This window comes from Pseudarthrobacter sp. MDT3-1, assembly GCF_054510755.1.
The window spans coordinates 114,830-172,259 of record NZ_JBTNDX010000006.1 but is presented as its reverse complement, the minus strand read 5'-3'; the positions used below and the strand labels follow the sequence as shown (position 1 = coordinate 172,259).

The window sequence follows — 57,430 nt, the reverse complement described above, 5'->3', positions numbered from 1 at the left end:
CCGTCGTCGTTCATCAAACAGATGGGCGCAACCTTGCGGTCAGCGGCGGCAGCCCGGCATCCGCGGCCCGGCTGGCGGAAGTCCTGACCCGGGTGGCTGCCAGGGCGCACGGGGGCACTTCGGGCGAACGCGCGCCGGAGTCTGAGTCCTAGTAACCTTGTCCCTGATGATCTGACCCTGGCCTGAACCAGCACTGCTGGCCCCGGCGCCGAAACGAACGGATATTGCTGTGACTTCTTCCCCTGCCTTCCCGCGGGTACACATCGCCACCGACCACGCAGGCATGGAACTCAGCGCCCACCTGGTCAGCCACCTCACGGCCAAGGGCTACGACGTGGTGGACCACGGCCCCAAGGAATACGACGCCCTGGACGACTACCCGTCCTTCTGCATCAACGCAGCGCTCGCCGTCGTCGCTGACCAGCAGGCAGGAATCCACGCCCTGGGCATCGTCCTGGGCGGCTCGGGCAACGGTGAGCAGATCGCCGCCAACAAGGTCAAGGGGGTCCGCGCAGCCCTCGCCTGGAACCACTCCACCGCAACTTTGGCACGCGAACACAACGACGCCAACGTGGTGGCCGTTGGCGGCCGCCAGCACACTGTCGGGGAAGCAACCGAACTGATCGAGGCGTTCCTGGCTGAGCCCTTCAGCAACGACGAAAGGCACGTCCGCCGCATCGGCAAGATCGCGGCTTACGAAACCACCGGCGAGGTCATCGATTAGTGCCCGAAGGGCATTCAGTCCGCCGCCTGGCGCAACAGTTCGGGGACGTCTTTACCGGGGAATCGCTATCCGTGAGCAGCCCGCAGGGCCGGTTCGTTGCCGGCGCAGCCCTGCTGGACGGCCAGGTCCTGACGGATTCGCGCGCCCACGGCAAGCATCTCTTCCTGCATTTTGACCACGCCGTGGTGCTGCACGTCCACCTGGGGCTCTACGGGGCCTGGGACTTCGGCGGCGACGCGACCTTCAGCGGGGCCTCCAGCATCGGTGCCCCGCGGAAGATCGGGGAGCGCGAGGTTTTCGAGGACCCCGAAATTACCGACGACGCCGGGATGGTTGAGTACGAGGGCCCGCCCGAGCCCCGCGGCGCCGTGCGTGTCCGGCTGGTCAGCAAGCATGGCTGGGCGGACCTCCGCGGTGCCACCACTTGCGCGGCTATCACCGAGGCAGAAGCCCGGGCCGTCCTGGCCCGGCTGGGGCCGGATCCGCTGCACAACCATCCCGCGGACAGGACCCGCTTTGTGACGGGCCTTTTGTCCCGCAAGACGTCCATCGCAGCGCTGCTGATGGACCAGAAGGTGATTGCCGGCGTCGGGAATGTCTACCGGGCCGAAGTGCTGTTCCGGCAGCGGCTGGATCCGTGGCTGCCGGGTACTGGACTCTCCAGCAGCGCCGCCGGTCTGTTGTGGGATGACACAGCCGCAGTTATGGCCGACGGCGTCCGCGACGGGCGGATCATCACCACACCGCCGGTGTATTGGGAGCCGGATAACCGGGAACCGGGGGCGCTCCTGCCCACGGGCGGCGACGCCCACTTTGTGTACAAGCGCGAAGGGCAGCCCTGCCGGGTCTGCGCCGTGCCGGTGGCCATCACCGAAATGGTGGGCCGCAAGCTCTACTGGTGCCCCGGCTGCCAGCAGTAGCCAACCCCAGCCGGCCAAACAAATAAGCAGGGCCCCTCAGCTGAGGGGCCCTGCTTATATGGAGGGGACGACGGGAATCGAACCCGCGTAATCAGTTTGGAAGACTGAGGCTTTACCATTAAGCTACGTCCCCGGAAAAATACAGCTCAGCTGTTGCGTCGGGCTGCTCTGCGTTTCTTCGGGCTGGCTGTTGAAGCCGGATACAACTAAACCTAATTCATGCCCCACGTGTCAAATGTGCAAAGAACGCCCGGATGACCGTAGACTTGCCTGTGCACTTACGGGGTGTAGCTCAGCTTGGCTAGAGCACCTGCTTTGGGAGCAGGAAGTCGCAGGTTCAAATCCTGTCACCCCGACTCTGCGGCTCGGGCCGTGCAAGCGGCCCGGGCAGAAAAATGCGTTTGCAGAAACCCATCCCACAAACCCAGGAGTACTTAGACCGTGAAGAGCGCTGTCGAGAACCTCACCCCCACGCGGGTCAAGCTCAATGTTGAGGTCCCTTTTGAGGAATTGAAGCCCAGCATCGACGAGGCATACAAGACTGTTGCTTCGCAGATCCAGGTCCCTGGCTTCCGTAAGGGCAAGGTCCCGTCCAAGCTGATTGATCAGCGCGTTGGCCGCGGCTACGTCCTGGAGACGGCCATCAACGAAGGCCTCAACGGCTGGTACCAGGCTGCAGTCCAGGAATCCGGCATCCGCCCCCTGAGCCGTCCCGAGGTTGAAATCACCGAAGTTCCGGACCCCACTTCCACGGACGGGGAACTGAAGTTCCACGCCGAGGTTGATATCCGTCCGGAGATCGAACTCCCGGACTACGCCGGCATCAAGGTCGAGGTAGCCGCAGCGGAGTCCTCCGACGAAGACGTTGACAAGGCCCTGGATGAACTGCGCGGCCGCTTCGGCACGCTGAAGTCCGTGGACCGCCCGGCCGCCGATGGCGACTTCCTGACCATCGACATCACCGCCACCATTGACGGGGCCGACGTTGATTCCGCGTCCGGCCTGTCCTACCAGGTGGGCACCGAAACCATGCTCGAGGGCCTGGACGAGGCCGTGACCGGCCTCAGCGTTGACGAGGACGCCATCTTCGAAACCACCCTGGTGGGCGGTGACCACGCCGGCGAGTCCGCCCAGGTGAAGGTTGTTGTCAAGGCCGTCAAGGAGCGCGAGCTTCCCGAGGCCAACGACGACTTCGCCCAGCTGGCCTCCGAGTTCGACACCCTTGCCGAACTCCGTGAGGACCTGGCCAAGCAGGCCGCCGAATCGAAGGTTGTTGAGCAGGGTGTAGAGGCCCGCGACAAGGTCCTGGACAAGCTCGTTGAGCTCATTGAGGTTCCGGTTCCCGACTCCGTGGTTGAAGAGCAGGTCGACGCCCACTTCAAGGAGGGCAACGGCCACGGTGAAGGCGAACACGACACCGAAGAGCACCGCGAAGAGGTCAAGGCCAACACCGCCCGCGCCTTCCAGAATGAAGTCATCCTCGACGCCATTGCCGAAAAGGAAGAAGTCAATGTCAGCCAGGCTGAGCTGATCGACTACATCGTCAGCGCGGCCAGCCAGTACGGCATGGACCCGAACCAATTCGCCCAGATCATCGATCAGAGCGGCCAGGTTCCCATGATGGTTTCCGAGGTCCGCCGCCGGAAGGCACTGGCCGTTGTCCTGGGCCAGGCCACCGTGACCGACACCGAGGGCAAGACCGTTGACCTCAGCGACTTCGTCCGCCCCGGCGGCGAAGAAGAGGCTCCCGCCGTTGAGGCCGAGTCCGCTGAAGACACCAACGCCGAGACCGCGGCCACCCCGAGTGACGACCCGGCAGCCGTGAAGTTCTAGCACGCCCCTGGTAGTGCGACTGAAGGCAGCCCCCGGACCAATAGGTCCGGGGGCTGCCTTGGTTAACGGGCTCTCGTAGGGATCGTGCGCCGTCAGCGAACAGCGCGATTCCCGCGAACAAATCGGCCACCAAACCGGTTAGTGTCCAAGTAGTGAAGTTCAGTGATGTCACCGTCACCAGCGAGAGGTAAGTACACATGTCACAGCACGCAGAGGCCCCCCGGATGGCGACTGTAGATCCGGCCGGCCAGGACAACTACATCTACAACCGCCTCCTGAAGGAGCGCATCATCTGGCTGGGCTCCGAGGTGCGTGACGACAACGCCAACGCCATCTGCTCGCAGCTGCTGCTCCTGTCCGCCGAGAACCCGGAAAAGGACATCTACCTTTACATCAACTCTCCCGGCGGCTCCGTGACCGCGGGCATGGCCATCTATGACACCATGCAGTTCATCCCGAACGACGTCGTCACCGTCGCCACCGGCCTGGCAGCCTCCATGGGCCAGTTCCTGCTCTCCTCAGGCACCAAGGGCAAGCGCTACGCCACCCCCAACGCCCGGGTCCTGATGCACCAGCCCTCCGGCGGCATCGGCGGCACGGCCTCGGACATTAAGATCCAGGCCGAACTGATCCTGCACATGAAGAAGGTCATGGCCGAACTGACCGCGGACCAGACCGGCCAGTCCGTGGATACCATCCTCAAGGACAACGACCGTGACAAGTGGTTCACCGCGCCTGAAGCCCTCGAATACGGCTTCTTCGACAAGATCGCGGCCCACGCCGGTTCCGTCTCAGGCGGCGGCGGAACCGCCAACGCTACCTCCGGCGAGTCAGCCTCCGAGAAGTAACCCGGCACTTAGAACACTTAGATCAGGAGCAACAAAATGACTTACAACTTCGGATCGACTGCCGGTAATCTTCCGACCAGCCGCTACGTCCTTCCCCAGTTCGAAGAGCGCACGCCTTACGGCTTCAAGCGCCAGGACCCCTACACGAAGCTGTTCGAGGACCGCATCATCTTCCTCGGCGTCCAGATCGATGACGCCTCCGCTGATGACGTCATGGCCCAGCTGCTGGTGCTCGAGTCCACCGACCCGGACCGCGACATCACTCTCTACATCAACTCCCCGGGCGGTTCCTTCACGGCCATGACCGCGATCTACGACACCATGACGTACATCCGGCCGGAGATCCAGACCGTCTGCCTCGGCCAGGCCGCCAGCGCCGCCGCCGTGATCCTCGCAGCCGGCACCCCGGGCAAGCGCCTGGCCCTGCCCAACGCCCGTGTCCTGATCCACCAGCCGGCCCTCTCCGGCGGCCAAGGTGGACAGGCCTCGGACCTGGAGATCCAGGCCGCGGAAGTTATGCGCATGCGCGCTTGGCTTGAGGACACGCTGGCGCACCACTCGGGCCGCACCCCGGAGCAGGTCAACAACGACATTGAGCGTGACAAGATCCTGACCGCCGCCGAGGCCCTGGATTATGGCCTCATTGACCAGGTGCTTGATTCCCGCAAGATGAAGCCGCAGGCAATCACCAGGTAGCCAGCCTCTTCGACGGCCGGTGCGGTCCAGTAATTTGGGCCGCACCGGCCTTCGCTTTCCACCCTTGGACGCAATTGTGACCTAGAGTGGAAGATGTCACGGCCGGTCCTCCCAGGCCCGCCACGATTCCAGCAACGGTGCACAGCTGCCTGGCAGCAAGATACTAAAGGGGTTCACATATGGCTCGGATTGGCGAGAGCACGGATCTGCTGAAGTGTTCTTTCTGCGGAAAGAGCCAGAAGCAGGTGCGCAAGCTCATTGCCGGGCCCGGTGTCTACATCTGCGACGAATGCATTGAGCTCTGCAACGAGATCATTGAAGAAGAGCTCGCGGAAGTCGCCGATCTGGGAAGCTTCGAGCTGCCAAAGCCCCGCGAGATCTTCGACTTCCTGCAGGAATACGTCATCGGCCAGGAACCTGCCAAGCGTTCCCTCGCCGTCGCCGTCTACAACCACTACAAGCGGATCCAGGCCGGCCACGCCCCCAAGAGCGGCAGCCTCGCTGAGGGCGGCCACCACGACGACGTCGAAATTGCCAAGTCCAACATCCTCCTGATCGGCCCCACAGGCTGCGGCAAAACCTACCTTGCCCAGACCCTGGCGCGGCGGTTGAATGTTCCGTTTGCTGTTGCCGACGCCACGGCACTCACCGAAGCCGGCTATGTGGGTGAGGACGTGGAGAACATCCTCCTCAAGCTCATCCAGTCGGCCGATTACGACGTCAAAAAGGCCGAACAGGGCATCATCTACATTGACGAAATCGACAAGATTTCGCGCAAAAGCGAGAACCCCTCCATCACACGGGACGTCTCCGGCGAGGGCGTGCAGCAGGCCCTCCTGAAGATCCTCGAAGGAACCGTGGCCTCCGTTCCGCCCCAGGGCGGACGCAAGCACCCCCACCAGGAATTCATCCAGATCGACACCACCAACGTGCTGTTTATCGTGGCGGGCGCCTTTGCCGGGCTGGAAGAGATCATTGGTTCGCGTTCCGGACGCAAGGGCATCGGCTTCGGCGCCCCCCTCAACGACGCCAGCAATAAGGTGGACTCCTACGGCGAAGTGATGCCCGAGGACCTCCTGAAATTCGGTCTCATCCCGGAATTTATCGGCCGCCTGCCCGTGATCACCACAGTCTCCAGCCTGGACCGCGACGCCCTCATCCAGATCCTCTCCACGCCGAAGAACGCGCTGGTCAAGCAGTACCAGAAGATGTTCCAGATCGACGGCGTGGAACTCGTTTTTGATGACGACGCCCTCAACGCCATCGCCGACCAGGCCCTTGAGCGTGGCACCGGTGCCCGCGGCCTGCGCGCCATCATGGAAGAAGTGCTGCTCCCGGTCATGTTCGACCTCCCCAGCCGCGAAGACGTGGCCAGCGTGGTCATCACCGCTGACGTTGTCCTCAGCAAGGCCGAGCCCACCCTCATTCCGCACGTGACCAAGCGACGCAAGTCCGCCTGACACGTCCACCACCCCGCCCGACACTTCCGCCTTCCCTCCCGCACGCCCAGGAACAGAGGACTCATGCATGACTGAAACAACCATCAACCAGGCCGATTTCTGGTTTGATCCGCTGTGCCCGTTCGCCTGGATCACGTCACGCTGGATCGGCGAGGTCGAGGCTGTCCGCGACATCAAAACGGTCTGGCATGTGATGAGCCTGTCTGTCCTGAACGAGGGCCGGGACCTGGAACCCGCGTACCGCGAGGCCATGGACAAGGCGTGGGGTCCGGTCCGGGTCGTCATCGCGGCCCAGGAGCAGCACGGCGACCACGTGGTGAAGCCGCTCTACGACGCCATGGGCATACTGATTCATCAGGGCGGGGAGAAGGACTTCGGCGTTGTCATCAGCAAGGCACTGGCTGAGTGCGGACTCCCGGCCAGTCTGTCAGACGTTGCCACCACGGACGCCTTTGACACCCAGCTGCGGGCCAGCCATGAGGAGGGCATCTCGCTGGTGGGGCACGACGTCGGCACGCCGGTTGTTGCCTTCAACGGAGCCGCTTTCTTTGGCCCCGTGCTGACCCGCATCCCGCGCGGCGAGCAGGCGGGCCTGCTGTGGGATGCCACCGTCACACTGGCCTCGTACCCGCACTTCTTCGAGATTAAGCGCAGTCGCAGCGAACGTCCCGAATTCAACTGACGCAGACAGCAAAGAGCCCCGGACGAACTACTCTGATGTAGTTCTTCCGGGGCTCTTGCGCATCCCAACCGTCGGGACAACAATGGATCTTACCCACTTCGAAAGAAGCGGGACGCAGGAACCAAAGATTCAGTGATATGTATCCGACGCAGCCATCGGCAAAGTCAGATACAAGCTACCAGTGACGAGGTAGGAAGACCTGAAGATCCAAGGATCCTGCCAGACCATCAAAGACGTCACCAGGATGGCCGAAAAGTCGAAGCCCCACCAACGGCAAAACGCTGATGGGGCTTCCCCTTTGCCCAAAAACAGGTCAGGCCTTGGGCTGTTCCTCCGGAGCGGCCAGCACGACATCGCTGACGGTCAGTTCGCCGTCGCCTGCCACCAGGGTCAGTTCGCGGGCGTTCGAGGCTGCCTTCAGGTCGCCAAGTCCGGCCTTCAGCTGCGTGGTCAGGAATTCCGACGCCGTGATGGTGGCGGAGAGGACCTCGGTGCGCTGCTTGACCTTGGCCTCGGACTTGGCCTTGCGGACACCGCTCAGGGCCGTGCCAACGGTGGCAAGCAGGGTGGTGTCGCCGTCCACGTCCACTGCGGTGGGCCACTGTGCACGGTGTACGGATTCGTTGCGCCACCAGCCCCAGACCTCTTCGGTGGCGAAGGGCAGGAACGGGGCGAACAGGCGCAGCAGCGTGTCCAGGCTGGTGGCGAGAGCTGCCAGCACGGAGGCCTGCTCAGCGTCGCCGGCGGCACCGTAGGCGCGGTCCTTGATGAGCTCCACGTAATCGTCCGTGAACTGCCAGAAGAAGCTCTCGGTGATCTGCAGGGCCCGGGCGTAATCGTAGTTCTCGAACGCCTTGGTGGACTGGCGCACCACATCGGCCAGCTGGGCCAGCACCGCGCGGTCCAACGGGTTGGTCAGCACCGAGAGATCGGTGGAGACCACGGAATTCTCCGTCGCCCCCAGGTTCAGGACGAACTTTGAGGCGTTCAGCAGCTTGATGGCAAGGCGGCGGCCGATCTTCATCTGCGCGATCTCGTACGCCGTATCCGCGCCGAGCTTGGCGGACGTGGCCCAGTAGCGGACGGCGTCGGAGCCGAATTCGTCCAGCACATCGGTGGGAACCACCACGTTGCCCTTGGACTTGGACATCTTCTTCCGGTCCGGGTCCAGGATCCAGCCGGAGATGGCGGCATGCTTCCACGGCGCGGCGTGCTGCAGCGCATCAGCCTGGACTACCGAGGAGAACAGCCAGGTGCGGATGATGTCGTGGCCCTGGGGGCGCAGGTCAAACGGGAAGACCTTGGCGAAGAGGTCTTCGTCCCGGCTCCAGCCGCCCACAATCTGCGGCGTCAGGGAAGACGTGGCCCACGTATCCAGGATGTCGGCGTCGCCGGCGAAGCCACCAGGAACGCCGCGCTGGGCTTCGTCGTAACCGGGTGCGGCATCGGCCGCGGGGTCAACCGGCAGCTGCTCGTCCAGGGGCACGATCGGGGCGTCGTACCGCGGGTTGCCCTCGGCGTCCAGCGGGTACCAGACGGGAATGGGCACACCGAAGAAGCGCTGGCGGGACACGAGCCAGTCGCCGTTCAGCCCGGAGATCCAGTTCTCGAAGCGGGACCGCATAAAGGCCGGGTGGAAGTCGATCTCGTGGCCGCGCGCGATCAGGCGGGCGCGGCGCTCTTCGTCGCGGCCGCCGTTGCGGTAGTACCACTGGCGTGAGGTGACAACCTCGAGGGGCTTGTCGCCCTTTTCGTAGAAGTTCACAGGGTGCATGATCTTCTTCGGTTCGCCGTCGATCAGATCTTCGGCGGCCAGGAGCTCCACCACTGTTTCCTTGGCGCTGAAGACGGTCTTGCCGGCAATGTCTTCGTAGGCGGTGCGCCCTGCATCGGTGGTGATCCAGTCCGGGGTTTCGCCGACGATGCGGCCGTCCCGGCCAACGATGGCACGGGTGGGCAGCTGGAGTTCCCGCCACCAGGTGACGTCGGTGAGGTCACCGAACGTGCACACCATGGCGATGCCGGAGCCCTTGTCCGCCTTGGCCAGCGCGTGGGCCTTGACCTCAACCTCAACACCGAAGACCGGGGACGTGACCATCTTGCCGAACAGCGGCTGGTACCGCTCGTCGTCGGGGTTTGCAACGAGGGCGGCGCAGGCTGCCAGCAGTTCGGGACGGGTGGTCTCGACATAGATCTTTTCACCGTCTTCGGTGAAGAACGGGTAGCGGTAGTACGCGCCGGCAACTTCGCGGTCTTCGAGTTCCGCCTGGGCCACGGCCGTGCGGAAGGTGATGTCCCAGAGGGTTGGCGCTTCGGCCATGTACGCGTCGCCGGCTGCCAGGTTGGCCAGGAAGGCGCGCTGGGAGACTTCGCGGGAGGCGTCATCGATGGTCCGGTACGTCAGCTGCCAGTCCACGGAAAGTCCGAGCTGCTGGAACAGGCTTTCGAACACCTTCTCGTCCTCCACGGCAAGTTCTTCACACAGCTCGATGAAGTTCCGGCGCGAGACGACGTCGAAATCGCGCTGGTTCTTGGCGGGCTCCGCCGGAGCCCGGTAGTCGGCGTCGTACGGGATGGACGGATCGCAGCGCACGCCGTAGTAGTTCTGGACGCGGCGCTCGGTGGGCAGGCCGTTGTCATCCCAACCCATCGGGTAGAACACGTTCTTGCCGATCATGCGCTGGTAGCGGGCCAGCACGTCCGTCTGCGTGAAGGAGAACATGTGCCCCACGTGCAGGGAGCCAGATGCGGTGGGTGGGGGAGTGTCGATCGAGTAGACCTGCTCCCGGGTGGTGTCCGGGTTGAACTTGTAGGTCCCTTCGGCAAGCCAGCGCTGCGTGAGGGCAGCTTCGAGCCCCTCAAGGGCGGGCTTGTCCGGAACGTTGATAGGGGCGGTGGAGGGCGTGTCTGTACCCTGAGTGTCTTCAGCCATCTGGCAATTGTTTCATGGCCGGGACTTCATCCGGCGACATCGCTCCAAGCATGCCACCGGCCGGGCCCGTTATGGTGGTGCCATGACTGAAGATTCACTGAACAAGGCAGCAGTAGTAACCGGCGCCAGCACCGGCATCGGCGAGGCAACCGTGCGGGCATTGCGGGCGGAAGGCTGGACGGTATTCGCTGTGGCACGCCGCGCCGAACGGCTGGCCGCGCTGGAAGCTGAAACAGGCGCCGTCGGAATTCCCGCTGACATCACCGAGGACGACGACGTCGCCAGGCTCCTTGCCCGCGTCACCGAAGCCGGCGGCGTGGGGACGCTCATCAACATCGCCGGCGGGGCCCGGGGTGCTGACCTGGTGGGCGAGGCCAACACCGAGGACTGGGAATGGATGTTCCGGGTCAACGTCCTCGGCACCGTGAAGCTCACCCGGGCGTTCCTGCCGATGCTCCGCGCCACCGGCGAAGGAACTGTCCTGAACCTGACGTCGACCGCCGGACTGGTGGCCTACGAGGGCGGCGGCGGCTACAACGCCGCCAAGTTTGCCCAGCACGCACTGACCGGTGCCCTCCGGCTGGAAGAGGCGGAACACAACATCCGAGTCATCGAGGTAGCCCCGGGCCTTGTCCGCACCGAAGAGTTCGCGCTCAACCGCTTTGGTGACCAGGACGCCGCGGAGAAGGTTTACGAGGGCGTGGAGAAGCCCCTGACCGCAGCCGACGTCGCCGACGTGGTGCGCTACGCCGTCAGCGCGCCGCACCATGTCAACCTGGACCAGATCGTGATCCGGCCCGTTGCACAGGCGGCCACCCACAAGCTGATCCGCAAGCGTTAGGGAAGCTGGATCTCCAGGGTGGCGATCACTGCAGCGTGGTCGGTGCCGCGGACCGGGTGGACCGAGTAACCCGAACTTAAAATGTCCGGGCTGGTCACCAAATGGTCCAGAGCCACGCCGGGAAGGCTGTAATCCCGCATCGGCCAGGTGGGGATGAGCCGGCTGCCCAACGCGGTTGCAACATCCACCAGTTTCCGGCCGCCGCCGGCCCCCTCCAGCATCGCGCGGAATTCCCAGTGGTCATATGTCGCGTTGAAATCGCCCGCCAGAAGCGTAGGACCGGCTCCGCTGCTTGCCCGGGCCACAGCTGTAAGGTCACTTCGCCATTGATGAACTGCAATGTCCACGGGCGCGTGCGCGTGCACATTGATGACCGTCAGCCCGGCGCCGGCGCCTGGGTCACTGGTCTCAAGCCGGACAACCGGCATGCTGAACGCTGTGTCAGGGACCATTCCCACCTCCTTGAGCCGGAAAGACGAGTAGACGGCGCTGCCGGCCGCTCCGTTCCGGGGATGGGACACGCGGTGGGGAAGCACGCTGCCCAGGTCCGCCCGCGCCAGCCGCTTCTCCAACTCCGGGCTGTGCTCCTGGACGGTCAGCAGGTCAACATGGTGGTCCCGGACCAGCCGGACGATGGCGGCGCTATCAGCACCCCCGAGCCGGGCATTGAGGTTCATGACTGTCAGCTTCGCCGCGGCTGGAGCATCCGGCCCCCGGACCTGGGGGTACCCTCCCTGCCGGGCCAGGAACACTTCCGGCGGGAACAGCCAGGTAAGCTGTGCGGTCAGCAGGACTGCCGCCGGCAGGATAGCCCAGGCGCGCCGGCTGGGCAGTGTCAGCAACACCGCGGCCGCGGCAAGGAATGCCAGCCACGGCGTAAAGGCCACTACCTGCACCACAAGCGGCGGCCACGGCGCCGGAACGGCGCGGAACCAGGACACCACCACAACAGGGGCCGCAACCAGGCCAGCAGACAACAGCCAGCAGTGGTGTGCACGATGGCCCATCAGGGACCGGAACAAATCGCCCGGGAGACTGTCATGGCACGAGTCTAAAGAGTCGCCGCCCTGGCGTCGCCCGTTGATTGGATCGGCTTTGCGATGAAGCCCAACGTTTACCGTCCAGTCGCACTCCGGCCAGCCCGCTGTGGCCTGACGTTGGCCGCAGGACGGCACTGTAGCAGGCGCAAAACTGCACACCACCAGAGTGGAGATTCCTTCCTATGCGCACCCCGATGAAGCTTGGCGCTGCCGTACTCAGCGCAGCCCTGCTCCTCACGACTTCGGTTCAGGCCCAAGCCGCTGACACGAACCCCAACGGCACGGACAACCATTTTGATCTACAGGCCCACCGCGGCGGACTCGGCCTGACCGTCGAATCCACCCTGGCGTCTTTCGCCAAGGGCCTCGAGACCGGCGTGTCCACCCTGGAACTTGACCTCCAGATCACCAAGGACGGCCGCGAAGTCATCACGCACGACCGCAAGATCAGCAACAAGAAGTGCCTCGATACCGCGCCGGTCACGCCGAACGATCCGCAGTTCCCCTATGTGGGCAAGTACGTCAAGGACTTGACCTTCGAACAGGTCCGAAGCCTGGACTGCGGTTCGCTCACCCAGCCGCAGTTCCCGGGCCAGACGGCGTCTCCCGGCGCCAAGATGCCGACTCTGGCCGAGGTTTTTGAGCTCGCCGACGCCCACCGCGCCAGCCAGGTGAAGTTCAACATTGAAACGAAGGTCGAAGCCGGCGCTCCGGCGGAAACCGCCCCGCGCGAGCAGTTCATCGACGTCGCACTCCGGGAAATCAACGCCGCCCAGATGCAGAGCCGCGTCTCCATCCAGAGCTTCGACTGGGGCTCCCTGCGCCTCGTCCAGCAGCGCGACCCGCAGATCCGCACCGTGGCCCTGACCAACAAGGACTTCCTCCAGGCCGGGCAGCCGGGCAGCTCGCCGTGGCTTGGCGGGATTGACGCCGACGACTTTGGCGGCGACCTCATCGCTGCAGCGTCTTCCCTCGGCTTCGACGCCGTCTCTCCCGTGCACGGCACCCCGCAGAACGGCAAAGTGACCGATCCGGGCTACGTCCCCTACGTCACCGCGGACATGGTGGAACGTGCGCACGCTGCCGGGATGCAGGTCATCCCGTGGACCGTCGATGACCAGCCCACCATGCGGGCGCTGATCGACACCGGCGTTGACGGGATCATCACCGACTACCCGGACCGGCTCCGCGATGTCATGGCTGCTGCCGGGATGAAACTGCCGCGCGGCTTCTAGTACCGGCCCGGGCGCCCAGCCGCCGTCACTGCGTTTCGCTGCCCGGCGGACCGCGCTGTGCTTTCAAGGCAGTGTGCAGTGAAACGCAGTGACTTCTCCGGTAACATCGTCGTATCAGCTTTGACCCGGCCATCACCGGTGAGCTTCCGGAAGAACGCCCCGGCGCAAGGATCAGCACGCGCCAGGGCCGGTAGAACCGGACGGGTAAGCCCGTCACAGCAGTAATGAGCGGCCGGCGCACCAACAAGCTTCCCCCGGAGCATGGTGGAGTGCCGGTAAGTGAGGTGGTACCGCGGTAAGCGTGCAGTCCCAGGACAGCACACGAGCCGTCCTCGCATCCTGAACGGAACCATCCAGCAGCGGCTGAGTGGTTCACCAGCTCAATCCAGGATGTCGAGAATGACGTATTACCCCAAAGCCTCAGCTTCCCCTTCGGCTGCAGTTTCGAGCGGCGCTGCCGCCGGTGTCTCCGCCTCCGTCAAGTTCCCGGAGATCGAAGAGCGCATCCTGAAGTACTGGGACCAGGACGGCACTTTCCAGGCCAGCATCGACCAGCGAAGCGCCGACGCCCCCGGCGGGCAGCCCGGCAGCAACGAATTCGTCTTCTACGACGGCCCTCCCTTCGCAAATGGACTGCCGCACTACGGCCACCTCCTGACCGGGTACGCCAAGGACCTCGTGGGCCGCTACCAGACACAGCGCGGCCGCCGCGTTGAACGCCGCTTCGGCTGGGACACCCACGGACTGCCGGCTGAACTGGAAGCCATGAAGCAGCTGGGCATGACGGACAAGACCCAGATCGAGGCCATGGGCATCGATAAGTTCAACGACGCCTGCCGTGCCTCCGTAATGAAGTACGCCGATGAGTGGAAGAGCTACGTCACCCGCCAGGCCCGCTGGGTGGACTTCGACAACGATTACAAGACGCTCAACGTCGAATACATGGAATCGGTCCTGTGGGCGTTCAAGCAGCTGCACGAAAAAGGCCTGACGTACAACGGCTACCGTGTGCTGCCGTATTGCTGGAAGGACGAGACTCCGCTGTCCAACCATGAGCTCCGCATGGACGACGACGTCTACAAGAACCGCCAGGACCAGACTGTCACGGTGACGTTCCCCATCACGGCAGGGGAGTCGGCGCTGTCGAAGCAGCTCGCCGGCGTCCAGGCGCTCGCCTGGACCACCACGCCCTGGACGCTGCCCACCAACCTGGCGCTCGCCGTCGGGCCTTCCATCACCTACGCCGTTCTCCCCGCCGGACCCAACGGCGTCAAGGCCGCTTCGCCGGACGCGCCCGTCACCGGCAGTTTCCTCCTGGCCGCGGACCTGCTGGCCGCGTACGCCAAGGACCTGGGCTATGAGGATGCGGACTCCGCCGAGGCCGCCGTGACGTCAACCCACACCGGCGCCGACCTGGAGGGCCTGGCCTACCAGCCGCTGTGGAACGACTTCAGCGACGACGAAAAGTACGGGACGCAGAACGCCTGGCGCTTCCTCGTGGCCGACTACGTCACAACAACCGACGGCACCGGCATCGTCCACCAGGCGCCCGCCTACGGTGAAGACGACCAGAAGGTCTGTGAAGAGGCCGGCATCCCGGTGGTCCTGTCCGTGGACGAAGGCGCCAAGTTCCTGCCGCTGTTCAGCCACGGCGACCTGCACGACATCGCCGGGCTTCAGGTCTTCGAGGCCAACAAGCCCATCACCCAGGTGCTGCGGGCCCAGGGCCGCCTGGTCCGCCAGGCCAGCTACGAGCACAGCTACCCGCACTGCTGGCGCTGCCGCAACCCCCTGATCTACCGCGCGGTGTCCTCCTGGTACGTGGAAGTCACCAAGTTCAAGGACCGCATGTCCGAACTGAACCAGGACATCAACTGGATCCCCGGCAACGTCAAGGACGGCCAGTTCGGTAAGTGGCTGGCCAACGCCCGCGACTGGTCCATCAGCCGCAACCGCTACTGGGGCAGCCCCATCCCGGTGTGGCAGTCCAGCGACCCCGAATTCCCGCGCACCGACGTCTACGGCTCGCTCGCCGAGATCGAGGCCGATTTCGGCCGCCTGCCGCTGAACAAGGCCGGCGAGGTTGACCTGCACCGCCCGTTCATCGACGAACTGACCCGCCCCAACCCGGACGATCCCCGGACCCCCGAAGAGGGCCAGTCCGTGATGCGCCGCGTCGAGGACGTCCTGGACGTCTGGTTCGACTCCGGCTCCATGCCCTACGGCCAGGTGCATTACCCGTTCCAGAACGAAGCCTGGTTCGACACGCACAACCCGGCAGACTTTATCGTTGAGTACATCGGGCAGACCCGCGGCTGGTTCTACATGCTGCACATCCTGTCCACGGCGCTGTTCGACCGTCCGGCGTTCCGGAACGTCATCAGCCACGGCATCGTGCTCGGTTCGGACGGGCAGAAGATGTCCAAGAGCCTGCGCAACTACCCGGACGTCTCCGAGGTCCTGGACCGTGACGGCTCCGACGCCATGCGCTGGTTCCTGATGTCCAGCCCCATCCTGCGCGGCGGCAACCTGGTGGTCACCGAACAGGGAATCCGCGACGGCGTCCGCCAGGTCATCCTGCCCCTGTGGAACGTGTACAGCTTCTTCACGCTGTACACGAACGCCGCCAACGGCGGTAAGGGTTACGACGCGAAGCTCCGCTACGACGGGTACGCCGACACCCTGGACCAGTACCTGCTGGCGAACACCGGTGACCTGGTCCGCAACATGACCGCCCAGCTGGACAGCTACGACATCTCCGGCGCGTGCGATGAACTGCGCAGCTACCTGGACATGCTCACGAACTGGTACGTCCGCCGCAGCCGTCAGCGCTTCTTTGACGAGAGCGCTGACGCCTTCGACGCGCTGTACACCGCGCTGGAGACCGTGTCCCGCGTGGCCGCCTCGCTGCTGCCGCTGGTCTCCGAGGAGATCTGGCGCGGCCTCACCGGCGGACGCTCCGTGCACCTGGCCGACTGGCCGGACGCGGACCTGTTCCCGGCCGACGCGTCGCTGGTGGAAGCGATGGACCGCGTGCAGCAGATCTGCTCCACCGGATCCTCGCTGCGCAAGGCCGCCAACCTCCGCGTGCGGCTGCCGCTGCAGGAACTGACCGTGGTGGCACCCGGCGCGGATGCGCTGGGAGGCTTCGCCGCCGTCGTCGCCGATGAACTGAACCTGCGCTCCGTGCGCCTGCTGGACGCCGAGAGCGCCTCCCCGGAGGAGTTCGGCATCGAGCAGAAGCTCGTGGTCAACGCACGCGCCGCGGGACCGCGCCTGGGCAAGAACGTCCAGCAGGCCATCAAGGGCGCCAAGTCCGGCGACTGGTCGGTTCAAGAAATAAACGGCGTCGCGGGAGTTGTTGTTTCTGGCGGCCTGGAGCTGGAATCCCAGGAGTACACGCTGGAGACCGTGGTGGCAGAGTCCGACGGCGGATCGGCTTCAGTAGCTGTCCTGCCGGGCGGCGGCTTTGTGGTGCTCAACACCGAGGTCACGCCCGAACTTGAGGCCGAAGGGACGGCTAGGGACATGGTCCGCGCCATCCAGCAGGCACGCAAGGACGCTGCACTGAATGTGAGCGACCGGATCCGCACCACCGTCACGGCCGCTCCCGCCGTGCTGGAGGCGCTGCTGGCAAACGCCGAGCTGGTCAAGACCGAAACCCTGACCCTGGAGCTGGCCACAGTTCCGGCTGAGTCAGGCGAACCACGCATTACCGTCGAAAAAGTAGAGGCTTGAGCTATGACTGACGAATTCTCCGTGGAAAGTGTCTACGCAGAGTTGCTGGGGCGTGCGCCGGAAAACAAGATGGAGCCGCGTCTTGCGCCGCTGTTTCGGGCCATGGATGTGCTGGGGGAGCCCAACAAGGCGTTCCCGATCATCCATGTGACGGGCACCAACGGGAAGACCTCCACGGCCCGGATGATCGAGGCCGGGCTGCGCGCGCACGGCCTGAGTACCGGCCGCTACACCAGCCCGCACCTGTCCAAGGTCACCGAGCGGATCAGCATCGACGGCCACCCTGTCTCTGACGAAACGTTTGTCCGGATCTGGGATGAGATCCGCCCGTACCTGCAGATCGTCGACGAAGAGCTTACCGCTGCGGGGGAGCCCCGGCTCACGTACTTCGAGTGCCTGACCATCCTGGGCTTCGCGATCTTCGCGGACCAGCCGGTCAACGTGGCCGTGATCGAGGTGGGTCTGGGCGGCATCACCGATGCCACCAACGTGGGCGACGGCCTGGTTTCCGTGGTCACCCCCATTTCCCTGGACCACACCGACCTGCTGGGCGATACCACCGAGGAGATTGCGTACGAGAAGGCCGGCATCATCAAGCCCGGTGGTTACCTCATCAGTGCCTCGCAGCCCGTTGATGCTGCGCAGGTGCTACTCGAGAAAGCCAAGGACGTGGGAGTCCCGTTCCGGTTTGAAGGCGTAGAGTTCGGCGTCGAATCCCGGACGGTTGCCGTGGGCGGCCAGGTGGTGAGCATTCAGGGCATCGCCGGCCGGTACCCGGAACTGCTGCTGCCGCTGCACGGTGCGCACCAGGCCCAGAACGCAGCAGTGGCGGTGGCAGCCCTCGAGGCCTTCTTCGGCGGCGAGAAGGAACTTGACGCCGAGGTGCTCCAGGAGGCCTTCGCATCCGTCACGTCCCCGGGCCGCCTTGAGGTTGTCCGCACGGCGCCCACCATCATTGTTGACGCGGCCCACAACCCGGACGGCATCAGGGTCTCGGCCGAGGCCATCCAGGAGGCCTTCAGCTTCACCCGGCTGGTGCCGGTAGTGGGAGTCCTGAAGGAGAAGGACGCCGAAGAGATCCTGCGCCAGCTCAAGGAATCCCTGGGCGAGATCGCCCAGGAATACTGCTTTACCCAGTCCAATTCGCCACGGGCAGTGCCCGCGGCCGAACTGGCTGAACTGGCGGTGGAAATGGGCTTCGGCGAAGACAACATCCACATTGCTGAGAAGCTCGACGACGCCCTCGAATGGGCCGTGGAACGCGCCGAAGCCAGCGACGACCTCTCCGGCGGCGTGCTGGTGACGGGTTCCATCACCCTGGTGGCGGAAGCCCGGATCCTGCTCGGAAAGACGGAGGCCTAGCGGTGGCGAAGCTGACCAAAGCGCAGCGCGAGTGGCGCCCGGGAATGCCCAAGAAGCGCCGGTCCACCAAGGTGATGTTTGCCTCCACCGTCCTGCTGCTTGAAGCGTTTGTGGTCTTTTTCGCAACGCTGGCCGTCTTTGGACTCAGGCGCGGCGAGTTTCCGCCGGCGCTGATCCTGGGCATCGGCATCGCACTGAGCGTAGTGATGATCCTGGCCTGCGCGGTGCTGTCCAAGCCCTGTTGCGTGGGACTGGGCTGGATCCTGCAGATTGTGCTGATCCTGACGGGCATCGTTGAGCCCATGATGTTCCTGGTTGGCGCGCTGTTCGGCCTGGCCTGGTGGTATGGAATCCGCACCGGCATCAGGATCGATTCAGAAGCCGCAAAGCGCGAACGCGACCAGGCCGAGTGGAATGCGTCGCACGGGGACACCCCGGAAGCCTCGTAGAATTGTCCCGAAACCACACATTACGCATTGGAGCAGCTATGACCATTGAGCGCACCCTGGTACTGATCAAGCCCGACGGCGTTGCCCGCAACCTCAGCGGCGCCATCCTGGGCCGCATTGAGGCCAAAGGCTACACCCTCGCCGAACTGAAGAAGGTTGACGCCAGCCGGGAACTGCTGGAGCAGCACTACGAAGAACATGTGGGCAAGCCGTTCTACGAGCCCCTCGTTGAATTCATGCTCAGCGGACCGGTGGTGGCCGCGATCTTCGAAGGCCACCGCGTCATTGAAGGCTTCCGGTCCCTGGCCGGCACTACGGATCCCACCACTGCGGCTCCCGGCACCATCCGTGGCGACTTCGGCCGCGACTGGGGCCTGAAGGTCCAGCAGAACCTGGTCCACGGCTCCGACTCCGTGGACTCGGCCGAGCGCGAAATCAAGATCTGGTTCCAGGACTAACGTCCACCCCCAACTGCGCGAACGGACACTTGAGGCCCCGGGAAACCGGGGCCTCAAGTGTTCGTTCGCGCTTGTTGGTTCGCGCCTTTTGTGCGTTTGTGCGGGGCCCGCGTCAGAAGCCCGAGGTTCCGGCAAACACCTGGATGAAAGCGAAGAAGATGGTGGCGATGACCGCCACGTACAGCAGCGCCGTGATGATCCAGCCCGATTCGCCCAGCACACGTGCAGTACCTGCCGGGACGGGGATGACGCCGTGGACGACGTTGCGGATGGTCACCCAGACGAAGAGCGGGATCATCGCGGCCCAGACAATCATGCAGAACGGGCAGAGAACATGGATGTCGTAGAGTGCCTGGGACCAGAGCCACACCACAAACGCGAAGCCGAGCGTCACGCCGGCCTGGAGTCCCGCCCAGTACCAGCGTGCGAACGTGGCGCCGGAGAGCAGGGCCATGCCCACTGTGATGATGACGGCGAACGCCACGATGCCAATAAACATGTTGGGGAACCCGAACGCCGAGCTCTGCCACGTCTGCATGACCTGGCCGCAGGAGATCCACGGATTAACGTCGCAGGCCGTTACATGATTCGGATCCTCGAGGACAGCGAGCTTTTCCAGGACCAGCGTTCCCGAGGCCAGCCAGCCGATGGCGCCAGTGATGACCAATAGCCAGCCGAAGGGCCGGTTGCGTGCCATCGGCGGCACGCTCCCGGGCGTGGCGGCTAACGGCTCCGCCGCAGGGGAGGCAGCCGGCGTGTCGGTGCCGTGGGAGGAAATGCTGGGCATGGTGTGGCGTCCTTTGCTTCGGGTGCTCCTTGCCCCGATTGTAACGCCGGTGGCTGGAAGCAGCATTCAGTCAGCGCCCTCAGGTACCGATCCGTTGCCCGTGGTTCCGCCGCCTTTCAGCCCGGGTGTGAGAGAATGAACATGGCTGGAGGCCGACCCACATTCGGACTCCGGTCCGGTGGCTTGTTTCAAGACCGCCAATGATGAGCAGGGCAGGCTTCGGATTCTCTGATCCGGCTTCCCGCAATTCCATTGGTCGGCACCTGGTTGTGGCGTGTAGAACAACGGGTTTCAGGACACAGCCGACGGCTCCCACGGGCTGCCGCACCCCTCTGCCGGTGCGAACCTGGGAGTATCCACTTGACTTCTGTCAACGCCTGCGGGTTTTGACAATATGTGCCCCAATGGGTGCCGGATGTGGCGGTACGTCAGGGGCAGGAGTGTTGCCACATATGGAAAACGAACTAACACCAGCCGTTAATGATGAAGCCGTCGCCGAGGCCACGGAAGCGCCCAAGAAGCCCACCCGGACACGCCGGAAGGCAGTGCCGAAGGCCGCAGAGGTCGCACCGGTGAATGAGGCCGCCGAGGCTGAGCCTGCGACGGACGCCGCACCGGAGCCTAAGGCGCCGGTCCGCCGCACCCGCGCACGTAAGAAGGTGGAGACCGCCGAACCGTTGCCGGCCTTCGCTGCTGAGGTTCTGGAGGCACCTGCCGCCGTTGTTACCGAGACCGTCGTAGAGCCCGCCGCCGTCGAACCGGAGGACGGAGCCGCAGCCCCCGAGGCTGCGGCGGAGACCAAGCCTGTCCGCCGCCGCCGCGTGGCCACGCGCAAAACCTCTGCCCCCGACGTCGCTCCCGCGGCCGTGGAACAGGCAGCTCCGGAGCAGGCAGCCCCTGAAACTGCAGCGACGCCGGCCCCGGAAGCAGAGGAAGTCGCCGCTGCGGAGGCCGCCGCGCCCGCAGCAGCCGCCGCCGTTGCCCCCGTCAACGCTGCCCCGGTCAACGCTGCCGCCGCGCTGGCTGAAGAGCCGGCTGCTGCTGAGACTGCCAGCCCGTTCAGTTCACTGTTCCTTGAGCCGGCGTCCACCACATCGGTGCTTTTCCAGGCCCCCGACCTCAGCACCGTGGTCCGCCCCGCGCCGGTTGCTGCCGTGGTTGAAGAGCCGGAAGAGGACGACCCCGACGACGGCGAAGCAGACGACGCCAACGGCCGCCGCAGGCGCCGCAGCCGTGGTCGCCGTGGACGCAGCCGCACAGGCGAAAGCGATGCTGAGGGTGAAAACGAAGGCGACGAAGGCGCAGCCGAAGAAACCGATGAGGAGTCCGCCGGGCAGGCCGATGAGGGCGTGACGTCCCGTCGTCGCCGTCGCCGCCGCCGTGGCGACCAGGATCTGGAACTGACCGGAGGCGAAGGCGACGACCCGCCCAACACGGTGACCCGTGTCCGCGCGCCGCGCGCCGCGACCGAAGCGCCGGTCAACAACCGCGTCACGTCTGTCAAGGGTTCCACCCGCCTCGAAGCCAAGAAGCAGCGCCGCCGCGAATCCCGCGACACCGGCCGCCGCCGCACCGTCATCACCGAGGCCGAGTTCCTGGCCCGCCGCGAATCGGTTGACCGGCAGATGATCGTCCGCCAGCGCGACGACAGAATCCAGATCGGCGTCCTCGAAGACGGCGTCCTGGCCGAGCACTTTGTCTCCAAGACCCAGCAGGACTCCCTGATCGGCAACGTCTACCTCGGCAAGGTGCAGAACGTACTGCCGTCCATGGAAGCGGCGTTTGTTGACATCGGACGCGGCCGCAACGCCGTCCTGTATGCCGGTGAAGTGAACTGGGAGGCCGTTAACCTCGAAGGCAAGCAGCGCCGGATCGAAAACGCGCTCAAGTCCGGCGACACCGTCCTGGTCCAGGTCACCAAGGATCCCGTGGGCCACAAGGGTGCACGCCTGACCAGCCAGATCTCGCTGCCCGGCCGCTACCTGGTCTATGTGCCCGGCGGCTCCATGACCGGAATCTCCCGCAAACTGCCCGACGTCGAGCGAAACCGCCTCAAGCGCATCCTCAAGGACCGCCTCCCGGAGCACGCCGGCGTCATCGTCCGCACCGCTGCCGAAGGCGCCTCGGAAGAGGAGCTCACGCACGACATCAACCGGCTGCGGGCCCAGTGGGAGGGCATCGAAAGCCAGTCCACGTCCACCAAGATCCTCGCGCCGGAGCTGCTCTACGGCGAACCTGACCTCACCATCAAGGTAGTCCGTGATGTCTTCAACGAGGACTTCTCCAAGCTGATCGTCTCCGGTGAAGAGGCCTGGGACACCATCGAGGCCTACGTCACCTACGTGGCCCCGGACCTCGTGGGCCGCCTGGAAAAGTGGACCAAGGACCAGGACATCTTCGCTGCGTGGCGGATCGATGAGCAGATCCACAAGGCCCTGGAACGCAAGGTCTTCCTGCCTTCGGGCGGTTCGCTGGTCATTGACCGCACCGAAGCCATGACCGTGGTGGACGTCAATACCGGCAAGTTCACCGGCAGCGGCGGCAACCTCGAGGAAACCGTCACCAAGAACAACCTCGAGGCAGCTGAAGAAGTGGTCCGGCAGCTCCGGCTCCGCGACATCGGCGGCATCATCGTTATCGACTTCATCGATATGGTCCTCGAATCCAACCGCGACCTTGTCCTGCGCCGCATGGTGGAATGCCTGGGCCGCGACCGGACCAAGCATCAGGTGGCCGAAGTGACCTCGCTGGGCCTCGTGCAGATGACGCGCAAGCGCATGGGCACCGGGCTTCTGGAAGTCTTCGGCGAGCAGTGTGAAACCTGTGCAGGCCGTGGAATTGTCACCCACGACGACCCCGTGGAACACCGCCGCGCCAACACGGTAGCCGCGGAGCACCACGTGCAGCGGGTTGACAGCCGCCCGGAAGCCCAGCGCACCGACAGCGTGCGGACTGACAGCCAGCGCCCGGACAGCCAGCCGGGTGGCCGCACTGACCGGAAGCGCCGTCGCGGACGGGGCGGCCAGCCGCTGGAAACAGCACCGGCAGCTCCGGTGCAGATCCACACGGTCCACCCGGAAGCCAGCGATGCCGAGCGCCATGCGAAGGCGGAGGCCACGCGGGCAGCGCTTGCGAACATTGCGGCCGCGGCCCACGCTGCGCATCTGCATGACGACGAGGTGGCTCACGCATCAGCTGCCGCGGGCCGGCAGTCTGCGGCTCCGGTGCCGGCTCCGGTTGGGCAGTCCGAAACGGACTCCAACGGCCGCCCGGCCGCAGTGCTGACATTCGGCGGCGAGCAGGTGGTGCTTCCGTTCGTGGCGCACCACGATGACCAGCCGCACGCACCTGCCCTGACACTTGACCGCCTCGCGGAGGCCTTCGCCCACCTTGGTGAGCGGGCTCCTGTAGCGGAGAGCACGCCGCCGGCAGTCCAGGCAACTGAAAGCCGGGCGGCCGAACCTGCCCGCCAGCAGCAGCCAGCCGCGGCGGAGAGGGATTACTCCGATCACACCGAGGAGCCCCGCGCCCGCCGTCCCCGGCGGAACCGGAGTGCCAGCCGTGCCCAGGGCGCAGCCAACGCCACGTCCGTAGAGCATCACGAAGCCGCTCCGGCGGCTGCCGCCGGACACACCCACGCCGCCAAGGCGCCGGAGCCCGTCAAGGCTCCTGTGGCCGACAAGCCGGTTGCCGCCAACGCGCCCATCATCCTGGGCGTAGGAGTTCCGGCCTCGGAGCTCTGACCAAGCAGTAGGGCAAGCCAATACAACGGCGCCTGGATGTGCCTGTGAATCACAGGCTGCGTCCGGGCGTCCGGCGTTAAGTCGCGAGGAACGCTAGGCTGGTGACTGACACGGGGTGCCGCGCAGAGAGCCGGCTGAGATCCACACCCGTTGAACCTGTCCGGTTAGCACCGGCGAAGGGATGTCTCCTTTGGCTTCAACTTCTGTCCTTCCTCCTGCAACGCCCGCGGCGGCTCTACAGGGATCCTCAGCAACCGGGGCTGAGGTCCTGCCCGCGCCAGGCCGGACTGCCAACGTCCAGGTGCTGCGTGACGTTCCGCGGGTGCTGTCCATTGCCGGATCGGACCCTTCAGGTGGCGCCGGCGTCCAGGCCGACCTCAAAAGCATCGCGGCTCTTGGCGGCTACGGCATGGCGGCCATCACCGCACTGACAGTCCAAAACACCCGGGGGGTCCAGGCGGTTCACGTTCCGCCTGCGTCCTTCCTGGGCCAGCAGCTCGATGCCATCAGCGATGACATCACCATCGACGCGGTCAAGATCGGCATGCTGGGCGACGCTGCGGTGATAGGCGTGGTCCGCGACTGGCTGGAAAAGGTGCGTCCCGCCGTCGTCGTTCTTGATCCGGTGATGGTGGCCACAAGCGGCGACCGGCTACTGCAGGGGTCTGCCGAGGCGGCCCTGCGGGAGCTGCTCCCGCTCGCGGACCTGATCACCCCCAACCTGGCCGAACTGGCCATCCTGGTGGGGGAGCCGCAGGCGAGGGAATGGCACGACGCGCTCGGGCAGGGACAGCGGTTGTCCGCCGCGACCGGTGCCACTGTCCTGGTCAAGGGCGGCCATCTCGACGGCGGTGCGTGCCCGGATGCCCTGGTCAACGCTGCCGGGCTGCTCGCCCAGGAAGTGGTGGAAGTGAGCGGGGACAGGATCCCCACGCGCAACAGCCACGGCACCGGCTGCTCACTGTCATCGGCCATGGCCACGGCCCAGGCCCGGTTGGGGGACTGGGAAGCCGCACTACGGCAAGTGAAGCCCTGGCTGGTGGGCGCGCTGCAGGCCGCTGACCAACTTGAGGTGGGCGCGGGCAACGGCCCCATCAACCACTTCCACCACATGCAACAGGTTCCGGCAGCCGGCGAATTCGCAGAGACGCTGCGGCGGGCGTCGGAGCCGGATCTTGCAGCCATCTACGGGCTGGATTTCATCCGCGACCTGGCGGCCGGCACTTTGGCTGAGGAACAGTTCGCCTATTACCTCGCCCAGGACGCCATCTACCTCAACGGCTATTCGCGGGTCCTTGCCCGGGCCAGTGCGCTGGCGCCCACGGAAGCCGCCCAGCTGTTCTGGGCAAAGTCGGCCCAGCAATGCCTTGAGGTCGAGTCCGAACTGCACCGCACGTGGCTAAGCACCAGGACAGTGGACTCCGTCCTGGGACCTGTCACCAAGTCCTACGTGGACCACCTGCTGGCGGCCTCGGCCTCAGGCAGCTACGCGGTCCTCGTGGCGGCGGTACTGCCGTGCTTCTGGCTGTATGCCGAAGTGGGACAGACTCTCCACGCGGAGTTCCTGGCTGCGGGTGCCCCGGCAGCACATCCTTATGCCGACTGGCTGCGGGCCTATGCTGACGAGGATTTCGCCCAGGCCACGCGCTACGCCATCGACTTTGGTGACGACGCCGGTCGGAGTGCTTCCGCGGATGAACAGGCGGCGATGCTGGTGGCTTTCAGGCAGTCGTGCCGGTTCGAGGTGGAATTCTTCGACGCGCCGCGAATTCATTCCTGACTGGCTGGGGCCCGTGCGGCCTGTACGATAGTCGGGCACGGTTTTGGATTGTCAGTGCAGTACCTGCTTGTGGGTCCTATCACAGACAACCTGCCGTAACCAGCCTCATTTGCGGCCGAAGGCAAAATTAGCGTATTCTAGATCTTCGGTGCTTACGCCAACACTTGGGTTACGACCCCACGGCGTTGAGGCACAGCGAGAACCCAGCCAATTATGGAACAGGGTTCAGCACGCAAATTTAGTAATAAACGTCGAGAGAAGTGAGTTCCCAAGTGGTGTACGCGATTGTCCGCGCAGGCGGCCGCCAAGAGAAGGTTTCCGTTGGAGACTTCGTTACCCTGAACCGCGTCCCCGGTGGAGCCGGCAGCACCTTTGAGTTGCCCGCACTGCTCCTGGTAGACGGTGACAAAGTCACCTCTGCTGCTGCGGACCTGGCCAAGGTAACGGTTACGGCTGAGATCCTCGAAGACCTCCGTGGTCCGAAGATCGTCATCCAGAAGTTCAAGAACAAGACCGGTTACAAGAAGCGCCAGGGTCACCGTCAGGAATTGACCAAGGTCAAGATCACGGGTATCAAGTAACTCTTCGTTACTGTTCAGGTTCTTCAGCAGATTCCCCAGAATTTAAAGGCAGGCATTTCAAATGGCACATAAAAAAGGCGCGAGTTCCACTCGCAACGGTCGTGACTCCAACGCCCAGTACCTCGGCGTCAAGCGCTTCGGCGGCCAGGTAGTTTCCGCAGGCGAGATCATCGTTCGCCAGCGTGGCACCCACTTCCACCCGGGCGCCGGCGTTGGACGTGGCGGCGACGACACACTGTTCGCACTGGCCCCGGGAGCTGTCCAGTTCGGCACCCGCCGCGGTCGCCGCGTTGTTAACATCGTTGCTGCTGCAGCTGCAGAGTAACAAATAGTTCTGAAGCGGTGGAGCGGGCCATTTTGGTCCGCTCCACTGTTCTTTTAACCGCATTACAATCGTCTTGTCGCCTTTGGGCGTACAGGAAAACAGCACTGAGGAGATCCACGTGGCGAGCTTTGTAGACCGGGTAGTACTGCACGTATCCGGCGGTACCGGCGGCCACGGGTGTGTCTCTGTCCACCGGGAGAAGTTCAAGCCCCTGGGCGGTCCCGACGGCGGCAACGGCGGCGACGGCGGCGATGTCATCCTGCGCGTTGATCACCAGACCACCACGCTGCTTGACTACCACCACGCCCCGCACCGCCATGCCACCAACGGTGGCCCCGGCATGGGTGACTGGCGGGGTGGCAAGAGCGGCGAGACCCTCATCCTGCCCGTACCGGACGGCACCGTGGTCAAGTCCAAGGACGGCACCGTCCTGGCGGACCTGGTCGGCGAAGGCGCCGAGTATGTGGCGGCCGCCGGCGGCCTGGGCGGCCTGGGCAATGCTTCGCTGTCCTCGCAGAAGCGCCGTGCCCCGGGCTTCGCCCTGCTGGGCATCGAGGGTGACGCCCGTGACATTGTGCTGGAACTGAAGTCCATCGCCGACATCGCGCTGGTGGGTTTCCCCTCTGCCGGCAAATCCAGCCTGATCGCGGCCATGTCCGCCGCGCGGCCCAAGATCGCCGATTACCCCTTTACCACGCTGATCCCGAACCTGGGTGTTGTCCAGTCCGGCGATGTCCGCTTCACCATTGCGGACGTCCCGGGCCTCATCGAGGGCGCCAGCGAAGGCAAGGGTCTTGGCCACCACTTCCTGCGCCACGTGGAGCGCTGCGCCGCCCTGGTGCACGTGCTGGACTGCGGCACGCTTGAATCGGACCGTGACCCTTTGGCGGACCTGGCCATCATCGAGGCCGAGCTGGAAAAATACTCCGTGGATATGAGTTATGCCGGTGCCGACGGCGAAGTGGTTCCGCTAAACCACCGTCCGCGCCTGGTGGCCCTGAACAAGGTGGACCTCCCGGACGGCAAGGACATGGCTGAATTTGTCCGCCCGGAACTGGAGTCACGCGGCTACCGGGTCTTCGAAATCTCGGCTACCAGCCACGAGGGTCTCCGCCAGCTCGGCTTCGCCATGGCGGAAATCGTCCAGGCTGCCCGTGCCGCCCTCGCAGCCGCCCCGCCCAAGGTCCAGCCTCCCGTTCTGCGGCCCCGCGCCGTCAACGAATCCGGCTTCAAGATCCGCCGCGAGGAAAAGAACCTCGAGCCGCTCTTCCGCGTCCTGGGCGACAAGCCCGTCCGCTGGGTTAAGCAGACCGACTTCACCAACGAGGAAGCCATCGGCTATCTCGCCGACCGCCTGGCGAAGCTCGGCGTCGAAAACGAACTGTTCAAGCAGGGCGCCGTGCCCGGTGACACCGTGGTGATCGGCGAGGACGACGGCGTTGTCTTCGACTGGGAGCCCACCATGATGGCCGGTGCAGAACTGCTGGCGGCACCGCGTGGCACCGACGTCCGCTTCGCCGACATCGGCGACCGGCCCACCCGCGGGCAGAAGCGGGACGAGCAGGTGGAACGCCGTGAGGCCAAGGCCGCCGCCCGCGCCGAGCTCGAGGCAGAGCGCAAGGCCGGGATCTGGACCGAATCGGTCAGCGGGCGCCGCGCCGCCAAGCCTGTCACTGAGAGTGGGCTGGGCGTTGAAGATGACGAGTGAGGCCGCTGAAATGACCGAAGAGTCCGCAGTAATCATCGAGGAACCCAAAGACGACCGCAGTGTGCTCGCCCGGGCCCGCCGGATCGTTGTCAAAGTAGGGTCGTCGTCGCTGACCAGCATCAAGGGCGGCATCTCGGAAGAGTCCCTGACCGCCCTCTCAGATGTCTTGGCCGCCAAACATAACGCCGGCACGGAAATTATCCTGGTTTCTTCGGGAGCCATTTCCGCAGGGCTTGCGCCCCTCGGCCTGGTGAAGCGTCCGCGTGACCTCGCGACCCAGCAGGCCGCCGCCAGCGTGGGCCAGGGCCTGCTCATGGCGCGCTACACGCACGCGTTCGGCGCCCACGGCGTCACGGTCAGCCAGGTGCTGCTGACCGCAGATGACCTCATGCGTCGTAGCCACCACGCGAACGCGTTCCGTGCACTGAACCGCCTCCTCAACCTCGGCGTTGTGCCGGTGGTCAATGAAAACGACACGGTCGCCACGCACAAGATCCGTTTCGGCGACAACGACAGGCTCTCAGCGCTCGTGGCCCATCTGGTCCGTGCTGACGCCCTGATCCTGCTGTCCGACGTCGACTCGATATACGACGGCCCGCCCGCCAAGGGCGCCAAGCGCATTTCCCAGGTGGACGGCCCCGGAGATCTTGAGGCAGTGACTATCGGGAAGCCGGGCAAGGCAGGCGTAGGCACCGGCGGCATGCAGACTAAAGTCGAGGCTGCCATCATGGCCGCCGACTCCGGCATCCCGGCGCTGGTCACGTCCACAACCAACGCCGCAGCCGCCCTGGCCGGTGAGGACGTGGGGACCTGGTTCACCGTGAACAGCGGCCGGAAGTCCGTGCGGATGATGTGGCTGGCCCACCTGGCGCACGTTCAGGGCAGGCTCTTCCTTGACGACGGCGCCGTGCACGCTGTGCGGGACAATCGCTACTCGCTGCTCCCCGCCGGAATTTCATCGGTGGACGGCACCTTCGAAGCCGGCGACGCCGTCGAGATGGTGGCCGGCGACGGTACCGTCATCGCGCGCGGTTTGGTTAATTACTCTTCCGAAGAGCTTCCCCAGATGCTGGGGCGCTCCACAGTGGAACTGGGCGAGTCCCTGGGCCGCGGATTCGACCGTGAGGTTGTCCATATCGACGACCTGGTTCTGGTCTGAGCGGTCCGCTCGCCTAGACTTGAAGGATGACTGAGGCACTGATTTCCCAAGCCACTGGCACTTCCGACGATTCAACCGTGGTTCCTCCCGGGCGGGAACAGGGGGGGACCCACACTCCGGCGAAGGTTGAGGCGGCCGTCCACGCCATCGCTGACCGCTCACGGCAGGCAGCCCGCCAGATGGCCGGGGCCAACCGCGCCCGGAAGGACAGTGGCCTCCGGGCCATCGGTGCCGCATTGCTGGCGCGGAAGGACTTCATCCTGTCGGCCAACGCCAAGGACGTTGCGGCCGGCAAAGCCAACGGCACGTCGGCGGCCCTGTTGGACCGCCTCACCTTGACCGAAAGCCGGATCGACGGGCTCGTGGCGTCCCTGGAAAACCTGGCCAGCCTGCCCGATCCGGTCGGAAACGTGGTCCGAGGCCAGACCCTCCCCAATGGGCTGCGCCTGCGCCAGATCAACGTGCCCATGGGAGTGGTTGCCGCCATTTACGAGGCCCGCCCCAACGTCACTGTAGACATCGCCGGTCTTGGCCTCAAGAGCGGCAACGCCGTCATCCTCCGCGGCGGCACTGCTGCCGCCTCCACCAACGAAGCACTGGTCCAGATCCTCCGCGAAGCCCTGGACTCCGTCGGGCTGCCGGCCGATGCCGTGCAGACAGTGGACCAGTACGGCCGTGAAGGTGCGAATGCGCTGATGCGTGCGCGCGGCCGCGTTGATGTCCTGATTCCGCGCGGCGGCCGGGACCTGATCCAGTCCGTGGTGCTGAACGCCGCCGTGCCGGTCATCGAGACCGGCGAGGGCAACGTGCATATCTTCATCGACGAATCCGCCAGCGAGGACATGGCGGTGGAGATCCTGCTGAACGCCAAGACCCAGCGGCCCAGTGTCTGCAACACCGTGGAGACGCTGCTGGTCCATTCGCGGTCCGCCGTGCTGCCCGCCGTCGCCGCCGCGTTGCGCGGCGCCGGGGTCACCCTCCACGCCGACGAGCGCATCCGTGCGGCGCTGCCTTCATCTGTTGAGTCCGTTCCGGCAACGGATGAGGACTGGGGAACCGAGTACATGGACCTGGACCTCGCCGTAGCAATGGTGGACAGCCTGGATGACGCCGTCAAGCACATCCGGACCTGGTCCACGGGCCACACCGAAGCGATCCTCACCAACGACCTGGCCAACGCGGAGCGGTTCATCGCCGAGGTTGACTCTGCCGCGGTCATCGTCAACGCGTCCACGCGGTTTACCGACGGCGGCGAGCTGGGCCTCGGTGCCGAGGTTGGCATCTCCACGCAGAAGCTGCACGCCCGCGGCCCGATGGGACTGACAGAGCTCACCACCACTAAGTGGATCGTGCAGGGCGAAGGCCAGGTCCGCGGGTAGCAACGCGGTAATATAGACAGAAGTCCGGAACGGCGGGACAATCCGCTGCCACATCCTTGAACCCTAGGGGAGAAAATGCTGCTCCAGCAGATCGCCATGACCGTTGCCGAAGGCGGAGAACACGCACCCGCTCCGATCTGGGCTGAACCGTGGGTGTTCGGCGCATCCATTTTCGCCATCCTGCTGGTGATGATGTTCGTTACGCTCTCCTACTCGAACCTGGGCAACCGGCACACCGTAACGGATGAGCACGCCGATCCGCACCGCCAGCACCCCAACAAGCACGACCACGGCCAAGGCCACTGAAATTTCCCGTGTTCTGCACCGTGACGGTGCGCAAAGGCGGCTGCGGCTGGGCGTGATGGGCGGGACGTTTGATCCCATCCACCACGGCCACCTTGTTGCAGCCAGCGAAGTGGCCGCCAAGTTCAGCCTGGATGAAGTGGTCTTTGTCCCCACCGGGCAGCCGTGGCAAAAGTCGCACAAGCAGGTCAGTGAGCCTGAGCACCGCTACCTCATGACGGTGATCGCCACGGCATCGAACCCCCGCTTCACCGTCAGCAGGGTGGATATTGACCGGCCCGGTCGCACGTATACCATTGATACCTTGCGGGATCTCCGGACCCAGCGTCCGGATGCGGATCTGTTCTTCATTACCGGTGCGGATGCACTGGCGCAGATTCTTTCCTGGAAGGACATCGACGAGCTGTGGTCACTGGCCCATTTTGTCGGTGTGACACGGCCGGGACATGTGCTTGATGGCATGGGCCGCAAGGACGTCAGCCTCCTCGAGGTGCCGGCCATGGCCATCTCGTCCACGGACTGCCGTGTCCGTGTAGCCGGGAACAACCCCGTCTGGTACCTCGTGCCGGACGGAGTGGTCCAATACATCGCCAAATATGGTCTGTACGCCGAGGGATCAGATCCCCAGGACGTCCGAACTACCGAAACAGACGAGCCAGCCAGTACTGAATGAGTCCTCAATGAGTCAGGAAAAGCCCCCCGTCCGCAGCCGCCGCGAACTGCGGCAGGCCAGAGATGAGAACACGGCTCCCGGGTCCAACGGCCCGGGCCAGGTTTCGCCTGCCTCAAAACAACGGCGCGCGGCTGACGCCCCGGTGGATTCCGTCCCCGAGCAGTCCCAAGCGCAGCGGTCCTCGCAGATCCGGGCCCGCGACCGCGCGGCGCTGCGTGCCATCAAAGAACTCGAGGAGAAAGAGGGCCAGCTTTCCGCAGGAGGCCCTCCCACGCGCAGGCAGTTGCGGCTCCAGCAACTGAAGGAACAGGCCGTCACCTCGGCCAATCCCATCATTCCCGCTCCCATGGGGCAGCCTTTGCCAAGCCAACCCGCGCCGAGCCAACCTAAGCCAGGCCAAGCCAAGCTGGGTCAAGCGAAGACAGCCCCAACGAGGCCAGGTCACGACACCGCTGTATCCGCCGATATGGCCGGGCCCGCCGCGCCGGCGAACGGTGCAGGTGTTCCGGCTGGCATGAGCGTGGAGCAGGCACTCGCAGCCCGCACGCTTATTGCCGAGCAGGCCAAGAACCAGCTGGCCAAGATGGAACACATCGCCTCGCTGGACCCCGAAGCAGTGGATCCGGACATCCTTGCGGAACAGATCGCCTTGGCCGAGCGCGCGGCGGTGCTTAACCGCCGGGCGATGGCCAAGCGGAAGCTGGCCGAGCAGGCCGCCACTGCCCAGCCAGTATCAGTACCCACGCAGGCTCCCAATCCGCAGGCCGCGGCCACGCAATCCGTTCCCCAGACGGGCCCGGCCACCGCCGACAACCTGGCCATGGTCACGCCGCTGGAATTCGTGCAGGTACCCGGCGTCGACCGTCCTGTGATGAAACCCCCGGCGACCTCCTACGTGCCGCTGGCGACCCAGGCCGGACCAAAGGTCCGGCCAGGCGGCAAGGGCCGCAGGCCGTCCACTACGTCCAAAGAGCCGGCCGCGGGTTCTGCGCAGGCGGCCGCGTCGGGCCGTTCCCGGGTGATCGCCCGTGCGGAAGCTGCTGCCAGGGCCGCCGCGGCACCGAAGCGCGTCGTCCCCGTCCAGCCCATCACGGCCTCTACGCCAGTGGGGGAGACGGGCGATCTGTTCGATGACCTGCCGCGCATCCCGGCACGGTCAGCGCATGGGCTGGAGCCGCTGGATGCGGCAACGGCCGGCCTGGCCCGTGCGAAGCGGCTCAGGCTTATGCAGGTCCTCGTCCTGGCTTTTGGGATCGTGGCCCTTATTTCCGGCGTTATCCTCATCGTCAGCGGCATCTCCAGCTGACCAGGCAACGCCCTTTTACAAAGCTTTAGAAAACTACAAGGAGTCCCATGACTGCAACAGATTCATCCATCGCCATTGCCCGCCAAGCCGCCAAGGCAGCCGCGGACAAGATTGCCCACGACATTGTGGCCCTCGATGTCAGCGAACGGCTGGCACTGGCGGACGTCTTCCTCATCGCATCCGCGCCGAGCGAGCGCCAGGTCAACGCCATCGTTGACGGCATCGAAGAAGAACTTTCCAAGCAGGACCTCCGTCCGGTACGCCGCGAAGGCCGCTCCGGCGGGCGCTGGGTACTGCTGGATTACTCGGACATCGTCATCCACGTCCAGCATGAAGAGGACCGCGTTTTCTACGCCCTGGAGCGCCTGTGGAAGGACTGCCCAGTGGTTGACCTGCAGCTGGGCGAGGACACGTCAGCCAAGGCGACGGCGGCCTCCGACTCCGAATAGCAGGCCTTGCCGGCCCGAATATGCCCGATTTGGAATTTTCGGAAAAGCTGGTCTAAGATATTTGAGTTGCTCCGGGGAGACCGCGGAGTAACGAAGGTCCGGGGCTGTGGCGCAGCTGGTAGCGCACCTGCATGGCATGCAGGGGGTCAGGGGTTCGAGTCCCCTCAGCTCCACCGGATAATCCGCCGGAATCGAAAGATTCCGGCGGATTTTTTGTTGCAGGAAAATGCGCCTCCCGATTGGCGCAGCGCGCAGATTTCTATTAAGCTGATCAGGTTGCTTCGGGCGGTCTGAACCGCGGAGAAGCACAAGTTTGGGGCTGTGGCGCAGCTGGTAGCGCACCTGCATGGCATGCAGGGGGTCAGGGGTTCGAGTCCCCTCAGCTCCACCAAACAGGACGCAGGTCCGTAAAAAAATGAGCCACCCGGTCGGGTGGCTCATTTTTTGTCTCCCAAGCAGGGAGCCCGGAGAACTGGGCGCCCAGTAGTGAGTGCTTAGATCCAATCACTCCGGCGCAGCGGCGGCCCGTCCCCGCCGGCACTCTGGACCAGGACCTGGTTGACGCCCGTGATCCCGGTTTCAAAGCCCAGGGCACTTGAGGCCATGTAGAGCCGCCACACCCGCGCCCGGCCCAGGCTGGTGAGCCGGACGGCTTCGTCCCAGTTCTCTTCGAGCCTGCGCACCCACGCCCGCAGGGTCAGCGCATAGTGCTGGCGCAGGGCCTCCACGTCCAAGACCTCGAACCCGCCGGTCTCCAGTGCGCTGACCATCTCGCCCAGGCTGATCATCTCGCCGTCCGGAAAGACATAGCGCGGAATGAACGAATCCGGGTCGGGCTTGATGGGGCCGGCGTTCCAGGAGATGGCGTGGTTGAGCAGCCGGCCGCCGGGACGGAGCAAGCCGTGCAGCACGTCGACATAGTTGGGTGTCTGTTCCCGGCCCACGTGTTCGGACATGCCGATGGAGCTAATGGCGTCGAACGGCCCGTCGGCGATATCCCGGTAATCCTGGACCCGGATGTCGATGTTTTCGGTCAGGCCGGCGTCGGCCGCACGTTTGCGCGCCAGCACGGCCTGTTCGGTGGAGAGCGTCACGCCCACCACCGAGACGCCGTAATGCTGCGCCGCGTGCAACGCGAAGCTGCCCCAGCCGCACCCCACGTCCAGTACCCTCATCCCGGGCTTCAGCCCAAGCTTCCGGCAGACGAGATCCAGCTTGGCCTTCTGCGCGTCATCCAGTCCTGCCGGAAGGCCCCGTTCGGCAGGGGTGCCGCCGCCGTCGGGTCCATCCGCCCACACAGCGCACGAGTAAACCATTGAGGGTCCCAGCACGAGGGCGTAAAAGTCGTTGCCGACGTCGTAATGGTGCGAGATGGCCGCGGCGTCGCGCATCCGGGTGTGGAGCCGGCCCTTCCGCGTGACCTTGGCCTCCTCCGGCGGCGGAGCAGGGTTGGGGCCCAGCGCGCCCAGCCGGACCGCCGTGCTGACCAGCGTGGCCAGTTCACGCGGAGTCGGGGGCCGGAAGGGGCCGGGTTCGGAAAACTTGCCCACCGAGCTGAGCGCCGTGAAGGCTGCAAAGATGTCGCCGGGGGCAGCGATGTCCCCGGCGACATAGGCGCGGCTGAGCCCGAGCTGCCCCGGCGACCACAGGATCCGGCGCAGGGCGCGGCGTGACCTGAATTCGAGGACCGGGGCCTCGGGTGGCCCCGCCTCGGACCCGTCCCACGCCCGCACCCTCAGCGGTATCTCCGTCGTCCCCAGGACGATGCCCAGTGCGTTCGCCAGCAGCGACGCTGCGCCTTTTTCTGTTTTCATGGTCCTCGCCTTTCGTCCGCCTAGGCCCAACAGTACGACGCCGGCGCGCACCTGTCAGCGCAGTGGCGCGATTATCATGGGGGAGTGAATGAGACGTTGCCACCGTGCCCCGAATGCTCCAGCGCCTACACCTACGAGATGGGTGCGCTACTGGTCTGCCCGGAATGCGGCCACGAGTGGTCCGCTCAGGCGGCGGAGGCCACGGCAGAGGCCGGGCCGAGGGTCATCAAGGATGCAGTGGGCAACATCCTCGCCGACGGCGACACTGTCACGGTGACCAAGGACCTGAAAATCAAGGGCAGCTCCGGTGTCATCAAGGTTGGCACCAAAGTCCGCGGGATCCGGCTGATGGACGGTGTGGGCGATCACGACATCGACTGCAAGGTGGACGGCGTGGGGCCGATGCAGCTCAAATCCTCCGTGGTGAAGAAGGTCTAGCCGGAACCGGTCAGGGACATGGACTACGGAACCACCGACGTTGTGGTCATCGGCGCGGGCCAGGCGGGACTCTCCGCCGCCTACCACCTGCAGCGCCGAGGGGTTGAATACAAGGTCCTCGACGCCGAGGAAGGCCCGGGCGGCGCCTGGCACCACCGCTGGAAAAGCCTGGTCATGGCGACGGTCAACGGCATCAGTGACCTTCCCGGCATCGCGAAGCCTGACGTGGATCCCACGGAACCCAGCTCGGAGTTCCTGAGCCGGTACTTCGCCGGCTACGAGCGGGACCTCGGAATTGAGGTCCTGCGCCCGGTCAAGATCACCTCGGTCGCTAGGGAAGACGCCGATCCGGCGGGGCGCCTGCGGATCAGCGCCGACAGCGGCGACTGGTCAGCGAAGGCGGTCATCAACGCAACCGGTACGTGGACCCGGCCGTTCTGGCCCATCTACCCGGGCCGGGCCACGTTCCGGGGCCGGCAACTGCACGTGGCCGATTACGTCTCCGCCGAGGAGTTCCGCGGCCTGCACGTCATCGTCGTGGGAGGCGGCATTTCCGCCGTCGGGCTTCTGGAGGAGGTCTCGCAGGTGACCAGCACCAGCTGGTTCACCCGGCGGGAACCCGACTGGCGTGACGCCGCGTTCGACGCCCAGGCCGGCCACAACGCCGTCGCCCTCGTGGAGGAGCGCGTGCGGCAGGGCCTGCCGCCGCAAAGCGTGGTGGCCGTGACCGGCCTCATCTGGACCCCGGCGCTGAGGGCGGCAGCGCAACGGGGTGCGCTGGACCGTCGCCCCATGTTCACCGCGATAGAGCCCGACGGCGTCCGGCTCGCCGTCGGGAGCCTGCTCCGTGCCGACGTCATTCTGTGGGCCACCGGATTCCGTGCCGAGCTCGAGCATCTGGCGCCGCTGCATCTCCGGGGACCCGGCGGCGGCATCGCCATGGAAGGGACCCAGGTGGCAGCTGAACCGCGCGTCCATCTGGTGGGGTACGGGCCGTCGTCGTCCACCATCGGCGCCAACAGGGCGGGCCGGGCGGCCGTCACCGCCATCCTCAAACTGCCCGCGCTTGCACCAACCGCATCAACAACCAGTACATGACCAGACGGCAGGAACCAGTGGCACAGAACACTCTTGAGGACATCTTCGGCACGCTCCGGCGCCACCCGGATGTCGAAGCCCCGAACCTCCAGGCCTGGGACGCCACGGACCGGCAGCTGCTCGAAGCCGCCGCAGCGCGCACGGAACCGGGTACCCGGCTGGCAGTGATCGGCGACCGCTACGGTGGTCTCACCCTCGGTGCGCTGGGCACGCTGGGGGTCAGCCGGGTCCGTGTGCATGAGGATCTCATCACTGGGGAGCGCGCCCTGCGGAACAACGCTGCGGCTGTGGGGCTCGCAGCGGCGGATCCCGGAGCCATTGACGCCACCGGGTTCGAACAATTGCCGCTGGGGGAGGAGCTGCTGTCCGGCGCGGAGTTGGTGCTGCTTCAACTGCCGCGGACGCTGGCGGAGCTTGAAGAAATCGCAGCCGCCGTGGCGCGTTATGCCGCCCCTGGCGTGGTGCTGCTCGCCGGCGGGCGGATCAAACACATGTCCCTGGGAATGAACGCGGTCCTGGAACGCCACTTCGAGACGGTCCAGCCGCAGCTGGCGCGGCAGAAGTCCCGGATCATCCTGGCCAGCGGCGCCCGGCAAACTGAGACGCACGAGTGGAGTCCCGCCGTCGAACGCCTTGCCGAGCTGGACCTGGACGTTGCTGCGCACGGTGCCGTCTTTGCTGGAGCGAAACTGGACATCGGGACCAGGTTCCTCCTGACCTTCCTGCCGGAGATGCCTGAAGCCGGGCACGCCATCGATCTGGGCTGTGGCACCGGCATCCTCGCCGCCATGTACGCCCGCCAGAACCCGGCCTCAAGGGTCACGGCCACGGACCGGTCTGCCGCCGCCGTCGCGTCCGCCCGGGCCACGGCGCAGGCCAACGGCCTCGAGGAGAGGATTACCGCCCTCCAGGATGACGCCATGAGCACCCTCCCGGCCGGAAGCGCCGACCTGATCCTGCTGAATCCGCCCTTCCACCTGGGCGCCAGTGTGCATGCCGGGGCGGGCATTAAACTTTTCGAGGCGGCGGCCAGGGTCCTGGCGCCGGGCGGTGAGCTGTGGACGGTGTTCAACCGGCACTTGCAGTACCTCCCGGCGCTGGAGCGGCTGGTGGGTCCCACCACTGTGAGGGGCGGCAATCCAAAGTTCACGGTGGCGGTCAGCACTCGGCGGCCATAGGCGTGCCAGCACGGCAAGGTGGCGCCCCGGCCGCGGCGCGGCCTCACCTCCGGCTCTGGGCGTTGATCAGGAGGTAACGTACCATTCAGACATAATCATGAATACGCGGCCGAAAACCTAGGGGAGACCGTGCCAGAAATCCGCCAGTCCTCGGCGCCACGGCGCGGGACTAATCTTCCGCGCATGGGGGACTTCAACCTCACGGTCATCGTGGATGCCATCCGCCGGTCATCCGGGGGGCTCAGCCGCGTGGAGCTCGCCCAGATTGTGGGCCTCTCGCCGCAGACCATCTCCAACATCTCCCGCCGCCTGCTGGACCAGCACCTGATCGTCGAAGCGGGCAAAGAAGGCAGCGGCCCCGGCAAACCGCGCACCATGCTTCGCCTCAACCCGGGCGGAATGTATGCCATCGGCGTCCACCTGGACCCCGCCGTCACCACGTTCGTGGTCCTCGATCTTGTGGGCGCCGTTGTACAGCATTCACGGATTAGGACACCCGGCGGGAGTGATCCTGCAGCCGTTATATCCACCATGGCCACCGAGATCGAGCACCTCGTTGCCGAGTCCGGCGTGGACACCAGCCGGATCGCCGGCCTGGGCCTGGCCGCTCCGGGACCCATCGACCTGGACAACGGCACCGTGGTGGACCCGCCGCTGCTGCCGGGCTGGGACCGCGTGGAACTTCGGGACGCCCTGGCCAAAGCCACCGGCTATTCCGTCCTGGTGGATAAGGACGTCACCAGCGCCGCCGTCGCCGAGACATGGGCCGGCGGGCCCAGCGGCTCGGGCACTTTCATCTTTATGTACATGGGCACGGGTATCGGCTGCGGCATCGTCCTCAACGATGAGGTGGTCCGTGGAACGTCAGGAAACGCCGGCGAGATCGGCCACATAGTGGTGGACCCCGATGGCCCGGTCTGCGACTGCGGACTGCGCGGCTGCGTTAAGTCCTCAGCCATCCCGCAGGTGCTCGTGGCGGAGGCCGTTGCCGCCGGCATCCTGGACGGCTCCGGCAAGCACACCAGCGGAGCCGAAGTGCAGCAGAGCTTCTCCCAGCTGTGCGACCTTGCCGATGCCGGCGATGCCAAGGCCCTGGCGATCATCGACAAGTCAGCCGTGCTGGTGGCCCGGGCCGTCTCCGTGGTCGCCAACACGCTGGATGTGGAGCGGGTTGTGTTCGGCGGGCCCTTCTGGAGCCGGATCGCTGACCGCTACCTGGAGAAGATCCCGGCGCTGGTGGACGCCAACAGCGCGGCGCGCCTGATCCACACCATCGAGGTTGTCGGCACGGGCGTCGGTGAGGATGTGGGCGCCGTTGGAGCTGCCTGCCTTGTCCTGGAGCATACACTGGCGCCCCGGGCGCAGCGGCTTCTCCTGGAAGTCTGAACCGGGGCTCCTTGCCAGTGGCAGGAGCCCCATCTAGCATGTGGATATCGCCGCGGCTGGGGGCCCGCAGACACAGGGGACGGCAGCCATTGACCGAAATGGAGCATCATGCGTCGTCAGGCCCTTGGAATCACGTCACTCATTGCCGCCGCAGCCTTTGTGCTGACGGCATGTTCCCCCGCCGCCCCCGAAGCGGAGACCAAAACGCTGAAGGTGGTCTACCAAAAGACCGATTCCTTCACTGCCCTGGACACGCTCTTCCAGGCGGCCAAACAGGAGTTTGAGGCCGCCAACCAGGGCGTCACGGTGGCTCTGGAGCCCATCCAGGCGAACGACGACGACTACGGCACCAAGCTTGCCCTCGCTCTCCGTTCGCCCTCCACCGCCCCGGATGTCTTCTATGAGGACACCTTCAAGGTGCGTTCCGACGTCGACGCCGGGTACCTCCTGAAACTGGACAGCCACCTTGAGGGGTGGAAGGACTGGGATACCTTCGATGCTGGCGCCAAGGCCGCCGGCCTTGGGGACGACGGCGGCACGTACGCGGTCCCGCTGGGCACCGACACGCGAGCTATCTGGTACAACAAGAAGGTGCTCACCGCCGCAGGCGTCAGCGTCCCGTGGGAGCCCCGCACATGGCAGGACATCCTGGACACCGCCCGGAAAATCAAGGCCAGCGATCCCAGCGTGGTGCCGTTCAACATGTACGCCGGCAAGGCCTCCGGTGAAGGCACCGTGATGCAAAGCTTCTATGAGCTGCTCTACGGAACAGACTCCGAACTCTACGACGCCGACGCCAAGAAATGGGTGGTCGGTTCCCCCGGGTTCACCGACTCGTTGGGGTTCCTCAAGACCCTCTACGACGAAAAACTGGCCGTCTCCCCGGCGGAGGCCCTCGACGCGAATGTGTGGAAGAAGGTCTTCGGCGAGTGGCTGCCGCAGGGCAAGATGGGCGCCACTGTTGAGGGTTCCTATACGCCGTCCTTCTGGCAGAAGGGCGGCAGCTACGAATGGGCCGAGTACGGGCAGGACATGGGCGTGACGGCGTTCCCCACCCAGAACGGTCAGGCACCCGGCGGTGTCAGCATGTCCGGCGGCTGGACCCTGGCGGTAGGGGCGGAGACCAAAAACCCAGACCTCGCGTTTGAGTTCCTCGCCACGGCCCTGAACCAGAAGAATTCCCTGGCCTTCAACATCGCCAGCTCCCAGATCGCCGTGCGGAAGGACGTCGCCGCCGACGCCGGCTACCAGGCGGCCAACCCGTTTGTGAAGGACGTGTCCGAGCTTGTGGCCGTCACGCACTACCGGCCAGCCACGGCCGACTACCCGTGGATCTCCGCGGCCGTCCAGGAGGCCACGGAAGCTGTGATCACCGGGGCGAAATCCCCGGAGCAGGCGGCCGCCGACTATGACGCGGCGGTGAAGGGCATCGTGGGTGAGGCCAAGACCGTCGCCCAGTAGCCTGTGGCGGTTTCCCTCAGGAGTGACCGGTCCGGCAACCGGCGGCGTCGCCCCGGACTCCGGCGTCAGGCACGGCTGCTCCCCGTACTCCCGGCAGTGGTTCTGCTGCTGGTGTTTTTGGCCGGTCCCGTGCTGTGGGCCTTCCACGCGTCATTCACCAATGCAGCCCTGACCGGCCGCAATGCCCGCAGTCCCGGTTGGATCGGGCTCGACAACTACGCCAGGCTCCTGTCCGATCCGGTGTTGCCGCTCTCGCTTGGCCTGACCGTCCTGTTCGTGGGCGGCTCTGCTATCCTGGGCCAGAACCTGCTGGGGCTCACCCTCGCGGTACTGATGCGGCGGGCCCGCCGGACGGTGGCCGCCGTCGTCGGTACTGCGGTGGTGGCTGCGTGGGTGCTGCCCGAGATCGTGGCCGCCTTCGCCGCCTACGCGTATTTCAGCCGCGACGGGACCCTGAACCAGCTGCTGGGCGGGCTGGGGCTAGGGCAGACCGACTGGCTGTATTCGTTCCCGATGGTCGCCATTCTGCTTGCCAACATCTGGCGTGGCACGGCGTTCTCCATGCTCGTCTACCGCGCCGCGCTCAATGACATCCCCGGTGAGGTCACGGAGGCCGCGCTGATGGACGGTGCCGGGGGCTGGCAGCGGCTGGCCTTCATCACCATCCCCATGATCCGCGGCAGCATCGCCACCAACCTCATGCTCATCACTCTGCAGACGCTGGCGGTGTTCACCCTCATCTGGGTGATGACAGCGGGCGGTCCTGCCAACGCCAGCACCACGTTGCCGGTGCTGGCGTACCTGGAGGCCTTCAAGTTCGGCGACATCGGCTACGGCACGGCGGTGGCCTCGGTGCTGATCCTCATTGGCCTGGTGTTCGGTGCCGCCTACGTCCGGCTCCTGCGGGAGACCAAACCATGACGACGACGGCGGGGACCTCCGCGCGGGGGCAGCTCCGGTCCGGGACTGGCGCAGTTTCCCGCGCCCAGCAGCGTGCCCGGATGCCGGCGGACGTTTCCCTCATCCTGATCGGTGCCTGCTTTGTCCTGCCGCTGCTCTGGCTGGTGTTTGCGTCCCTTGATGCCTCCGCCGGGCATGAGACAAGGCTCCCCGGTAGGGTCTCCCTGGAAAACTTTGCCGCCATCATGACACCGGGGCTGCTGTTCCAGCCGCTTTGGAACAGCATGGTGCTGTCCGCCGGCACCGCAGCGGTGAACCTCGTGGCAGCCGTCCTGGCTGCCTACCCGCTGTCCCGATACCAGTCCAGGTTCAACAAGCCGTTTATGTACACCATCCTGTTTGGAACCTGCCTTCCCATCACGGCCATCATGGTGCCGGTGTACGGGTTGTTTGTGCAGCTTCAGTTGCTGGATTCGATGCCCGCCACGATCTTTTTTATGGCCACCACCACGTTGCCCATGGCCGTCTGGATGACCAAGAACTTCATGGACGCGGTTCCGGTGTCGCTGGAGGAAGCAGCCTGGGTGGACGGTGCGTCAGGACTAACGGCGCTGCGGACCATCCTCCTGCCCCTGATGCGGCAGGGACTGGGTGTGGTGTTCATTTTTGTGTTCATCCAGGCCTGGGGGAACTTCTTCGTCCCGTTCGTCCTGCTCCTGTCCGAAGCCCGGCAGCCAGCGGCGGTGTCGATCTTCAGCTTCTTCGGACAGCACGGCGCAGTGGCGTACGGCCAGCTGGCCGCCTTCTCCATCCTGTATTCAGTCCCGGTGCTGGCTCTCTATGTCATCGTGGCCAGGGGCGCGGGGAGTTCCTTCGCGCTCTCGGGTGCGGTCAAGGTCTAGTGCTGCGCGGCTTGCGAAGCCGGCCGGAACCTCAGTCGATGTCCTCCACCACCACGCCGAAGGGGATGCTGTCATCGAGGTGGGCCTGGTGGCCGGTGGGACCCGCGTTGTAGGTAACCCGGACACCATGGGATTTGTCGGCAGCGGACTGCTGCAGAACAGGCTTGACGGCAAGGATGAACCGCTCGCTCTTGTCGGCGAGAAACTCTTTGTAACTGGCTGGAAGCTCACTCATGGCAAAAGAATAGACCTGCAGAGCCGCGATGGGGAGGGGTCTCCATTGCGGCCGGACCGGGAGGTGTCTTGGATAGGATGGCGGACGGAGTGCAGCCGCACGGCAGCACACCCGGGCTAACATCCGTAGACCACCAGCCATCAGGGGGAAATCCATTGCTTCAAACCAGTGCGCCCGCACGAATCGAACCGGCGGAACTGGCCCGTGCACAGCAGGTAGTGGCGAACATTTCCCGCAGCTTCGATGCCAAAGTGGTGGGCCAGGCACGGCTGCGTGAATCCCTGCTGGTGGGCCTGATGACCGGTGGGCACATCCTGCTGGAAAGCGTTCCGGGCCTGGCGAAGACCACCGCCGCCCAGACCGTGGCCGAAGCAGTCAGCGCAGAGTTCCGCCGGATACAGTGCACGCCGGACCTGCTCCCCAGCGACATCGTGGGCACGCAGATCTACGACGCCGCCAAGGGCACCTTCATCACGCAGCTGGGGCCGGTGCACGCCAACATCGTCCTGCTTGATGAGATCAACCGCTCCAGCGCCAAGACCCAAAGCGCCATGCTGGAGGCCATGCAGGAGCGGCAGACCTCCATCGGGGGAGAGGAGTACCGGCTGCCGTCCCCGTTTATGGTGCTGGCCACGCAGAACCCCATCGAGCAGGAAGGCACGTACCAGCTGCCGGAGGCGCAGATGGACCGCTTTATGCTCAAGGACGCGCTGGACTACCCCACACCGGCCGAGGAAACGGAAATCATCCGCCGGATCGACGCCGGGGTCTTCAGCGCCGAGCAGAAGCCGGTGGCCGCCGCCTCACTGGACGCCGTCATCGGCGTCCAGGCTCTCGTGAAGCGGATCTATATCGACCCGGCCGTCATCAACTACATCGTGGGCCTGGTGTTCGTCACCCGGAACGCCGGGCAGTACATCGACCAGCGGCTCGCCGGCTTCATCGAGTTCGGCGCCAGCCCGCGCGCCAGCATTGCCTTCAGCCAGGCCGCCCGGGCAGTGGCACTTCTCAACGGCCGGGACCACGTGATCCCGGAGGACGTGAAGTCCCTCGCCCACCGTGTGCTCCGGCACCGCCTCATCCTGGGGTTCGACGCCGTCGCCGAGCAGGTGCCGGTGGAGACGATCATCGACGCGGTCGTGGCCTCCGTCCAGACTCCCTGAGCCAGCAGTGACCAGTCTCCTGCAGCGCGGACCGTCCTGCTGATTGCCGATACAGGCCGAGGCATGGCCGCAGAGTCCCGCGACGGCGAAACCAAAAAGGACATCGCCGTGATGGCATTCGGCGTGGTGGGCTACCTGGCGCACCGGCATGGCGACGTAGTGGGCCTGGTCTGCGGCGACCGCAACGGGACACGCTCCATCCCGGCCAAAGCCGGTGAGCCGCATCTGGAACGGCTCCTGCGCGAGGTTGACTCATCCACCTCCCTGGACTCTGGCCCCAGCAGGATCGAGGACCAGCTGGAGTACGTGGCCCGCAACGTCAAGGGCCGGTTCCTGCTGTTTGTGGTGTCCGACGAACATGCCGCCGGCCCCGACACGGAACAGCTGCTCCGCCGCCTCCGTGCCCAGCATGAGGTCCTCTGGCTCACCATCCGGGACGCTGACTTGGCCGGGGAAGGAAACACCGGCCAGGACGCCTTCAGCGTGGCAGACTCGTCGATGCTGCCAGCACACCTGGCAGCCTCCCCGGCAGTCGCGGCGGCCTATGCCAAGGCAACAGGGGAACGGGACGCCGCCCGGCAGGCCATGCTCCGCCGCGCCGGCATTACCCAAGGCCACGTGACCGGCAGCAGTGCGGTCATGACGGAACTCTTCGCCCTCCTGGAAAGGCACCGGCGTACAGGCTGACCCGGGCATCTACGGACCCCTCCAGTACAGCCAGGCGTGGCTGTGGACAGGGCTCGCCCTACTGGCAGCGGTCCTGGGCTGGTACGCGTTCGTTTTCCTGAGCACGCGCGAACCGAAGGTGCCGGAGCAGGCGCCCCGGTTCGCGCCGCCGTCGGACCTTGCGGGCCTCAAGGAGGCCTACCTGCAAAGGATCGACGCCGTCACGGCAGACGCCGCCGCCGGGCTGCTGACCGCACGGGAGGCGCACCAGGAACTTAGCCTGCTGGTCCGCCGGTTCGCCCGCGACGTCACCGGCATTGACGCCCCCAGGATGACCCTTGCGGAGCTGCACGGGCACCCGCTGCCCCCAGTGGCCGAGGTTGTCCGCAAGATCTACCCGGGCGAGTTCGGCCTGGAACCGCTGCCGCCGGTCACGCAATCGGCCGCGACTGCCCGCCAGGCGGTGCGGCAATGGAACTGATGTTCTGGTGGCTGATCCCTCCGGCGCTGGTCATCGCGGCCCTGGCAGGATGGCGCGCCTACCGCCCGGACCGCCACGCAAACGCTCGACGGCGGCCGGTGGCCAATGCGGACCGCCTCACCGCGCTGCCCGAATACCAGGCGGCCCTCCGCCGGCACCGCCGATGGCTGGCCGTAGCCGCTCTCGCAGCCACAACCTTGCTGGTCTCCGCGGTGGCCGCGGCGGCGCGTCCGGTGGAACTGACCACCATCCAGCCGGAGCAACGCAACCGGGACATCATGCTGTGCCTGGACACGTCGGGCTCCATGAGCAGCGCCGACGCGGCCGTGGTGCAGGTGTTTGCCGAACTGGCGAAGGAGTTCGACGGCGAACGGATCGGCCTCACCGTCTTCGACAGCAGCGCCGTCCAGGTCTTCCCCCTCACCGACGACTATGGGTATGTCCAGGAACAACTCCAGCTGGCCCAAAACGCGTTCGAGGGAAGCCCCGGCAGCGCGGGGTTCCTGGACGGCACCTGGAACGGCCGCGGATCGTCACTGATCGGCGACGGCCTGGCATCCTGCGTCAACGGGTTCCCGTACACCGGCGCCGCGGATGCCCGCAGAGCGGAGACCGGCACCTCTGAAGCCGGTCAGCGGCGCTCGCGGTCCATCGTCCTGGCAACGGACAACTACCTGTCCGGCGATCCCATCTTCACCCTGGAACAGGCGGCCGCCCTGGCCAAGGAGCGCGATGTGCGTGTTTACGCCCTGAACCCCGGCGACTTTGACTACGGACCCGGCCCCGGCCAGCCCGGAGCCAGGCTGCGCACAGCGGCCGAAGCCAGCGGTGGGGCGTACCACCAACTGGACAGCCCGGAGGCTGTGGCGGACATCGTCCATTCCGCGCAGGAAACCGAAGCCACGGCCATGAAGGGAGCACCCCGGGCCGTGGTCTCGGACCGGCCTGAGCTGCCGCTCACGCTGGCACTCCTGTCCGGCCTGGTACTGGCGGGCGCGTCGTGGAGGCTCCGGCCATGACACTGCAACCGATCCTTCCCTGGTGGGTTATGGTCCCGCTCATCGCCGCGGCCGTGCTGTTTCTGGTCTGGCGTCTCGTCCAAGCGTCGCGGGTGCACTCTGCCGGTACACGCCGCGACTGGCTGTTCAGGAGCGCCCTGGTGCTGCTGCTCCTGGCCGCGGCGCTCCGGCCGGGTGTTCCCGGCGGAAGCTCCCAGGCCGCGGCGGCGGATGTCAACGTTTTCTTTGTGGTGGACACCAGCAGCAGCATCGCTGCCGAAGACTACGGCGACGGCTCGCCCCGGCTGGACGGGGTGCGGCAGGACATCATGGCCATCGCGGGTGAACTGGCCGGGGCCCGCTTTTCGCTCCTGACGTTCGACAGCAACGCCATTGTCCGGATGCCCCTCACCACCGACGCCACCGCCCTGGACGCCAGCGTGTCCGTCCTGCATCCGCAGGTCACGGCATTTTCGAAGGGCAGCAGCGTCACCGCTGCCGGAACCTTGCTGGCGGAGCGGCTGCGCGCCGCGCGGGACAGCCATCCCGAACGGGCGTGCCTGGTCTACTACCTGGGCGACGGGGAACAGACCAGCGCCAAGGCGCCGGCGGCGATCAGGCTCGCCGGCGGCCTGGTGGACGGCGGCGCGGTGCTCGGCTACGGCACGGCGGACGGCGGCCGGATGAAGGAAAACACGGGTCAGGGTTCGGGGCAGGACGCCGGCGCAGGCTACATCCAGGACCGGTCGTCCGGAACCGGCAAGGATGCTCTATCGGTCATCGACGAAGGCCGCCTGCAAGGGATTGCCGGTCAGCTGGGGGTGCCCTATGTCCACCGTTCGGCCGGTGACCCGGTGGCGCCGATGATGCAGGCCGCTGATCCCGGGGACTTCCAATGGGCACCGGCGGATGGCGGCGTTGCCGGCCGGACCGAGCTGTACTGGCTCCTCGCCGCTGGAGTGTTCCTGCTGGCTCTCCGCGAAACTTTCCTGGTGCTGCGCCAATGGCGGCAGCTCCGGCCCGGAGCGGGAGTTCGAACATGATGCGGCCACCGCCACCGCCACCGCCACCGCCACCGCCAACGCCAACGCCAACGCCAACGCCCACGCCGGCACCCCCGGAACCGGCACCGCAGAAACAGGCGCCGCCGGTGACCTCGCGGGACCGGCGGGAGCGACGCCGTCGGCTGTGGTGGTGGTCTGCGCTGCCCGCACTCCTGGTCCTGTGCCTGGCCGCGAAGATGCTCAGCGTGGGCATCCTCGCCGACACTGCTGCCCGGTCCTTCGCGGCCGGGGACTCCGGCAGCGTGGCGGATGCTGCGGGCGGACTGAGGACCGCCAATTTCATCGAGCCGCACAAGGCGCCGTTCGCCGAGGGTGACGGCCTGTTCCTCGCCGGGGACTTCGCTGGTGCCCGCCAACGTTTCGAGGAAGCACTGTCCCTGGCGGGCCCGGCCGACGAGTGCGTCGTCCGGGTCAACCTGGCCCTCACCATCGAACGCCTCGGTGACGCCGAGGCCAAAACAGAAGATCCGACGGCGGCGGCACTGTTCGCCGAAGGCGTTGCGGTAGTGGAGGCTGCTCCGGAGGGCTGCTTTGACTCCGGCGCGGATGCCGGCGCTGATGCCAGCGCCGAATCCGGCGCGGGGGAGCAACTGAAACAGGCGGCGGAGCGGCTGCAGCAAAAGGCCGATGCAGCGGCTGCGGACAACACCACCCCGCAACCGCCGGAAGCGCCTGGGCAGGACGCGCTTCCGGCGGATCCGGGCCAGCAGAGCCAGCTTGAGCAGCTCAGGGACAGCGCCAGGGAAGCCCAAAGCGAGCGGAATTCCGGGCAGGAGCGGGACGAGTACCTCCGGGACGATGGCTTCGGGCCGGGTGTTGACCGGCCCTGGTAACAGGCCAAGGCAGCGGCGGGTCTGCAGTATGCCCCGATGAATCCGTTGACCAATATGGCGAACAAAATTCTGCACCAATGCGAAACACGCCGTAAAGCTGCGTCTTAATTCGGCAGTGGACTTGAAGGGTGCCCCGCGGGCTCCTAGAGTTCTATACAAGTTACCGAGGTAACGTGTCAGCGATCCTCCGATTGTGGAGGGTGTGGGTGCCCCCATGTGGGCCTGACATTTGCTCACGGACAACTTCATTACAGGCGTAACAGTCGCGGCTGCGTCCCTGTGGAGTTTTCCGTGTTCCCAAACTCAAATTCATTCCCGGCTTCACCGTCACATTTGCTGACCGGTAGCCGGCAATGGCCCAAAGCCAAGGACGCAAATGTCACCGCCAAGCCTTATTGAAACGCATCCGAACCTCACCGAGACTGCCCCCGTGGCGCTCTCGTACGAGCTCTTCCCGCCCCGCTCGCCGGCCGCGGCCGAGTCGCTCTGGACCACCATCCGGGAACTGGAAACCACCGAGCCGGACTATGTCTCCGTCACCTACGGTGCCAGTGGCTCGAACCGGGACACCGCCGTCGAACTCATCAACAGGCTCCTCCTGGAAACCACGCTCCGGCCCCTCGCCCACCTCACCTGCGTGGGCAACACGCCGGAGGAACTTGCGGAGATCATCGGCGACCTCCTGGACACCGGGGTCCGGGGCATCCTGGCCCTCCGGGGCGACCAGCCCAAGGACGGTGCACCGCTCGCCGCAGGGTCACTGCGGTATGCGCAGGACCTGATCGAACTTATCCGGCGGGTTGAACAGCGGCGGTCGGCCCTGCTGTGTGCAGGCAAGATCGCCGTGGGCGTCGCCGCGTACCCCACCCGGCACCCGGAATCACCCAGTGAAGCCCACGACGTCGAGGTGCTGCTCGCCAAGCAGCGTTCCGGCGCCGACTTTGCCATCACGCAGGTCTTCTTCCATACCGAGCAGTACGCGAACCTCATCAGCCGCGCACGCCGGGCCGGGGTCACCATCCCCATCATCCCGGGCGTTATGCCGCTCACCAGCCTGCGCCGGGTCACACGGCTCGGCGAACTGACCGGCGTTGAACCGGCACCGGAACTCCTGGCCCGCCTGGCCGCCGCGGACAGCGACAGCGAACGACTCCGGATCGGTGTCCGGGCCACGGTGGACCTGGCCAACGCGGCCCTCGAGGCCGGAGCGCCGGGCATCCACATCTACACCTTCAACGAACACCAGAGCGCGCTGGAGGTGCTGGACAAACTGGCACTTCCGCGCCAGTCCCGTTCAGTTGCCCGCCGCAGCGCCACCCTCCCTCGCCAGCTCGCCAGCTGACCTTCCAACATCCGCCAGACCATTCACAGTTTCCACTAACACTCAAGGAATCTCCCATGACTGAACAGAACACCCCCGCCACTCCGTTCCCGGCCGCGTCACTCCTCGGCTACCCGCGCATCGGCCGCCGCCGCGAGCTCAAAAAGGCCATCGAAGCCTACTGGGCCGGCAAGATCGACGCTGCTGCCCTGGACGCCGCCGCCAAGGGCATCCAGCTGACCATCGCCAAGCGCCTGCAGGAACTGGGCCTCACCGAAGCCGCCGCTGTTCCGGGCACGTTCTCCTACTACGACCAGGTCCTGGACGCCACCGCCCACCTCGGCGCTGTCCCGGCCCGCTTCGGCAAGCTCCTCAACGCCGAAGGCCAGCTCGACATCGACGGCTACTTCACCCTGGCCCGTGGCACCAAGGACCAGCAGCCACTGGAAATGACCAAGTGGTTCGACACGAACTACCACTACCTCGTTCCGGAGATCGGCCCGGAGACCGAGTTCACCCTCGCCTCCAACCGCATCGTTGAGGAATTCGAGTTCGCCCTGTCCAACGGCATCGAGACCCGCCCGTACATCGTTGGCCCGGTCACCTACCTGCTGCTCTCCAAGGCTTCGGATGAAGCCCCCGCAGGCTTCGCTCCGCTGTCCCGCCTCGAAGACGTCCTGCCGGTCTACGTGCAGCTGCTCGAGAAGCTCGCCGCCGCAGGCGCCAGCTGGATCCAGCTGGACGAGCCCGCCCTGGTTGTTGACCAGGACACCCCGGCCGCCGAAATCGAAGCAGCCGTTGCCCGCGCTTACGAAGTCCTCTCCGGTGCGGCCAAGCGCCCGCAGATCCTTGTCTCCACCCCGTACGGCGCCCTCGATGGCCAGCTGGGCACACTTGCCGCCACCAACATCGACGCCCTGCACATCGACGCCTTCAAGGGCGCGGTCCCGTCCGCAGCGGCCCTGGCCGGCCTTGGCAACAAGACCCTGGTTGCCGGCGTCGTTGACGGCCACAACATCTGGCGCAACGACCTGGCCGTCGCCGCCGCCAAGCTGGACGAACTGAAGGCTGCCGCCGGCCGGATCGCCGTCAGCACCTCCACCTCCACCCAGCACGTCCCGCACGACGTCACCGAAGAAGGCCAGCTCTCCGACGAGCTGCGCAGCTGGCTTGCGTTCGCCGACCAGAAGGCCGTGGAAGTCAAGACCCTCGCGTCCTACCTGGCCGACCCGGCCTCCGCCAAAGCAGCCATCGACGAGGCATCCGCCGTCATCGCAGCCCGCGCCATCGCCGAAGGCGTCCGCCGCGACGACGTCCGGGCCCGCACCGAGGCCCTGACCGCAGCGGACTTCAGCCGCTCCGCCTACGCAGTCCGCGAAGCCGCTCAGGAAGAGGCCCTGCACCTCCCGCCGTTGCCCACCACCACCATCGGCTCCTTCCCGCAGACGTCCGAAATCCGCTCGGCGCGAGCCCGCAACAACAAGGGCGACCTCACCAACGAGCAGTACGAGCAGCTCATGAAGGACGAGATCAAGCGCGTTGTTGAGCTGCAGGAAGAGCTCGGTTACGACGTCCTGGTGCACGGCGAGCCCGAGCGCAACGACATGGTCCAGTACTTCGCCGAGAACCTCGAAGGCTTCGACGTCACGGTCCACGGCTGGGTCCAGTCCTACGGCTCACGCTGCACCCGCCCGTCCATCCTCTGGGGCGACGTCACCCGCAGCGCCCCCATCACCGTGGCCTGGGCCGAGTACGCCCAGTCGCTGACCAGCAAGCCGATGAAGGGCATGCTCACCGGTCCGGTCACCATCCTGGCCTGGTCCTTCGTCCGCGATGACCAGCCGCTGGGCGAGACCGCCAACCAGGTTGGCCTGGCCCTCCGCGACGAAATCGCGGACCTCGAGGCTGCCGGCATCAAGGTCATCCAGGTGGACGAGCCCGCACTGCGCGAGCTCCTGCCGCTGCGCAAGGCAGACCACGCCACCTACCTGAAGTGGTCAGTGGATTCCTTCCGCCTGGCCACGGCCGGTGCGGCCGACGCCACGCAGATCCACACGCACCTCTGCTACTCGGAGTTCGGCGTGATCATCGACGCCATTGACGGCCTCGACGCAGACGTCACTTCCATCGAAGCGGCACGGTCCCGCATGGAGGTAGTCCACGACCTCGAGTCCCACGGCTTCGGCCGCGGCGTTGGTCCGGGCGTCTACGACATCCACTCGCCGCGTGTTCCGGGCGAAGCCGAGGTCACCGAACTCCTGGCCACCGCCGTCAAGCACGTCCCGTCACGCCAGCTCTGGGTCAACCCGGACTGCGGCCTGAAGACCCGCGGCTACGCCGAGACCGAAGAGTCCCTGCGCAACCTGGTCAAGGCCACCAAGACGGTCCGCGCCGGCCTGCTGGAGTCCGCGAAGTAACCCACCGCATTAACGCCGACGGCGGCCGGTCACCGAAAGGTGACCGGCCGCCGTCGTACTTTACTCATCGATTGCTGAGCAGCCGCCCTTTTGAGCCCCCAAAACGGCGCTTACTCAGCAATCGATGAAAGGGTTCAGGACTCCCAGAGGATTTCGTCGTCCACCACGCCGTCTTCGTCGGCGGCTACCACCAGGACCTCGTCCGTGAAGTGTGAGCCCAGGGTGAAGTCCATCACGAAGTAGCGTTCAGGCTGTCCGGGGAAGATGCCCACGTGGCCGAGTTTGAGGGCTTTGAGGAAGACGTCGTTGGTGAGCTGGCTGCGTTCCTCCACGCCGAAGACTTTCTGCAGGTGCTCGTCCTTGAGGGCGCTGCAGTGGAAGTGGAGGTATTCCTGGGGGCTGGTGCCTTCCTGCTCCAGCTCGTCGGCGATCATCTGCCGCACCTCATCCACCAGTTCGGGGAGGAACCGCAGCCGGTAGTCCACCTTGTGCATGGCCGCTTCGTCAAAGTGGTCGTGTGCGTTGATGTTCAGGTCAAGTTCCAATACCTGGCCACCCAGCTCATGTTTGGCGGCGATGTTGTGATCCCTGCCGTGGTTGAGCTCGATTTCTCCAAAGTGCTGGCTCGCTACCCTGTTCATACCTTCAACATAGCCCCCAAGTGCTGCGCTTTCCAGCATTCCGGGCTAATTGCCTGAGGACCCCGCAGCGGCCATCGTCTCGGCGAGCAGGTCCACAAACAGCTGCACCCGGGCGGTCTTCTTCTCGTTGATGAGCAGGGCAAACACGTTCCGGGCCAGCCGGATCTCGGGAACGTCCAGCACCACAACGCCGGCCGGCCGGTTCCGCAATGCGAGCTCGGGCACCAGCGCCGCGCCCAGTCCGGCGGCCGCCATTTCGAGGCTGGCATGGAAGTCGTCGCTGTGGGCCACCACGCGCGGATGCAGGTTGCAGCTGGCAAAGAGACGCTCAATCACTACGGCATCGGGGCTCCCGGGGTGGTGCATGATCCAGGGCAGCTCGGACAAATGGTCCGCCGCCACCTTGGCGTCCGTGCGGAAACCCCAGCCCGCGGGGAGCACCACGCGGAAGTTGTCATCGCCGATCCACTGCCGGTTAATAGTGTGCGGCCAGGCGAGCCCGGACTGGCCCACCTGGAAAACGAGCGCCACATCCAGCTCTCCGCCGGTGCGCAGTCCCTGGATGGTCTGGGCCGGTTCGGCCACCGTTACTTTGAGGTCGATGGCCAGGTCCTTCCACGCCGGATTCTTCAGGATGCGCGGGAGGACATAGGTAGCCAGGCTGGGGAAGATTCCCAGCCGGAGCTCCTGGCTGGTGCTGCTGTGTGTCTTGGAGGCTGCCGCCATCAGCGCTTCGATGTCCGTCAGCACCTTCGCGGCGTGCCGGGTCATCACTTCCGCCGCTTCCGTGGGGACCACGCTGCGGGCCGAACGCTGGAACAGGACCACGCCCGTTTCGCGTTCCAGGGCGGACATCTGTTGCGAGACAGCCGACGCCGTGTAGCCCAGGCGTGCCGCTGCGGCCGCGAACGAGCCCAGCCGGGTAACTTCCAGGAGGGTCTTCAGATGTACGGGATTTACCAACGCTGTCCTTCGGTCAGGGCCGCCTTGGCACTGCGGTGTGCCGGGGATGGAACGCCCGCTTCATTCTGGCACAAAGATTTACCGCAACTCAGTCATCCACCGGCCCCACGGCGTCGAACTGCCCCTAGAGAGTTTGCACCGAGCAAGCGCACATGCAGTCCGAGCAGGGGAGCAAAACAGTGTCTTTGGCAGGGAACTCGACCTTCAAGCCGCACGGACGGCGCATCGCCGTCGTGGGCAGCGGAGTGGCCGGCCTGACGGCCGCGTATGTCCTGAACCGGCAAGACAACGTCACCCTTTTCGAGGCGGACAGCAGGCTGGGCGGCCACGCCCACACCCACAATGTCGCGCAGCCGGATGGATCCGTTCTCGGCATCGACACCGGCTTCATCGTCCACAACGAGCGGACCTATCCCACCCTGCTGCGGCTGTTCGCCGAGCTGGGCGTGGAGACGCAGGACTCCGAAATGAGTATGTCCGTCCGCTGTGACGGCTGCGGCCTGGAATACGCCGGGGCCCGTGGGGGCGGTCGCGGCATCATCGCCCGCCCGTCCAGCCTGCTGCGCGGACGCTACCTGCTGATGCTGCTGGAGCTCATGCGCTTCTACCGCAGGGCCCGCACTCTGATTGAGTCGGCTCCCGCGTCCGACGCCGGCCCTGGTGCGGGCGGCGCGGAGCTGACCCTCGGTGACTTCCTGGCAAAGGAACGCTTCAGCAAGTACTTCATCTCCCATTTCATGACGCCGGTGGTCAGCGCGGTGTGGTCGTGCGATCCCACCACGGCACTGTCCTATCCGGCGCGCTACCTCTTCACGTTTTTGGGCCACCACGGCATGCTGGGCGTCAAGGGTTCGCCGCAGTGGCGGACGGTCACCGGCGGTTCGGGGCAGTACGTGGCGAAGTTGGCCGCCACGCTCCCGGACATCAGGCTTAGCAGTCCGGTCACCGCTATCCGGCGCCACGCCCTCGGCGTGGAAGTGGACACTGATCACGGAGTCGAGGATTTCGAGGCCGTGGTCATTGCCACGCACCCGGCCCAGGCCCTGAGCTTCCTCGCGGACGCCACACCGGCCGAAAAAGACGCCCTCGGCCAGATGCCCTACTCCGTCAACCACACCGTTTTCCACCGGGACCCGGCCGTCCTGCCCACAGCCGACAATGCCAGGGCGTCCTGGAACTACCGGCTCCCGGACTGCGAAGCCCGCCCGGACAAGGTCCTGGTCAGCTACGATCTCACCCGGCTGCAGCGCCTGGAGCCAGCCGATGGCCAGCCGTACCTGGTGAGCCTGGGGGAGTCCGAGCTCATCGCCGAGGACCGGGTCCTTGAACGCATGGTCTACGAACACCCCCAGTACACCCCCGAATCATTGCGGGCACAGCAGCGCATTGCAGCCCTGAGTGATGACCGCATTGCCTACGCCGGCGCCTACCTGGGCTGGGGGTTCCATGAGGACGGCGCCCTGGCCGGTGTCCGTGCCGCCGCGAGCCTGGGACGCACCTGGGACACTTCCGGGATCCAGGCACCCGAGCCTGAACTGCTCCCAGCCTCGGAGGGCGCATGAGCTCAACCGCAGCCATCTACCGCACGTCCATTTCCCACGTGCGCCAGACGCCGCTGAAGAATGCGTTCACCTACCGGAGCTACAGCTGGTTTGTGGACGTGGACCGGCTCCCGGTTCTGCCCCGGCTCATGCGGCCGCTGGCTGTCTTCCGGGTCGCCGACCACCTGGGCGATCCCGACGCCACCATCCGCAGCAACGTGGAACGGTTCCTGCGGACCCGGGAGATAGAGCCCGACGGCGGGGCCATCCGGATGCTGACCAGCGCCCGGGTTTTCGGCCACGTCTTCAACCCGCTCACCATCTTCTGGTGCTACCGGATGTCCGGGGAGCTGCAGTGCGTCATCGCCGAGGTCCACAACACCTACGGCGAACGCCACTGCTACCTCCTGGAAACGGATCTTTCCGGCCGGGCCAGCGTGCCCAAGGCCTTCTACGTTTCACCGTTCAATGACGTTGACGGGCAGTACCGGATGAAGCTGCCCGCCCCGGAGCAACGGCTGTCCGTCTCCATCGTCCTGGAGCGGGAAGGTCAACGGCCGTTCGCCGCAACCATGGACGGGGACCGGCACCCGGCCACCGTCAGGAACATCCTGGCAGCGGCCATTGCCGTCCCGGCCGCGCCGCTGCTGGTATCGGCGCTGATCCGGATCCAGGGCATCAAACTCTGGGCTCGACGCCTGCCAGTCATCAAAAAACCACATCACCCCTCACAGGAGGCAGTCCAATGACAATGACCGATGAGAACGGAACAGCCGCGACTGCGGAGGTCTCCGCCGCGAAGTCAGCCGCACGGCACCCGGTGACGGAACGGACCGCTGCCGGGGTACCGGCGTCGCCGGCCACCATCGATCCGGAAGTGTGGCCCGGTGTTGCCCACGCGCCGTCGGGCACTAAAGCGCTGGTGGCGGGCAAGGCCGCCGGCCTGCTGTTCAAGGCGGCGGTGCGCCGGCTGCCCCTGCGCGTTGCCTACCCGGACGGTTCAGTGCTGGGCACCGGCGGCCTGGACGCGCCGGTGATGACCATGCTCAGGCCGGCAGCGTTCGAAGTGCGGATCGGGGACAACGGCCTGATCGGGCTGGGCGAGTCGTTTATGGCGGGGGACTGGGAAGCATCAGACCTCGCCGGGGTGCTGGAGGTCTTCGCCGCGTCCGTGGACACGCTGATTCCCGCTCCGCTGCAGAAGCTGCGGACCCTGTACCTGCCCCGGACGCCGCGGCAGGAACGCAATGAAGAGCACAACACGCGCAGCAACATCTCGCGGCACTACGACCTCTCCAACGAGCTCTTCTCCCACTTCCTGGACACCACCATGAGCTACTCCTCGGCGCTTTTCCCGCTGAGCGACGGTGCGCTGGATGCGGTCCCGTGGGACGCGTTGGCGGAGGCCCAGCAGACCAAGATCGACAGGCTGCTGGACAAGGCCGGCGTCGGATCAGGCACGCGGCTGCTGGAGATCGGCACCGGCTGGGGTGAACTGGCCCTCCGGGCAGCAGCCCGTGGTGCCACCGTTTACAGCGTGACGCTGTCCAGTGAGCAGCGGGCGCTGGCGCAGGAAAGGATTGCGGCTGCCGGTTACGCAGACCAGGTGACGGTTGCGCTGCAGGATTACCGGGCCGTGGAGGGCGAGTTCGACGCCGTGGTGTCGGTGGAGATGATCGAGGCGGTTGGTTATGAGTACTGGCCCATCTACTTCCAGACCATTGACCGCGTGCTGGCCCCGGGCGGGAAGGTGGCCATCCAGGCCATCACCATGCCGCACGGCCGCATGCTGGCTACGCGCAACGCGTACACCTGGGTGCACAAGTACATTTTCCCCGGTGGCTTCCTTCCCTCAGTGCGGGCCATCGAAAGCGTGACCCAGCAGCACACCACACTCCGCGTGCGGGAACGGATGGGCCTGGGCGATCACTACGCCGCGACCCTGCGCCTCTGGGAGGGGCGGTTCATGGACCGCTCACTGGAGGTGGGCGGGCTGGGGTTCGACGCCGTGTTCCAGCGGATGTGGCTGTTCTACCTGTGCTATTCACGGGCGGGTTTCCAGTCCGGCTACCTGGACGTGCAGCAGATTGTGCTGGACCGCAGGGAGGCTCAGCTTTAATTTTCAGGTGGTCACACGCACGGTCACACGCCGGCGCTGGAAACTCCAGTTATGGAAACTAATTGGAACACCACAGCAGAACTGAATACCTTCATCACCCTCACAGCCGACCGTATCGTGGCTGAGGGCACCCAGAGGGATCGCCGGACCCTGGAGATGATGGCATCCGCGGTCCAGCCGTTTGCGCCGGGCGCGGCGGCCGCGCTCAATGACTGGGACGGTTCGGAGGTAGCCCGGCTGCGGGCATTTGGCATCGTTCACGGTGTGTTGGTGCGTGAGTTGGGTGCGCCCGCCCAGGCTGAACCCCTGGCGCAGCTCAATCCGGCACCCGCTCTGGTGCTGGCTGCCTGAGCGTTGCTACATTGTGCTTGTGCTGCGCCTTCGGTTGATCGGCAGATTG

The 57,430-nt window shown here is 65.7% G+C and carries 51 protein-coding genes, 4 tRNA genes and 1 riboswitch (1 of these 56 only partly in view); of the genes, 47 read left to right on the top strand and 8 right to left on the bottom strand.

What is annotated here, in order from left to right:
• The 3 genes from ACX80X_RS06855 to ACX80X_RS06845 all read left to right on the top strand — a co-directional run.
• Positions 1–152 carry the 3' portion of a hypothetical protein gene (locus ACX80X_RS06855; protein ID WP_252599536.1) on the top strand. It extends 865 nt beyond the left edge of the window, so the window shows 152 of its 1,017 coding nt (coding positions 866–1,017); its start codon lies beyond the left edge, outside the window; its stop codon occupies positions 150–152.
• A 77-nt stretch (positions 153–229) separates the two neighbouring features.
• Positions 230–724, top strand: a complete 495-nt coding sequence (locus ACX80X_RS06850; RefSeq protein ID WP_252609477.1) for a ribose-5-phosphate isomerase — start codon at positions 230–232, stop codon at positions 722–724.
• Complete coding sequence (locus ACX80X_RS06845) at positions 724–1,644, top strand: Fpg/Nei family DNA glycosylase (RefSeq protein WP_459311588.1); 921 nt, start codon at positions 724–726, stop codon at positions 1,642–1,644. Before ACX80X_RS06850 ends, ACX80X_RS06845 begins: the two co-directional genes overlap by 1 nt.
• Before the next feature lie 59 nt (positions 1,645–1,703).
• Here ACX80X_RS06845 and ACX80X_RS06840 read toward each other — a convergent pair.
• A tRNA-Gly gene (locus ACX80X_RS06840) sits at positions 1,704–1,777 on the bottom strand.
• Between the two features lie 148 nt (positions 1,778–1,925).
• Between ACX80X_RS06840 and ACX80X_RS06835 the strand changes: the two genes are divergently transcribed.
• The 6 genes from ACX80X_RS06835 to ACX80X_RS06810 all read left to right on the top strand — a co-directional run bounded on the left by ACX80X_RS06835 (position 1,926) and on the right by ACX80X_RS06810 (position 7,163).
• Positions 1,926–2,000 (top strand) — tRNA-Pro (locus tag ACX80X_RS06835).
• An 85-nt stretch (positions 2,001–2,085) separates the two neighbouring features.
• A complete protein-coding gene (gene tig, locus ACX80X_RS06830; RefSeq protein ID WP_058932203.1) occupies positions 2,086–3,477 on the top strand; it encodes a trigger factor in 1,392 nt (463 codons plus the stop codon).
• A gap of 224 nt (positions 3,478–3,701) precedes the next feature.
• Positions 3,702–4,325 carry an ATP-dependent Clp protease proteolytic subunit gene (locus ACX80X_RS06825; RefSeq protein WP_058933073.1) on the top strand — a complete coding sequence of 208 codons (624 nt, stop codon included), beginning with the start codon at positions 3,702–3,704 and terminating at the stop codon, positions 4,323–4,325.
• Between the two features lie 36 nt (positions 4,326–4,361).
• Entirely contained in the window at positions 4,362–5,021 is a 660-nt protein-coding gene (locus ACX80X_RS06820) for an ATP-dependent Clp protease proteolytic subunit (RefSeq protein WP_056340578.1), read from the top strand.
• A gap of 179 nt (positions 5,022–5,200) precedes the next feature.
• On the top strand, positions 5,201–6,481 hold the full coding sequence (gene clpX / locus ACX80X_RS06815) for an ATP-dependent Clp protease ATP-binding subunit ClpX (protein WP_056340575.1): 1,281 nt from the start codon (positions 5,201–5,203) through the stop codon (positions 6,479–6,481).
• Positions 6,482–6,548: 67 nt separating this feature from the next.
• Positions 6,549–7,163 carry a mycothiol-dependent nitroreductase Rv2466c family protein gene (locus ACX80X_RS06810; protein WP_252609479.1) on the top strand — a complete coding sequence of 205 codons (615 nt, stop codon included), beginning with the start codon at positions 6,549–6,551 and terminating at the stop codon, positions 7,161–7,163.
• A 313-nt stretch (positions 7,164–7,476) separates the two neighbouring features.
• Here the strand turns inward: ACX80X_RS06810 and valS are convergent, their stop codons facing one another.
• Complete coding sequence (gene valS / locus ACX80X_RS06805) at positions 7,477–10,095, bottom strand: valine--tRNA ligase (protein ID WP_252599532.1); 2,619 nt, start codon at positions 10,093–10,095, stop codon at positions 7,477–7,479.
• Between the two features lie 82 nt (positions 10,096–10,177).
• Here valS and ACX80X_RS06800 point away from each other — a divergent pair, with 82 nt between their 5' ends.
• Positions 10,178–10,936 carry an SDR family oxidoreductase gene (locus ACX80X_RS06800; protein ID WP_141140833.1) on the top strand — a complete coding sequence of 253 codons (759 nt, stop codon included), beginning with the start codon at positions 10,178–10,180 and terminating at the stop codon, positions 10,934–10,936.
• Here the strand turns inward: ACX80X_RS06800 and ACX80X_RS06795 are convergent.
• On the bottom strand, positions 10,933–11,943 hold the full coding sequence (locus ACX80X_RS06795) for an endonuclease/exonuclease/phosphatase family protein (protein ID WP_252613585.1): 1,011 nt from the start codon (positions 11,941–11,943) through the stop codon (positions 10,933–10,935). The genes ACX80X_RS06800 and ACX80X_RS06795 overlap by 4 nt on opposite strands.
• Before the next feature lie 215 nt (positions 11,944–12,158).
• On the opposite strand from ACX80X_RS06795, the gene ACX80X_RS06790 reads away from it, so the two are divergent.
• The 5 genes from ACX80X_RS06790 to ndk all read left to right on the top strand — a co-directional run bounded on the left by ACX80X_RS06790 (position 12,159) and on the right by ndk (position 19,218).
• A complete protein-coding gene (locus ACX80X_RS06790; RefSeq protein WP_083510487.1) occupies positions 12,159–13,211 on the top strand; it encodes a glycerophosphodiester phosphodiesterase in 1,053 nt (350 codons plus the stop codon).
• A 399-nt stretch (positions 13,212–13,610) separates the two neighbouring features.
• Positions 13,611–16,949, top strand: a complete 3,339-nt coding sequence (ileS, locus tag ACX80X_RS06785; RefSeq protein WP_252613587.1) for an isoleucine--tRNA ligase — start codon at positions 13,611–13,613, stop codon at positions 16,947–16,949.
• 3 nt (positions 16,950–16,952) lie between these two features.
• Complete coding sequence (locus ACX80X_RS06780; RefSeq protein WP_252599528.1) at positions 16,953–18,311, top strand: bifunctional folylpolyglutamate synthase/dihydrofolate synthase; 1,359 nt, start codon at positions 16,953–16,955, stop codon at positions 18,309–18,311.
• Between the two features lie 2 nt (positions 18,312–18,313).
• Positions 18,314–18,760 (top strand): DUF4233 domain-containing protein, encoded by a 447-nt coding sequence (locus tag ACX80X_RS06775; RefSeq protein ID WP_459311586.1) that lies wholly within the window; start codon positions 18,314–18,316, stop codon positions 18,758–18,760.
• 38 nt (positions 18,761–18,798) lie between these two features.
• A complete protein-coding gene (gene ndk / locus ACX80X_RS06770) occupies positions 18,799–19,218 on the top strand; it encodes a nucleoside-diphosphate kinase (protein WP_058932211.1) in 420 nt (139 codons plus the stop codon).
• 112 nt (positions 19,219–19,330) lie between these two features.
• Here the strand turns inward: ndk and ACX80X_RS06765 are convergent, their stop codons facing one another.
• Positions 19,331–20,005 carry a vitamin K epoxide reductase family protein gene (locus ACX80X_RS06765; RefSeq protein ID WP_252599526.1) on the bottom strand — a complete coding sequence of 225 codons (675 nt, stop codon included), beginning with the start codon at positions 20,003–20,005 and terminating at the stop codon, positions 19,331–19,333.
• Positions 20,006–20,457: 452 nt separating this feature from the next.
• Here ACX80X_RS06765 and ACX80X_RS06760 point away from each other — a divergent pair, with 452 nt between their 5' ends.
• The 13 genes from ACX80X_RS06760 to ACX80X_RS06700 all read left to right on the top strand — a co-directional run bounded on the left by ACX80X_RS06760 (position 20,458) and on the right by ACX80X_RS06700 (position 33,802).
• Complete coding sequence (locus tag ACX80X_RS06760; RefSeq protein ID WP_252599525.1) at positions 20,458–23,748, top strand: Rne/Rng family ribonuclease; 3,291 nt, start codon at positions 20,458–20,460, stop codon at positions 23,746–23,748.
• Positions 23,749–23,849: 101 nt separating this feature from the next.
• Positions 23,850–23,947: riboswitch (TPP riboswitch) on the top strand.
• Entirely contained in the window at positions 23,930–25,528 is a 1,599-nt protein-coding gene (gene thiD / locus ACX80X_RS06755) for a bifunctional hydroxymethylpyrimidine kinase/phosphomethylpyrimidine kinase (RefSeq protein WP_252599524.1), read from the top strand. Its footprint overlaps the riboswitch before it by 18 nt.
• A 272-nt stretch (positions 25,529–25,800) precedes the next feature.
• Entirely contained in the window at positions 25,801–26,109 is a 309-nt protein-coding gene (gene rplU / locus ACX80X_RS06750; RefSeq protein ID WP_018773353.1) for a 50S ribosomal protein L21, read from the top strand.
• 61 nt (positions 26,110–26,170) lie between these two features.
• On the top strand, positions 26,171–26,434 hold the full coding sequence (gene rpmA / locus ACX80X_RS06745; protein ID WP_056340543.1) for a 50S ribosomal protein L27: 264 nt from the start codon (positions 26,171–26,173) through the stop codon (positions 26,432–26,434).
• Positions 26,435–26,552: 118 nt separating this feature from the next.
• Positions 26,553–28,142, top strand: coding sequence for a GTPase ObgE (obgE, locus tag ACX80X_RS06740; protein ID WP_252599523.1), 1,590 nt, complete (start codon positions 26,553–26,555; stop codon positions 28,140–28,142).
• 10 nt (positions 28,143–28,152) lie between these two features.
• On the top strand, positions 28,153–29,301 hold the full coding sequence (proB, locus tag ACX80X_RS06735) for a glutamate 5-kinase (protein WP_252599522.1): 1,149 nt from the start codon (positions 28,153–28,155) through the stop codon (positions 29,299–29,301).
• 26 nt (positions 29,302–29,327) lie between these two features.
• Positions 29,328–30,680, top strand: a complete 1,353-nt coding sequence (locus ACX80X_RS06730; RefSeq protein WP_252599521.1) for a glutamate-5-semialdehyde dehydrogenase — start codon at positions 29,328–29,330, stop codon at positions 30,678–30,680.
• A 75-nt stretch (positions 30,681–30,755) separates the two neighbouring features.
• A complete protein-coding gene (locus tag ACX80X_RS06725) occupies positions 30,756–30,986 on the top strand; it encodes a hypothetical protein (protein WP_252599520.1) in 231 nt (76 codons plus the stop codon).
• Positions 30,925–31,656, top strand: coding sequence for a nicotinate-nucleotide adenylyltransferase (gene nadD / locus ACX80X_RS06720; protein WP_256470950.1), 732 nt, complete (start codon positions 30,925–30,927; stop codon positions 31,654–31,656). Before ACX80X_RS06725 ends, nadD begins: the two co-directional genes overlap by 62 nt.
• A 7-nt stretch (positions 31,657–31,663) precedes the next feature.
• Positions 31,664–32,962: a hypothetical protein gene (locus ACX80X_RS06715; protein ID WP_252599519.1), complete on the top strand. Its 1,299-nt coding sequence runs from the start codon at positions 31,664–31,666 to the stop codon at positions 32,960–32,962.
• 47 nt (positions 32,963–33,009) lie between these two features.
• The gene (rsfS, locus tag ACX80X_RS06710; RefSeq protein WP_058932218.1) at positions 33,010–33,411 is read left to right on the top strand and encodes a ribosome silencing factor; all 402 of its coding nucleotides are present in this window, start codon (positions 33,010–33,012) and stop codon (positions 33,409–33,411) included.
• A gap of 100 nt (positions 33,412–33,511) precedes the next feature.
• Positions 33,512–33,584: transfer RNA gene (locus ACX80X_RS06705), tRNA-Ala, on the top strand.
• 142 nt (positions 33,585–33,726) lie between these two features.
• Positions 33,727–33,802, top strand: a tRNA-Ala gene (locus ACX80X_RS06700).
• A gap of 103 nt (positions 33,803–33,905) precedes the next feature.
• Here ACX80X_RS06700 and ACX80X_RS06695 read toward each other — a convergent pair.
• Positions 33,906–35,225, bottom strand: a complete 1,320-nt coding sequence (locus ACX80X_RS06695; RefSeq protein ID WP_459311583.1) for a class I SAM-dependent methyltransferase — start codon at positions 35,223–35,225, stop codon at positions 33,906–33,908.
• A gap of 84 nt (positions 35,226–35,309) precedes the next feature.
• On the opposite strand from ACX80X_RS06695, the gene ACX80X_RS06690 reads away from it, so the two are divergent.
• From ACX80X_RS06690 to ACX80X_RS06660, 7 genes are all read left to right on the top strand, one after another.
• On the top strand, positions 35,310–35,663 hold the full coding sequence (locus tag ACX80X_RS06690; RefSeq protein WP_252599517.1) for a zinc ribbon domain-containing protein YjdM: 354 nt from the start codon (positions 35,310–35,312) through the stop codon (positions 35,661–35,663).
• Positions 35,664–35,681: 18 nt separating this feature from the next.
• Positions 35,682–36,761 carry an FAD-dependent oxidoreductase gene (locus tag ACX80X_RS06685; protein ID WP_252613593.1) on the top strand — a complete coding sequence of 360 codons (1,080 nt, stop codon included), beginning with the start codon at positions 35,682–35,684 and terminating at the stop codon, positions 36,759–36,761.
• A 17-nt stretch (positions 36,762–36,778) separates the two neighbouring features.
• Positions 36,779–37,939, top strand: coding sequence for a class I SAM-dependent methyltransferase (locus ACX80X_RS06680; RefSeq protein WP_459311581.1), 1,161 nt, complete (start codon positions 36,779–36,781; stop codon positions 37,937–37,939).
• Between the two features lie 183 nt (positions 37,940–38,122).
• Positions 38,123–39,325 carry an ROK family protein gene (locus ACX80X_RS06675; RefSeq protein WP_252599514.1) on the top strand — a complete coding sequence of 401 codons (1,203 nt, stop codon included), beginning with the start codon at positions 38,123–38,125 and terminating at the stop codon, positions 39,323–39,325.
• Between the two features lie 108 nt (positions 39,326–39,433).
• Positions 39,434–40,786 carry an extracellular solute-binding protein gene (locus ACX80X_RS06670; protein WP_252613596.1) on the top strand — a complete coding sequence of 451 codons (1,353 nt, stop codon included), beginning with the start codon at positions 39,434–39,436 and terminating at the stop codon, positions 40,784–40,786.
• Between the two features lie 96 nt (positions 40,787–40,882).
• Positions 40,883–41,707, top strand: coding sequence for a carbohydrate ABC transporter permease (locus ACX80X_RS06665; protein WP_308293071.1), 825 nt, complete (start codon positions 40,883–40,885; stop codon positions 41,705–41,707).
• Positions 41,704–42,588 carry a carbohydrate ABC transporter permease gene (locus ACX80X_RS06660; protein WP_374209880.1) on the top strand — a complete coding sequence of 295 codons (885 nt, stop codon included), beginning with the start codon at positions 41,704–41,706 and terminating at the stop codon, positions 42,586–42,588. Before ACX80X_RS06665 ends, ACX80X_RS06660 begins: the two co-directional genes overlap by 4 nt.
• A gap of 31 nt (positions 42,589–42,619) precedes the next feature.
• Here the strand turns inward: ACX80X_RS06660 and ACX80X_RS06655 are convergent, their stop codons facing one another.
• Positions 42,620–42,823 carry a hypothetical protein gene (locus tag ACX80X_RS06655; protein WP_056341538.1) on the bottom strand — a complete coding sequence of 68 codons (204 nt, stop codon included), beginning with the start codon at positions 42,821–42,823 and terminating at the stop codon, positions 42,620–42,622.
• 155 nt (positions 42,824–42,978) lie between these two features.
• On the opposite strand from ACX80X_RS06655, the gene ACX80X_RS06650 reads away from it, so the two are divergent.
• The 8 genes from ACX80X_RS06650 to metE all read left to right on the top strand — a co-directional run bounded on the left by ACX80X_RS06650 (position 42,979) and on the right by metE (position 51,766).
• Positions 42,979–43,986, top strand: a complete 1,008-nt coding sequence (locus ACX80X_RS06650; protein WP_459311578.1) for an AAA family ATPase — start codon at positions 42,979–42,981, stop codon at positions 43,984–43,986.
• Between the two features lie 36 nt (positions 43,987–44,022).
• Complete coding sequence (locus ACX80X_RS06645) at positions 44,023–44,673, top strand: DUF58 domain-containing protein (RefSeq protein WP_459311601.1); 651 nt, start codon at positions 44,023–44,025, stop codon at positions 44,671–44,673.
• Positions 44,674–44,791: 118 nt separating this feature from the next.
• On the top strand, positions 44,792–45,133 hold the full coding sequence (locus ACX80X_RS06640; protein WP_459311576.1) for a hypothetical protein: 342 nt from the start codon (positions 44,792–44,794) through the stop codon (positions 45,131–45,133).
• Positions 45,124–46,152: a vWA domain-containing protein gene (locus ACX80X_RS06635; protein ID WP_459311574.1), complete on the top strand. Its 1,029-nt coding sequence runs from the start codon at positions 45,124–45,126 to the stop codon at positions 46,150–46,152. The genes ACX80X_RS06640 and ACX80X_RS06635 overlap by 10 nt, the downstream gene beginning before the upstream one ends.
• Positions 46,149–47,174, top strand: a complete 1,026-nt coding sequence (locus ACX80X_RS06630) for a vWA domain-containing protein (protein WP_252613600.1) — start codon at positions 46,149–46,151, stop codon at positions 47,172–47,174. The genes ACX80X_RS06635 and ACX80X_RS06630 overlap by 4 nt, the downstream gene beginning before the upstream one ends.
• Positions 47,175–47,281: 107 nt before the next feature.
• A complete protein-coding gene (locus tag ACX80X_RS06625) occupies positions 47,282–48,028 on the top strand; it encodes a hypothetical protein (protein ID WP_459311572.1) in 747 nt (248 codons plus the stop codon).
• 376 nt (positions 48,029–48,404) lie between these two features.
• Positions 48,405–49,370 carry a methylenetetrahydrofolate reductase gene (locus tag ACX80X_RS06620; RefSeq protein ID WP_459311570.1) on the top strand — a complete coding sequence of 322 codons (966 nt, stop codon included), beginning with the start codon at positions 48,405–48,407 and terminating at the stop codon, positions 49,368–49,370.
• A gap of 56 nt (positions 49,371–49,426) precedes the next feature.
• Positions 49,427–51,766: a 5-methyltetrahydropteroyltriglutamate--homocysteine S-methyltransferase gene (metE, locus tag ACX80X_RS06615; protein ID WP_459311568.1), complete on the top strand. Its 2,340-nt coding sequence runs from the start codon at positions 49,427–49,429 to the stop codon at positions 51,764–51,766.
• A 134-nt stretch (positions 51,767–51,900) separates the two neighbouring features.
• Here metE and ACX80X_RS06610 read toward each other — a convergent pair whose 3' ends face one another.
• On the bottom strand, positions 51,901–52,407 hold the full coding sequence (locus ACX80X_RS06610; protein ID WP_104060889.1) for a DUF2004 domain-containing protein: 507 nt from the start codon (positions 52,405–52,407) through the stop codon (positions 51,901–51,903).
• Between the two features lie 45 nt (positions 52,408–52,452).
• The gene (locus ACX80X_RS06605; RefSeq protein WP_252599504.1) at positions 52,453–53,370 is read right to left on the bottom strand and encodes a LysR family transcriptional regulator; all 918 of its coding nucleotides are present in this window, start codon (positions 53,368–53,370) and stop codon (positions 52,453–52,455) included.
• A gap of 185 nt (positions 53,371–53,555) precedes the next feature.
• On the opposite strand from ACX80X_RS06605, the gene ACX80X_RS06600 reads away from it, so the two are divergent.
• From ACX80X_RS06600 to ACX80X_RS06585, 4 genes are read left to right on the top strand one after another with little or no spacing between them, the layout of a single operon-like run.
• On the top strand, positions 53,556–54,932 hold the full coding sequence (locus ACX80X_RS06600; protein ID WP_252599503.1) for an NAD(P)/FAD-dependent oxidoreductase: 1,377 nt from the start codon (positions 53,556–53,558) through the stop codon (positions 54,930–54,932).
• Positions 54,929–55,660 (top strand): DUF1365 domain-containing protein, encoded by a 732-nt coding sequence (locus ACX80X_RS06595; protein WP_252599502.1) that lies wholly within the window; start codon positions 54,929–54,931, stop codon positions 55,658–55,660. Before ACX80X_RS06600 ends, ACX80X_RS06595 begins: the two co-directional genes overlap by 4 nt.
• Positions 55,657–57,030 (top strand): class I SAM-dependent methyltransferase, encoded by a 1,374-nt coding sequence (locus ACX80X_RS06590; RefSeq protein WP_252599501.1) that lies wholly within the window; start codon positions 55,657–55,659, stop codon positions 57,028–57,030. Before ACX80X_RS06595 ends, ACX80X_RS06590 begins: the two co-directional genes overlap by 4 nt.
• Positions 57,031–57,081: 51 nt before the next feature.
• Positions 57,082–57,381 carry a hypothetical protein gene (locus ACX80X_RS06585; protein ID WP_459311565.1) on the top strand — a complete coding sequence of 100 codons (300 nt, stop codon included), beginning with the start codon at positions 57,082–57,084 and terminating at the stop codon, positions 57,379–57,381.
• Positions 57,382–57,430: the final 49 nt, after the last annotated feature.

What these genes read in the sequence shown, in the direction of transcription:
- ACX80X_RS06780 (WP_252599528.1), top strand. Translation starts at nt 16,953, where the DNA reads ATGACTGACGAATTCTCCGTGGAAAGTGTCTACGCAGAGTTGCTGGGG.
- ACX80X_RS06810 (WP_252609479.1), top strand. Translation starts at nt 6,549, where the DNA reads ATGACTGAAACAACCATCAACCAGGCCGATTTCTGGTTTGATCCGCTG.
- proB (WP_252599522.1), top strand. Translation starts at nt 28,153, where the DNA reads ATGACCGAAGAGTCCGCAGTAATCATCGAGGAACCCAAAGACGACCGC.
- ACX80X_RS06590 (WP_252599501.1), top strand. Translation starts at nt 55,657, where the DNA reads ATGACAATGACCGATGAGAACGGAACAGCCGCGACTGCGGAGGTCTCC.
- ACX80X_RS06795 (WP_252613585.1), bottom strand. Translation starts at nt 11,943, where the DNA reads ATGGGCCATCGTGCACACCACTGCTGGCTGTTGTCTGCTGGCCTGGTT.
- ACX80X_RS06670 (WP_252613596.1), top strand. Translation starts at nt 39,434, where the DNA reads ATGCGTCGTCAGGCCCTTGGAATCACGTCACTCATTGCCGCCGCAGCC.
- ACX80X_RS06595 (WP_252599502.1), top strand. Translation starts at nt 54,929, where the DNA reads ATGAGCTCAACCGCAGCCATCTACCGCACGTCCATTTCCCACGTGCGC.
- ACX80X_RS06725 (WP_252599520.1), top strand. Translation starts at nt 30,756, where the DNA reads ATGCTGCTCCAGCAGATCGCCATGACCGTTGCCGAAGGCGGAGAACAC.
- ACX80X_RS06820 (WP_056340578.1), top strand. Translation starts at nt 4,362, where the DNA reads ATGACTTACAACTTCGGATCGACTGCCGGTAATCTTCCGACCAGCCGC.
- ACX80X_RS06620 (WP_459311570.1), top strand. Translation starts at nt 48,405, where the DNA reads ATGTCACCGCCAAGCCTTATTGAAACGCATCCGAACCTCACCGAGACT.
- nadD (WP_256470950.1), top strand. Translation starts at nt 30,925, where the DNA reads ATGAGCACGCCGATCCGCACCGCCAGCACCCCAACAAGCACGACCACG.
- ACX80X_RS06685 (WP_252613593.1), top strand. Translation starts at nt 35,682, where the DNA reads ATGGACTACGGAACCACCGACGTTGTGGTCATCGGCGCGGGCCAGGCG.
- ACX80X_RS06695 (WP_459311583.1), bottom strand. Translation starts at nt 35,225, where the DNA reads ATGAAAACAGAAAAAGGCGCAGCGTCGCTGCTGGCGAACGCACTGGGC.
- rsfS (WP_058932218.1), top strand. Translation starts at nt 33,010, where the DNA reads ATGACTGCAACAGATTCATCCATCGCCATTGCCCGCCAAGCCGCCAAG.
- clpX (WP_056340575.1), top strand. Translation starts at nt 5,201, where the DNA reads ATGGCTCGGATTGGCGAGAGCACGGATCTGCTGAAGTGTTCTTTCTGC.
- ACX80X_RS06630 (WP_252613600.1), top strand. Translation starts at nt 46,149, where the DNA reads ATGACACTGCAACCGATCCTTCCCTGGTGGGTTATGGTCCCGCTCATC.
- valS (WP_252599532.1), bottom strand. Translation starts at nt 10,095, where the DNA reads ATGGCTGAAGACACTCAGGGTACAGACACGCCCTCCACCGCCCCTATC.
- ACX80X_RS06675 (WP_252599514.1), top strand. Translation starts at nt 38,123, where the DNA reads ATGGGGGACTTCAACCTCACGGTCATCGTGGATGCCATCCGCCGGTCA.
- ndk (WP_058932211.1), top strand. Translation starts at nt 18,799, where the DNA reads ATGACCATTGAGCGCACCCTGGTACTGATCAAGCCCGACGGCGTTGCC.
- ACX80X_RS06635 (WP_459311574.1), top strand. Translation starts at nt 45,124, where the DNA reads ATGGAACTGATGTTCTGGTGGCTGATCCCTCCGGCGCTGGTCATCGCG.
- thiD (WP_252599524.1), top strand. Translation starts at nt 23,930, where the DNA reads ATGTCTCCTTTGGCTTCAACTTCTGTCCTTCCTCCTGCAACGCCCGCG.
- rpmA (WP_056340543.1), top strand. Translation starts at nt 26,171, where the DNA reads ATGGCACATAAAAAAGGCGCGAGTTCCACTCGCAACGGTCGTGACTCC.
- ACX80X_RS06715 (WP_252599519.1), top strand. Translation starts at nt 31,664, where the DNA reads ATGAGTCAGGAAAAGCCCCCCGTCCGCAGCCGCCGCGAACTGCGGCAG.
- ACX80X_RS06730 (WP_252599521.1), top strand. Translation starts at nt 29,328, where the DNA reads ATGACTGAGGCACTGATTTCCCAAGCCACTGGCACTTCCGACGATTCA.
- ACX80X_RS06765 (WP_252599526.1), bottom strand. Translation starts at nt 20,005, where the DNA reads ATGCCCAGCATTTCCTCCCACGGCACCGACACGCCGGCTGCCTCCCCT.
- metE (WP_459311568.1), top strand. Translation starts at nt 49,427, where the DNA reads ATGACTGAACAGAACACCCCCGCCACTCCGTTCCCGGCCGCGTCACTC.
- ACX80X_RS06760 (WP_252599525.1), top strand. Translation starts at nt 20,458, where the DNA reads ATGGAAAACGAACTAACACCAGCCGTTAATGATGAAGCCGTCGCCGAG.
- ACX80X_RS06660 (WP_374209880.1), top strand. Translation starts at nt 41,704, where the DNA reads ATGACGACGACGGCGGGGACCTCCGCGCGGGGGCAGCTCCGGTCCGGG.
- ACX80X_RS06610 (WP_104060889.1), bottom strand. Translation starts at nt 52,407, where the DNA reads ATGAACAGGGTAGCGAGCCAGCACTTTGGAGAAATCGAGCTCAACCAC.
- ileS (WP_252613587.1), top strand. Translation starts at nt 13,611, where the DNA reads ATGACGTATTACCCCAAAGCCTCAGCTTCCCCTTCGGCTGCAGTTTCG.
- ACX80X_RS06585 (WP_459311565.1), top strand. Translation starts at nt 57,082, where the DNA reads ATGGAAACTAATTGGAACACCACAGCAGAACTGAATACCTTCATCACC.
- ACX80X_RS06825 (WP_058933073.1), top strand. Translation starts at nt 3,702, where the DNA reads ATGGCGACTGTAGATCCGGCCGGCCAGGACAACTACATCTACAACCGC.
- ACX80X_RS06790 (WP_083510487.1), top strand. Translation starts at nt 12,159, where the DNA reads ATGCGCACCCCGATGAAGCTTGGCGCTGCCGTACTCAGCGCAGCCCTG.
- ACX80X_RS06800 (WP_141140833.1), top strand. Translation starts at nt 10,178, where the DNA reads ATGACTGAAGATTCACTGAACAAGGCAGCAGTAGTAACCGGCGCCAGC.
- ACX80X_RS06655 (WP_056341538.1), bottom strand. Translation starts at nt 42,823, where the DNA reads ATGAGTGAGCTTCCAGCCAGTTACAAAGAGTTTCTCGCCGACAAGAGC.